The following is a 56,937-nucleotide window of genomic DNA, read 5'->3' as shown; positions in this document are numbered from 1 at the left end:
CGTGGCCAACGCGCCCGAAACCGAGGACCATTTCTTCTTGGTTCCGAAGGTCGTCGAATAGCATGGCGGACGCGACCTCGATCAGTGCGGAGACCCCGCTGCAGGACGACGTTCGCGCCATGGTGGCGGAGCTCAACGACACCATGCGCCCCTTGTCGCCGCCCGAATTCCAGTTCCAGCTGACCGTGGAGCAGATGGCGGAACCGAGCGTCACGGTGTTCGTGATGCGCGATCCGGCTGGCTCGCCGCTCGGAATGGCCTCTCTGAAGATCCATGACGAGGAGCTCGGCGAGGTGAAGCGCATGTTCACCTATCCCGCCCTTCGCGGACAGCGCGTCGGTACGCGGCTTCTCGAGTGCGTCGAAGCCCTAGCTCGCGACAAGGGGCTCGGGCGTCTGGTGCTCGAGACCGGCGAGGCGCCCGGCTTCGAGGCGGCCTGGCGGCTCTACGAGCGATGCGGCTTTCGCGTCTGCGGCGCGGTTCTCGACTATCCCGATTCCGGCTTCTCGCGCTTCTACGAAAAGACACTGACGCCATGACCGACCTGACCGCCCTGACGATCGCCGAAGCCAGAGACAAGCTGGCCGCCAAGGATTTCACGGCCCGCGAGCTGACCGACAGCTATCTGTCCGCGATCGACGCCGCGAACGAGACATTCAATGCCTATGTCGCCGTGACCGCCGATAAGGCGCGCGACATGGCCTCGGCGTCCGACGCGAGGCTCGCGGCGGGAACCGGCGGCGCCCTGGAGGGCATCCCGCTCGGCATCAAGGACCTGTTCGCCACGGAAGGCGTTCATACGCAGGCCTGCTCGCACATCCTCGACAAGTTCGAACCGCGCTACGAATCGACCGTCACGGCGAACCTGTGGGCCGACGGCGCGGTGATGCTCGGCAAGCTCAACATGGACGAGTTCGCCATGGGCTCCTCCAACGAGACGAGCTACTACGGCCCGGTCGTGAACCCCTGGCGACGCCAGGGCTCTGACATGAAGCTCGTGCCGGGCGGCTCCTCGGGCGGCTCGGCCGCGGCGGTCGCCGCGCGCCTGTGCGCCGGCGCGACGGCCACCGACACGGGCGGCTCGATCCGCCAGCCCGCAGCCTTCACCGGCACCGTCGGCATCAAGCCGACCTACGGGCGCTGCTCGCGTTGGGGCACGGTGGCCTTCGCCTCGTCGCTGGATCAGGCGGGGCCTATCGCACGCGACGTTCGCGACGCCGCGATCCTTCTGAAGTCCATGGCCTCGGTCGATCCCAAGGACACGACGTCGGTCGACCGGCCCGTGCCGGACTACGAGGCGGCGATCGGCCGCTCGGTGAAGGGCCTGCGCATCGGCATCCCGCGCGAGTATCGCGTTGAGGGCATGGCCGCCGAGATCGAAACCTTCTGGCAGCGCGGCATCGCCATGCTGCGCGAGGCGGGAGCCGAGATCGTCGACGTCTCGTTGCCACATACGAAATACGCGCTGCCGGCCTACTACATCGTCGCCCCCGCCGAAGCCTCGTCCAACCTCGCGCGCTATGATGGCGTGCGCTACGGCCTGCGCGTTCCAGGCCGCGACGTCGCGCAGATGTACGAGAACACGCGCGCCGCCGGCTTCGGTCGCGAGGTGAAACGCCGCATCATGATCGGCACCTACGTGCTGTCCGCCGGCTACTACGACGCCTACTACCTCCAGGCCCAGAAGGTTCGCACGCTCATCAAGCGCGACTTCGAGGCCGCGTTCGCGGATGGGGTGGACGCGTTCCTGACGCCGGCGACTCCTTCGGCCGCCTTTGGCATCGGCGACGAGGATCTCGCGGCCGATCCGGTGGCGATGTATCTGAACGACATCTTCACGGTCACCGTGAACATGGCCGGCCTTCCCGGCATCGCCGTTCCCGCCGGCCTTTCGGCCGAGGGGTTGCCGCTCGGACTCCAGCTTATCGGCCGACCGTTCGACGAGGAGACGCTGTTCTCCACCGCAAGTGTCATCGAGAAGGCCGCCGGCCGTTTCGAGCCGGAACGCTGGTGGTGAACGCCGCACGGCAGGCCCTGGACCGGCTCGCCGCGGGCGACTGGGAAGGGGCTCACGCCCTGGTTCAGGACGACGCCTCGCAGGCGGCCGCCTGGGTCCATGCCTTACTGCATCGCATCGAGGGCGACGAGAGCAACGCCGCCTACTGGTACCGCCGTGCCGGGCGCCCGATGGGGACGGGCGACACGGAGGCGGAACGCCGGGCGATCGCGCTGGAGCTGGGCGCCGCCGGCTGAGCGTCGTGGCGACGGCCTGCCGCCGCACTGCGCCATACCCTTGAACGGCTTGGTCCTTTGATCTAGCCCTCGTCCCAACCGACCGAACGCCGGACCACCCATGCCTCTCGTCGACACCCGCACGCCCGACCCGAAGAAGTTCATCCCCGGCGCCACCGGCGACTGGGAGATCGTGATCGGCATGGAGGTCCATGCGCAGGTCCTGTCCGAGGCGAAGCTCTTCTCGGGCGCTTCCACGCGCTTCGGCTCCGAGCCCAATGACAATGTCAGCCTTGTAGACGCGGCCATGCCCGGAATGCTGCCGGTCATCAACGAGGAGTGCGTGCGCCAAGCCGTGCGCACCGGTCTCGGGCTGAAGGCGCAGATCAACAACCGCTCGGTCTTCGATCGCAAGAACTACTTCTATCCGGACCTGCCGCAGGGCTACCAGATCTCGCAGTTCGCCCATCCGATCGTGGGCGAGGGTATCGTGATCGTCTCGGTCGGGCCCGACCAGAAGGGCGGCTTCGAGGATATCGAGGTCGGAATCGAGCGCCTGCATCTCGAGCAGGACGCCGGCAAGTCGATGCACGACCAGCATGCGACCATGAGTTTCGTCGACCTGAACCGCTCGGGCGTGGCGCTGATGGAGATCGTCTCCAAGCCCGACATGCGCTCGTCCGACGAGGCACGCGCCTATCTCACCAAGCTGCGCACGATCCTGCGCTATCTCGGCACGTGCGACGGCAACATGGACGAGGGCTCCATGCGCGCCGACGTCAACGTGTCCGTACGCCGGCCGGGCGGCGCTTTCGGCACGCGCTGCGAGATCAAGAACGTCAATTCGATCCGCTTCGTCGGTCAGGCGATCGAGTCGGAGGCCCGACGCCAGATCGCGATCCTCGAGGAGGGCGGCGAGATCGACCAGGAGACGCGGCTCTTCGACCCCGTGAAGGGCGAGACGCGCGCCATGCGGTCCAAGGAGGACGCGCACGACTACCGCTACTTCCCCGATCCGGACCTTCTGCCGCTCGAATTCGACGATGCCTTCGTCGAGGACCTGGCGAAAGACCTGCCGGAACTGCCCGACGACAAGCGCCAGCGGTTGATCGCCTCGGGCCTGTCGCCTTACGACGCCTCGATCCTGGTGTCGGAAAAGGCGATCGCGGACTTCTTCGAGGGCGTCGCCGAGGGACGCGACGCCAAGCAAGCCGCCAACTGGGTCATCAACGACCTTCTCGGCGCGCTCAACAAATCCGGCAGGGGCATCGAGGAGACGCCGGTCTCTGGCGCCCAACTCGGGACCCTGCTCGATCTCGTTCGGGAGGGCACGATCTCCGGAAAGATCGCCAAGGACGTCTTCGAGATCCTCTGGAACGAGGGCGGCGACGCGCGAGAGATCGTCGAGAGTCGCGGCCTGCGACAGGTCACCGATACCGGCGCGATCGAGCGGGCGGTGGACGAGGTGATCGCCGCCAACCCCGACAAGGTCGCGCAGGCTCAGGCGAAGCCGACGCTCGCCGGCTGGTTCGTCGGCCAGGTCATGAAGGCGACCGGCGGCAAGGCCAATCCCCAGAGCGTGAACGACCTTGTGAAGGCCAAGCTGAACCTGCCGTGACGCCGGTCTTCCTGCGAACGGGCGGCAAGGCGGACCTGGCCCGCGTCAGCCGCCTTCTCGGCGAGACGTGGCACGCGACCTACGACGGTATCTACGGGTCGGACCGTGTCGAGCAGATCACGGCCGCCTGGCACACGCCGAGCCGGCTGGCCGGCCATCTCGCTCGTCCCTCGTCCGAATTCGTCGTCGCCGACGACGGCTCGCGGCTACTGGGCATGGCCTACGCGGCGGCGGCCGACGGCAAGCTGGTGGCGCTCCACCAGCTCTACGTCCTGCCCGAGGCGCAGGGGCGCGGCATAGGAAGCGATCTCCTTGCCGAGATCAAGAACGCCTTCCCGGACGCGCGACGCATCCGGCTGGAGGTCGAACTCGCCAACGCCGGAGCCCTGCGCTTCTACGAGCGCCGGGGCTTTGCGGTCACGGGCCCGGCGGCTGCGCCGTCCGAGACGGCGGGCATCGACCTCGTGGTGATGGAGAAGCGCCTCGCATAGCGTCGCGGCAGCGGTTCGCCATGGACATTTGCGGGGCGCGGCACGATAACGGCGCCGACGAGACGGAGCGGCATTCGCATGACCCTCATGAAGTGGCTGACGGAAATCTTCACCTGGTGGAACGGCCAGACCATCGGCACGCGGTTTCACACGTGGCGGTTCGGCCAGCGCGTGGGCGAGGACGAGAGCGGCAACGTCTACTACCAGACCGCCGACGGAAAGCGCCGCTGGGTGATCTACAACGGTCCTGCCGAGGCGAGCGCGATCGGTCCCGGCTGGCATGGCTGGATGCACCACCGCACCGATACGCCGCCGCCCAAGGACGGCTACACGCCCCATCCTTGGGAAAAGCCGCATACGCCGAACCTGACGGGCACGGGTCTCGCCTACCGGCCGAAGGGCTCGCTGCTCAACACCGCAGAGCGTCCGCGCGTCACTGGCGACTACGACGCCTGGCAGCCGTAACCATGCGCCGTCTGGCTCTAGCTGCCGCCGCGCTGGTTCTGGCCTGCGCGCCGGCCTCGGCGGAGCGCGTGGCCAACCGCATCGCGGTCTTCTCCGGGCTCGACAAGATCACCGGCAAGATCACCACCTTCGACGTTCAGGTCGACGAGACGGTGCAATTCGGCGCCCTGCAGGTCACCCCGCGTGCCTGCTACACGCGCACGCAGGACGAAGCCCCGAAGACGGACACGTTCGTGGAAGTGGACGAGATCACGCTCCAGCGTGAGATCCGGCGCATCTTCACGGGCTGGATGTTCGCGGATTCACCCGGCCTCAATGCCGTGGAACATCCGATCTACGATGTCTGGCTCAAGGACTGCAAAACGGACTCGACCGTGCCGGCACCCGCCGGATAAAAGGTGGCCGGCACCTCGATCGCGTGCGCAAGGCGCTCGCGATATTCGGCGCGTCGGATCTCGATCGCCCCGAAGCGCGAGAGATGGGCGTTCTTGAACTGCGTGTCGAGCAGCGTATAGCCGCCGCGCACAAGCCGCTCCCATAGAAAGACAAGCGCGACCTTCGAGGCGTCCGTCGCCCGCGAGAACATGCTCTCGCCGAAGAACGCGCCGCCGAGGCTCACCCCGTAGAGGCCGCCCTCCAGCCGGTCGCCGTCCCACGCCTCGACACTGTGGGCATGCCCGATATCATGGAGGCCGAGATAAAGACGCCGGATCTCGGCGTTGATCCAGGTCTGCTCGCGGCCGGGTGCCGGTTCGGCGCACGCATCCACGACCGCCGCGAAGGCCCGATCGACATGGACCTCGTAGCGGCGACGTCGGATCGTCTTGATCAGCGAGCGCGGCACATGGAGCGCGTCGAGCGGCAGGATGCCACGACGCTGCGGGTCCATCCAATGGATGAACGGGTCGTCCGCGTTCTCGGCCATGGGAAAGATCCCGGCCGCATAGGCGCGCAGGAGAAGCTGCGGCGTGATCTCGATCTCGCCGCCGCGCCTTGACATGGGTCAGGCTGCCTTGGCGGCCGCCGCGAGATACTGCTCCAGCCAATGGATGTCGTAGTCGCCCCGCTGCATGTCCGGATTGTCCACGAGATCCTGGAACAAGGGCAGCGTCGTCTTGACGCCGTCGACGATGATCTCGTCGAGTGCGCGGCGAAGGCGCATCAGGCATTCGTTCCGGTTGCGCCCGTGAACGATGAGCTTGCCGATCAGCGAGTCGTAGAAGGGCGGAATCGAGTAGCCCTGATAGACACCGGAATCGACGCGCACGCCGAGGCCGCCGGGTGCGTGGTAGTAGCTGATCTGGCCGGGCGAGGGCGCGAAGGTGCGCGGGTCCTCGGCGTTGATGCGGCATTCGATCGCGTGGCCCGAGAACTGGACGTCGGACTGGGTCACCGAGAGGCCGAGCCCGGCTGCGACGCGGATCTGCTCGTGTACGAGGTCGAGCCCGGTGATTGCCTCCGTCACCGGATGCTCCACCTGCAGACGCGTATTCATTTCGATGAAATAGAACTCGCCATTCTCGTACAGGAACTCGATCGTGCCGGCGCCGCGATAGTGAAGCTCGGCCATCGCGTTGGCGCAGATCTCGCCGATGCGGCGGCGCTGCTCGTCGTCGAGCGCGGGCGAGCGAGCCTCTTCCCAGACCTTCTGGTGACGGCGCTGGAGCGAGCAGTCGCGCTCGCCGAGGTGAACGGCCTTGCCGGCGCCGTCGCCGAAGACCTGAACCTCGATATGGCGCGGTTTGCCGAGATATTTCTCGAGATAGACGGCATCGTCGCCGAAGGCGGCGCCTGCCTCGGAGCGGGCCGTCGCCAGCGCCAGCGACAGGTCGACTGGCGTATGGGCGACCTTCATGCCGCGACCGCCACCGCCGGCTGATGCCTTCACAAGCACCGGAAAGCCGATGTCGCGCGCGATCCGCATCGCCTCGTCGTCGTCGGTCACGGCACCGGGCGACCCGGGAACCACCGGGATGCCGAGGCGCTGCGCCGTGCGCTTGGCCTCGATCTTGTCGCCCATGATGCGGATGTGGTCGGCTGTCGGACCGATGAAGGTGATGTTGTGAGCGTCCAGAATGTCGGCAAAGCGCGCATTCTCGGACAGGAAGCCGTAGCCTGGGTGGACGGCGTCCGCCCCGGAGATCTCGCAGGCCGCGAGAATGGAGGGGATGTTGAGATAGCTGTCGCGCGCCGGCGGCGGACCGATGCAGACGCTCTCGTCGGCAAGGCGAACGTGCATGGCGGCGTTGTCGGCCGTGGAATGCACCGCGACCGTCGCGATGCCCAGCTCCTTGCAGGCGCGCAGGACGCGCAGCGCGATCTCGCCGCGATTGGCGATCAGGACCTTGTTGAACATGGGCATCCTCGTATCGAAAAACGTCTCGGGACCGGCGCTCGGCATCCGCCTCGGCGGCTAGCCGATGACGACGAGCGCCTCGCCGTACTCGACCGGCTGGCCGTTATCGACGCAGATCCGCTTCACCGTGCCCGAGCGGGGCGCGGGAATCTGGTTCATCGTCTTCATCGCTTCGATGATCAGGAGCGTCTCACCTTCCGAGACGGTCTGACCGATCTCGATGAAGGGCTTCGCGCCGGGCGCCGAGGCCAGGTAGACCGTGCCGACCATGGGCGAGGGGACGGAGCCGACCTCGGGTCCGGCGCTCGCCGGCGCAGGTGCGGCGGCCGCAGGCGCCGCGACCGGGGCGGGAGCAGCCATCTGATGGGGTGCCGGCATGGTCATCGCGTAACCGCCGGCCGCCACGTATTCCTTCTGCCGTGAAACGCGGATACGCAGGTCGCCCTGCTCGATCTCGATCTCCGTCAGGTCCGTATCGTTGAGGATGTCGGCCAGCTCCCGAACGAGCGAGCGGTCAACGGACGTATCCTTTTGCGACATGGTGTTCCTTCGGAAGATGGGTGGCGCGAGGGCCCGACGACGTGGGAGCGGTCCCGTCCCGCCGGAGCGGCACGAAAGACCTCGTTCGCGAGGGAAACGGCGCCCGCCCGCACTTGTTGCCCTATAGACCGCGTGGCCGTGCCCGAAAAGTCCTCAAGACGCAAGAGTTGCGTCTCAACAGGAGGCCTTTCCGCATTGCCGGACGTTGGCGATCCGCTTGGCGAGCGCATCCGCCCCCACGGCACCGGAGACGAGTTCCCCGCCGACGACATAGGTGGGCGTTCCACTAATGCCGAGCGTGTCGAGGAGATGCGCCGATTCCGCGAGCACGCTTGTGACCGTCTCGCTTTGAAGCAGCGGCAGGAGGCGCTCGCGCGCCACGTCGTAGTCGGCCGCGACGGCCAGCGCGCGCTCCTGGTCGACACGCTCGCGCGAGGCGAGAAGCGCCTTCTGATAGGCGGGATAGCGATCCGGCGCGAGCGCGCGGAAGGCAAGGCTCACGCGCGTCGCCGCCTCCGAGTCGGGCCCGAGAACCGGTACTTCCTTCAAGACGACGCGCAGCTTCGGGTCCGCCGCGACGAGGACCTCCATGTCCGAGGCCGCGCGCTTGCAGTAGCCGCAGTTGTAGTCGAAGAACTCGGTGATCGTGACGTCGCCCGCCGGGTTGCCGGCCGCCGTCCCATTGGGGGTGGTCGTCAGGAGCTGTGAGACGGAGGCGATGGCCGCGCTTCGCGAGGCTTGCATTTCGGCGGTGCGCTTGGCCTCCAGCGCATCGATCGCCTCCAGCAGCACCTCGGGATGAGCGACGAGATAGTCTCGGACGATCTTCTCTATGTCGCGCGTCTGCGTCTCGTCGAAAGCGTGCGCGGGAATGCTCGCGAAGAGAGCGGCGGCGGCGATGCAGGCGTGAATGGGTTTCATTTCGTCGCGATCTTGGTGGTGAGGATGTCCTGCGCCTGCCGCCATTGTGGCGAGTTGGGACGGAACTTGCCCTGTGCACGGGCGGCGAAGATTTTCGCCTGCCGGAAGTTGCCGGCCTGCCAGTAGCCTTCCGCCGTGGCGAGCTCGGCCGCGCCGATCTCGCCCATCCTGCCGTAGGCCATGGCAAGGAATTCGTAGGCGGTGGAGTTGTTCGGATCGGTCTGCAGGCCGCGCTCGATCTGGGCAACGGCTTCGGGCATGCGCCTGGGATTGCCGCCGGTCACGATCGCCTGACCGACCGAGGCCTTGAGGAGACCGGAATTGGACCTGTCGAGCTTCTCGGCCCGCGAGAAGGCGGCCGCTGCTTCTTCCGAACGTCCCGACGCCATCAGGATTTCGCCCCGCACCTCCTGAAACCAGGGATTTGCGGCGTCTTCGGCAATGAGCCTGTCGATCTTGTCGAGCGCCATGCGGGGGGAGCCGGCAAGGTGCGTCGCGATCGCGTCGCCGTAGCGCGAAGCCATGCCGAGCTGGTCGCGCGGGAACGCGCGCCGGACCTGCGTGGCGCCGCCGTTATAGGCAGCAATCTTCGCCCGGGCGAGGTCGTGACGCAGCTGCAGCGCTGGCGAATCCTTCTTGCCGAAGTAGGGGCTTGCTTTCGCAGCGTCCTGGAGGCGCCCGAGCCGCTCCTGAGGCGCCGGATGCGACGAGAGATAGACGTTCGGGGTTACGCCCGACAGCATGTTCTGGCGCATCAGCCCCTCGAAGCTGTCCAGCAACCCCTTGGGCGACTGCTGCGTCTTCTCGAGGTAGACGAGCGCCGAGCGGTCGGCGGTGACCTCTTCCGTGCGCTGGTAGGCGAACAGGCTGCGCTGCGCGATGCCGCCGCCGCTCGTCATCAGCCCGCCGCCGACGCCGGCGAGCGACCCCGAACCCGAGGCCGCACCGGCCGCCGCGACGCCCGCGCCGAGCAGGCCCGCCACGACCGCGATGATCTGGGCGCGCGCGATCTGGTCGCGTAGACGCTCCTGATGACCGCCGGCTAGGTGCCCGACCTCGTGCGCGATGACCCCGATCGTCTCGTTCGGCGTCTCGGAGTTCAGGATCGTGCCCGTGTTGATGAAGATCCGCCGGCCCGCCACGAAGGCGTTGAAGGCGAGGTCGTTGACGAGGACGATGTCGACGCGGCTCGGCGAAAGGCCGGCCGCGCGCAGGATGGGCGTCGCGTAGTCGCGCACGAGGCTTTCGATCTCGGCGTCCCGCACGATCGGCAGCCGCGTGCGGCCGGACGACTGAGCGCCCGCCGGCACAACCGCCGTGGTTGCCATGACGACACCCAGCGTGGCGGCGACGGCTCGCCGTGCCGCTTCCCTCCATCCCATCGCCATTCGGGTCTTTCCCTCGTCGTCCGCCCGATTCTATGTACCGCGATCGGCGCGCCGGTACGACCCGCTTGCCGCATTCCAATCCGGCGTTTGTGAGGCCCCATGGATCTGCCATCTCCCGTCCGCGCGTCGCGGCGCTCGAACGTCGATCCGTTCCGAGCCATGGACGTCATGGCCGAGGCGAACCGCATGAAGGCGGCCGGGCTGCCGGTCATCTCGCTTGCGGTCGGGCAACCCTCGGCTTCGGTGCCCGCACAGGCGCTGGACGCGGCCCGGCGCTTCATGGAGGCTGGACGCATCGGCTACACCGACGCGCTTGGCCGCGCTTCCTTGCGCGAGCGCATCGCGCGGCAAGCGGTGGCGGCTTATGGCGTGGCGCTGTCCCCCGAGCGGGTCATGGTTACGACCGGATCGTCCGCGGGCTTCAACCTCGCCTTTCTTGCCGCCTTCGACGAGGGCGACCGCGTGGCGATCGCAACGCCCGGCTACCCCGCCTATCGCAACATCCTGCGCGCGCTCGGCCTCGTTCCGGTCGATATCTGCGTCGATGCGACGGAAGGTTACCTCCTGACGGCGGACCGCCTCCTTGCCGAACACCGCCTGGAGCCTTTGCAGGGCGTCCTCATCGCCAGTCCCGCCAATCCCACGGGCACGGTGACGCCGCGCGCCGAGTTCGAGCGGCTGATCCGGGTCGCGGAAGGCGAGGGCATCACCTTCATCTCGGACGAGATCTACCATGGCCTCGTCTTCGGTGAGCCGGCGGCCAGCGCGCTGGAGTTCACCGACCGGGCGATCCTGGTGAACTCCTTCTCGAAGTACTATTGCATGACCGGATGGCGGGTCGGCTGGCTGGTGCTTCCTCCCGAACTCGTGCGGGTCGCGGAGCGGCTGGCGCAGAGCCTCTACATCTCGCCGCCCGAGCTCAGCCAGGTCGCGGCCGAGGCGGTGATGGACGCGACCGCCGAACTCGACGCGATCCGCGACACCTACGACGCCAACCGGCGACTTCTCGAGGTCGCGCTGCCGGAGATCGGATTCCGCGATATCGCGCCGGTGGACGGCGCGTTCTACGCCTATGCCGGCGTGCCGGAAGGCAAGGGGCAGGCCACCGCCTTCGCCCGCCGCGTCCTCGCCGAGACGCATGTGGCGATCACGCCCGGCACCGACTTCGACCCGGCACGTGGGGAGGACTTCGTGCGGCTCTCTTATGCGGGCCACCCGACCGAGATCGCGACCGCGGTGGAACGGTTGCGCCGCTTTCTCGCCAAGCCCTGAACACGAACGGGGCGCCGCAAGGGCGCCCCGTCCGGAATCTCAGAAGAAGGAGCGCTTGGCCCACCAGCCGGTCCGCTTCGGCCGGTCGGCCTCGGCTTCCGGCTCCTCGCCGTTGGACGTGATTCGAGGACCGCGCGTGGCGGAGTCCGGTTGGTCCTGAGCGGCCTCGACCTCGCTCTCGATGATCTCGTTGGGGACGCTGGTGGCGTCCTCCACGTCCGGGAACACCTCGTCGAGCGGGGGATTGCCGTCGATCAGCGCGCCCGCCTCCGCCGTGTCGGCGATGACCTCGTTCTCGTCCGGCGGCACCGCGAGGTTCTCGTCCTCGAGATCCGCGACCCGAGCGCCGTCAAGATCGACGCCCTCGATGGCATCCACGGCATCCGTCATCTCGGGCTCGGGCGAGCGCTCGGCGACATCGCCGATCTCGACAGGGTCGAGCGTCTGGGAACCGTCATCCTCCGCGATCGCGTCATCGATCACGACCGGCAGGTCCTCGCCGGCACCGGCACCGCCAGCGACATCCATGACAGGCGCGTCATGGGCACCGTCCTCGCGGCTGCGACGACCGCCACGACGACCGCGACGGCGGCGCTTGCGCTCGCGGCTTTCGGCATCGTCGCCGCCAGCCTCTCCCGACTCGCCGGCGACTTCGACCTCAGCATCCGAGGCCTCGGCGACGCTTTCGTCGTCCGTGCCCTCCGCCGTCGCCTCAGCCTCGGACTCACCCTCGCCATTGCGTCGGCCACCCCGACGACGACGACGGCGGCGGCGGCCGTTGCCATCCTCGCGCGTGTTCGTCTCAAGCGTGCCGTTGGCCTCGGGCGCCTCTTCTTCGGCAGCCTCCTCGTCCGTGACGTCCTCGACCTCTTCGATCTCCTCGGCCACGACCGAGACGGGCTGCACGGGCTCGGGACGGGGACGCTTTACCGCCTCGGCACCGTGCTCGATCGCGATGTGCTGGTGCCCGACGCCCTCCACGGCCTGGAGGATGATGCGCACGCCGTGGTGCTGCTCCAGGTCGTCGATCGTCGCCCGCTTCTCGTTGAGCACGTAGAGCGCGGTCGAGGTCGGCACCTTCACGATGACGTCGTGCGTGCCGTGCTTCTGGAGGTGCTCCTCCAGCGTTCGCAGGAGGTGCAGGGCCAGCGAGGACTCGGAGCGGATATACCCGTTTCCGGCGCAGACCGGGCAAGGCTGCATCGTGGATTCAAGGACGCTGGCACGAATGCGCTGGCGGCTCATCTCCAGAAGGCCGAAGTGCGAGATGCGACCGATCTGGATGCGCGCGCGGTCGTCCTTGAGGCACTCCTTCAGGCGCTTCTCGACGTTCCGGTTGTTGCGCTTCTCCTCCATGTCGATGAAGTCGATGACGATCAGGCCAGCGAGATCGCGCAGGCGCAGCTGGCGGGCGACCTCCTCGGCCGCCTCCAGGTTTGTCTGGTAGGCGGTATCCTCGACCGAGTGTTCGCGCGTCGAGCGACCGGAGTTGACGTCGATGGCGACCAGCGCCTCGGTCTGGTTGATGATGATGTAGCCGCCCGACTTCAGCGTCACGCTCGGCTGCAGCATCTTGTCGAGCTGCGCCTCGATGCCCGAGCGCGCGAAGATGGGCACCGGCTCGCGATAGGGCTGGACCACCTTCGCCTGGCTAGGCATCAGCATCCGCATGAAGTCTTTGGCTTCGCGGTAGCCGCCTTCGCCCGCGACCAGAACCTGGTCGATATCCTTGTTGTAGAGATCGCGGATCGAGCGCTTGATGAGCGAGCCTTCCTCGTAGACGAGGGCGGGCGCCGACGACTGGAGCGTCATCGTGCGCACGGTCTCCCAAAGGCGCATCAGGTACTCGTAGTCGCGCTTGATTTCGGGCTTGGTGCGGTTGGCGCCGGCGGTGCGAAGGATGATTCCCATGCCGCGGGGCACCTCGAGGTCGCGCACGAGGTCCTTCAGCCGCTTGCGGTCAGCCGCGTTGGTGATCTTGCGCGAGATGCCGCCGCCCCGTGCCGTATTGGGCATGAGGACCGAGTAGCGGCCGGCCAGCGACAGGTAGGTGGTCAGCGCGGCACCCTTGTTGCCGCGCTCTTCCTTCACGACCTGCACGAGCAGGATCTGGCGGCGCTTGATGACCTCCTGGATCTTGTACTGCTTGCGGGGCGGGCGGCTCGTGCGAACCGGAACCTCCTCCATCGCGTCCTCGGAGCCGATCTCGTCGACCTGCTCGGCCTCATCGCCGGAGGCGGCTTCCGCTTCGACGGCCTCGCCGCGCCGGCCGCCACGACGGCGTCGGCCGGAGGACCGGCGCGACGTGCGGGCCTCGCCCTCGGAGGCTTCCTCGCTCTCGGCGCCGGTCTCGCTTCCGGCGTCCGCAGTCTCGCTCTCGGCCGCGGCTTCGACGATCTCGGCGACGCTCTCCTCGACGACGGGCGTCGCTTCCTCGCCGGATGCCGTCGTGGCTTCGTCTTCGCTGTCGTCTGCCAGATCGCCCGGTCCGGCGCCGCCGAGTTCCTCGACGTCGTCGTCCTCGACGATTTCCTGCGCGCCGCCCTCGTCGGCCTCGGTCTCGTCGACCGACTCGGACACCGACTCGCCGTCGGGCGTGTCGGTCGAGGCCTTCGCGTCACCGCCGCGACCCCTGCGGTTGCCGCGACCGCGCGCGGTGGAACGAGCGGGCTTCGGCTCGTCCTCCTCCTCTTCTTCGCGCGCCCGGGCGAGCTCATCCTCGATGAGGGCCTGCCGGTCGGCGACCGGGATCTGGTAGTAGTCTGGGTGGATCTCGCTGAAGGCGAGGAAGCCGTGGCGGTTGCCGCCATACTCGACGAAGGCCGCCTGGAGCGACGGCTCGACGCGGATCACCTTGGCGAGATAGATATTGCCCTTGAGCTGCTTCTTGTGCTCGGACTCGAAGTCGAACTCCTCGACCCGGTTACCCTTGACGACGACGACCCGGGTCTCTTCCGGATGCGACGCGTCGATCAGCATCTTGTTTGCCATGAAATCTCAACTCCCGGACCCTGGCCGCTCCGAAACGTCCGGCCGCATCGGCCGGCTGAAAGGTCTGGACGGGCGGGTCCGCAGGGCCGGCCCGGCTGCAAACGTCGAGGGCTCCCTCCAACGCAAGCTGCGATCCTGGCGGATGCGGCAGTTTTGACGAAGAAGGAGGGTATGCCGATGACACGCGCGGGCGACCTGCAACACATGATGGCCGCTTCAAACGACCGATGGAATCGCGCGGTCCGTTCACGAGGGGAGCGATCGCGCGAGCGTTCCGTCCGGGCGCCTGTTGGCCCGGTCGAAGTGGAATCTGCCGAGGTTTCCTGCGATCTGGACTGCCGCGTTTCGAAACCGGCGGAACCCGCCGGGCCAAACGCTCACGCGCCGAGCCCGAGGATCACCAGATCGCGTCGCGACAACGCAAGTGCCTCGATTCCGCTTTTATGATGTGCAAGCCCGGTAAACAAGTGCAACGCTACGACATGAGGCACTTCGTTGGTTCGATTGTTTTTCGAACAGCGTGCGGTCTTGCCATCCTGTTCCTGCTATCTATTGGCGTGATCGCGGAGGTTCACGCGCAGGCGCCGACGACGATCGTGACTGCGATCCGACAGACGAGCGACAAGGCCCGGTCCGATGTCGAGATCGAGTTGTCCGGTCCGGCCAGTCCTCGGCTCGTTCTCCTGCGAAAGCCCTATCGCATCGCTCTCGACCTCGACGGCGCCGTGTCAGCCGCCAAGCTGCCCGAACCGTCCGACGGACTGATCACCGGAATGCGCCAGGGATTTGCGGGCGGCGATCGCTATCGGCTTCTCCTGACGCTGTCGGGCGCCGTGAAGCCGCGTCTGGAGGTTCGGCGCGACGGTGAGCGCGCAACCGTGCGCCTCGAACTGCCCTCCGCCAACGACGCTGCCTTCGTCTGGAGCGATCCGGGCGATGTCTCCCGTCATGCGGTCCCCGTCGCGGCGCCGGCCGTACCGCGACGCTTCACGGTCGTGATCGACGCCGGACACGGCGGCGTCGACCGGGGCGCGACCGGGGACGGGGGTACCGAGGAGAAGGCGATCAACCTGGCTTTCGCCATGGCGCTGCGAGACGCGCTCGCAGGCAAGCCCGACGTGAACACCATCCTGACCCGGTCGGACGACACGTTCATTCCGCTCAACGAGCGCAGCGCGATCGCCAGGCGCGCGCACGCCGATCTTTTCATCTCGCTGCATGCGGACTCGATCCGCTACAAGGATCTGCGCGGGGCGACGGTCTATACGCTCTCGGATCGCGCGTCCGACGCGCTTTCCAGCGAGATCGCCGAAAGCGAGAACGCCGCCGACCGGTTCGCGGGAGCCGAGTGGGATCAGGACGCGCCGGAGATCCACGATATCCTCGTGGACCTCGTGCGGCGCGAGACCGAGAGCCTGACCGAGCGCTTTGCCGGCCATCTTGTCGAGGACATGAAGGAAGCAGGTGTTCGGCTCATCAACAATCCGAAGCGGTCGGCGGGCTTTCGGGTGCTCAGGGCGCCGGACGTGCCGTCCGTGCTGCTCGAGATCGGCTACCTGTCCAACAAGGAGGAGGAGAAGCTCCTCCTCTCGCCGGACTGGCAACGCGAGTTCGCCGGTATCCTCGCCAAGGCCGTCGTCTCGTCGCTGCGCGAGCGTGGTGGATGACCGCGCGCGAGGACGTTGCCTCGTTGCAACAACCGCGCGATCCTTCAGCCTCGCAACATGCGTACGCCTCATTTAGAAAGCATGGCAAACGAGCGCCAAGACGCGTCGTTTGATCCGGTCCCTCATCGCCCACGGGCGCGAGGACGGGCGCCGCTACGGAGACACCATGATCAGACTGCTCGGATACCTCTTCGGAATCGGAACGGTGTTCGCGCTGATCGCGGCGGGCGGCGCCGCCTGGTACGTGGCGAGCATGAGCCAGGACCTGCCGGACTATCAGGTGCTGGCCAATTACGAGCCGCCCGTGACGACCCGGATGCACGCGTCGGACGGGTCGCTGATGGCGGAATATGCCAAGGAGCGGCGCCTCTACCTGCCGATCCAGGCCATTCCCCAGCGCATCAAGGACGCCTTCCTGTCGGCCGAAGACAAGAATTTCTACAACCATCCCGGCGTCGACGTCGAAGGCATTGGCCGCGCGGCCCTTCTGTATGTGCGCGGTGGCCCGATGCAGGGCGGCTCGACGATCACCCAGCAGGTCGCCAAGAACTTCCTTCTGACGAACGAGCGTTCGATGGAGCGCAAGATCAAGGAGGCGATCCTTTCGCTTCGGATCGAGCAGGCCTACTCGAAGGATCACATCCTCGAGCTCTACCTCAACGAGATCTATCTCGGCCTCGGCTCCTACGGCGTCGCCGCCGCGTCGCTCGCCTATTTCGACAAGTCGGTGAACGAGCTGACCATCGACGAGGTCGCCTATCTCGCGGCCCTGCCCAAGGCGCCCGAGAACTATAATCCGTTCCGCGACCCGGACGAGGCGATCGGCCGCCGCAACTGGGTCATCCAGCGCATGGCCGAGAACGGCTTCATCAGCAACGACGAGGCGGCCGAGGCCCAGGCGCGCCCGCTCGGCGTCAACCCGCGTCCGAGCGGCACCTATATCGCGTCCGCCGAATACTTCACCGAAGAGGTGCGCCGCGACATCATCAACCGCTACGGCGTGAAGGAGCTCTACGAGGGCGGCCTGTCGATCCGCACGACGCTCGACCCGAAGATGCAGCTCGAGGCGCGCACGTCGCTCCAGCACGCGCTCGTGAGCTACGATCAGGGACAGGGCTACCGCGGTCCGGTCACCACCGTCGATCCCGGCAACGACTGGGGCAAGGCGGTCGGCGAGGTTCCCGCGCTCTCCGACGTTCCGGAATGGCGCCTCGCCATCGTCCTGTCCGCCGACGGCGGTTCCGCCAGCGTCGGACTCCAGCCGCGCCGCGAAGCCTCCGGGCGCCTGGGCGCCGACCGCGATATCGCGATGCTCGATCTGGCCGACATGAAGTGGGCGCTGCGCCAGTCCCGCACCGGCCGCTCAGGCACCGCTCGTGGCGTCGATGGCGTCCTGTCGCGCGGCGACGTCGTCTATGTCGAGAAGAAGGCGGACGGCGGCTACCGCCTTCGGCAGCCGCCCAAGGTGCAGGGCGCGCTTGTCGCCATGGATCCCCATACGGGCCGCGTCATGGCCCTCGTCGGCGGGTTTTCCTATGCCCAGTCGGAGTTCAACCGCGCAACGCAGGCCTACCGGCAGCCGGGGTCCTCGTTCAAGCCGATCGTCTATGCCGCGGCGCTCGACAACGGCTATACGCCCGCGTCGGTCATCCTGGACGCTCCGATCTCGATCCCGAACGGGACGGGCGGCTACTGGGAGCCGAAGAACTACGGCGGCGAGGTCTCGGGACCCTCGACGCTGCGTCTCGGCATCGAGAAGAGCCGCAACCTCATGACCGTGCGCTTGGCGAAGGACATGGGCATGGATCTCGTGGCCCAGTACGCCGAGCGCTTCGGCGTCTACGACAAGCTCGCTCCCTACCTGCCGATGTCTCTCGGTTCGGGCGAGACAACCGTCATGCGCATGGTCTCGGCCTACTCGGTCATGGCCAACGGCGGTCGCTCGATCGAGCCCTCGCTGATCGACCGCATCCAGGACCGGTACGGCCGCACCGTCTACAAGCACGACAACCGGGGCTGCGAGGCCTGCAACGCCACGGGCTGGGCAAGCCAGGACGAGCCCACTCTGGTAGACGACCGCCAGCAGGTCCTCGACCCGATGACGGCCTACCAGATCACCTCCATGATGGAAGGCGTCGTCCAGCGGGGCACGGCGACGATCGTCAAGGAGCTCGGCGTTCCGACCGCCGGCAAGACGGGCACCACGAATGACGAGAAGGACGCGTGGTTCATCGGATACACGCCTAACCTCGTGACCGGCGTATATCTGGGCTACGACAATCCGCAGCCCCTTGGCCATGGCCGGACGGGCGGCGGTTTCGCTGCGCCGGTCTTCGTGGAATTCATGCAGCAGGCGATCAAGGGCAAGCCGGTCGCCGACTTCCGCATCCCGGAGGGAATGACGCAGATTTCGGTGGACCGGAAGACCGGCATGGCCAGCAAGGGCAACGGCTCCATTCTCGAGGCCTTCAAGCCCGGCACGGGTCCGTCCGACACCTACGAGGTGATCGGCGACGAAGGTTACGGCGGCGCGACCGCCCAGGCGATCTCGCCCGAGGCCAACGAAGCCATCGTTTCGGGAGCGGGTGGTCTCTTCTAGGGGCGTCGCGGCCGTCGCGCCCGCTTTACAGCGCGGCGGCCCCTGCCTATGGTCCGCGCCACCTTCCCGACCCTTCGTCAGACCCAGCGAGGCCGACGGCATGCGCGCCGAAATTGAATCCATCGTCGACGAGATCCAGCAGGCCGTAAGCCTGCTGAGGAGGCATCTTTGACTGGGATCAGTCCGTCCGTGAACTCGATCGGCTGAACTCGGCCGCCGAAGATCCCACCATCTGGAACGACCCGGCCGAAGCGCAGAAGCTCATGAAGGAGCGTCAGCGCCTGGACTCGGCGATCGGGGGTATCCGCGATCTCGAAACGCAGCTGAAAGATAATATCGAGCTCATCGCCATGGGCGAGGAGGAAGGCGACCAGGGGATCGTCGACGACGCCGAGAACGCGATTCGCGGTCTGAAGGCGCAGGTCGCCGAACGCCAGGTCGAGGCTCTCCTGTCCGGCGAGGCCGACAGCAACGACACCTATCTCGAGGTTCACTCGGGTGCCGGCGGCACCGAGAGCCAGGATTGGGCCTCGATGCTCATGCGCATGTACATGCGCTGGGGCGAGCGCTCCAAGATGAAGGTCGAGGTGCTGGAACAGCATGCCGGCGAAGAGGCGGGCATCAAGTCCGCGACGATCCTGATCAAGGGCCACAACGCCTACGGCAAGCTCAAGGTCGAATCCGGCGTGCATCGTCTCGTGCGCATCTCGCCCTACGACAGCGCCGCGCGTCGACACACCTCCTTCGCCTCGATCTGGGTCTATCCGGTCGTCGACGACTCGATCGACATCCAGGTCAACGAATCGGACTGCCGCATCGATACCTACCGCGCCTCGGGCGCTGGCGGCCAGCACGTGAACACGACCGACTCGGCGGTGCGCATCACGCACATTCCGACCGGCATCGTCGTGGCGTGTCAGCAGGAGCGCTCGCAGCACAAGAACCGAGCGACCGCCTGGAACATGTTGCGCGCGCGGCTCTACGAGGCCGAGCTCGAAAGGCGTGAGGCTGCCGCCAACGCGGAGGCCGCGTCCAAGAGCGACATCGGGTGGGGCCACCAAATCCGGTCCTACGTCCTCCAGCCCTATCAGCTGGTCAAGGATCTGCGGACCGGGATGCAGGAAACGACGCCGAGCGACGTGCTCGACGGCAAGATCGACCCGTTCATCGAGGCTGCGCTGGCGCAGCGGGTGTTCGGCGGCGACGTCGAGGTCGCAGACATCGACTGACAGCCTACCCGCAGGCTGGCCGCCCTTCTAGAGCGCGGCCAGCCTGCGGCCGGCCTTGATCCACCGATCGGGATTGGTCGCCTTTTCGTGGAGGCGGACCTCGTAGTGCAGGTGCGGACCTGTGCTGCGCCCCGTTGAGCCGACGGCTCCGATGACGCTCGATGTCGTGACCTCGTCGCCGACCGCGACCGCGATGCGCGACAGATGACCATAGCGCGTCGACAAACCGTCGCCGTGGTCGACCTCCACCATCAGACCATAGCCGCCGGCAAACCCGGCCGAGACGACCTTCCCGGGCGCGGTCGGGCGAACCGGTGCGCCGGCTTCGGCGGCGAAGTCGATGCCGGTGTGAATGGCCGCCTCGCGCAGGAACGGGTCGAGACGCGAGCCGAAGACGGATGTCACACGCGCACCCGGCATCGGATCGGCGAGCGGCAGGCGATCGGTGCGGCGGCGTAGCCGGTCGAGGAGGTCGAGCGACTGCTGCAACTCCTCGAGGCTCTGGGAAAAGCTGTCGGCAACACTGCTTCCGACGAATGGGCCGCCGACCGGCGCCGCGTCCCCCGGCGCGTCGATGCCGATCGAGCCGAGCAGGTCCGCGATGCGGTCCGCCTTCGTATCGGCATTGCGCGTGAGGCTCGCGATCTGGGTTTCCTGCTGCTCGGCGTAGAAATCGACCGATTGCCGGATCGTCGGCAAGAGGACATCCGCGATCCGAGACATCGCCTTCGGATCGTCGCCCGCACTGTTCATGGCGAACGGCCGTGAGCCGGTTTCAGTGGGCGGATTAGCGTCGTCGGGCGGCGTGGCCGTAGTCTCTGCTGGTACCAGTCCGGCGTCGCGCGCCTTCTGCAGGAGCGGACCGAGGCGCTCGTAGCGCTCCGTGATCCGGGCCTGCTGCGCGAGGAGATCCTCCACTTGGCGGGAGACCTCGTTGCGGTCGACGGCCTGGCGTGTCGTCAGCCGGTCGAGCTGGCGACGCAGATCGGCGATGCGCTCCTCATAGGCCGACGCCGTATGCGCGTCGCGGGTCTGGACAGCCTCCAGCACCGGGCCGCCCATCAGAAGGATGGCGCCGACACCGGTCGCGCCGAGCAGCCCGGCCAGTCCGGCGGTGCCCAGGCTCAGCACGACCCATGGCCGGACCGTCCAATGCCGGACCTTCTCGCCGCGTGCGATGACGATCGTATGGGGCAGGGAACGCCGCCCGAACATCTCCTGCCGAGACACCTTGGCCATCTCCAACCATCCAGTGGTCGCCGGACGGCCCATCCCGCCAGCGGGATGATTCATAGATGATCAAGGTTAATGCCCGGTTGCCGCATCGGCTGGGCGGACGCGTCAGGAGGACAGGGGCGACAGCGAGCGGTAGAACGTGGGCGTCAATCCTGCCTCGGCTCTGGCGCGATCGTTGAAGGGCGGCTTGATCTCGCCGCGGAAGCACAGGCGCACGAGTTCCTGGAAGCGTCGGGCCGGGTCGAGACGCTCTCGCGCGCACAGGAAGCGAAACCATTTCGCGCCGATGGCGACGTGCTTCTTCTCGTCCTCGTAGATGATTTCGAGGATTTCGGCCGTCTCGCCGTCGCCGACCTCGCGCAGCTTGATCAGGAGCGACGGCGTCACGTCCAAGCCGCGGGCCTCGAGAATGAGCGGGACCACCGCGAGCCGCGCCGTCAGGTCGTCGGCGGTGACGCCCACGGCCTGCCAGAGGCCGTCATGGGCGGGCATGGCTCCGTAGCTGGATCCGAGCGATTCGAGGCGCCGGCTGAGAAGGCCGAAATGCTTGGCTTCCTCCATGGCGACCGTCATCCAGCCGTCGAAGAAGGTGCGTGGCACGGGCTGCCCCGCGAAGCGCGCCACGATGTCGAGCGCGAGATCGATGGCATTCAGTTCGATATGGGCAAGCGCATGGATCATCGCAACGCGGCCCTCGGCCGTGTGGACCGAGCGCTTCGGAACATGGCGCGGCGCGACCAGCGTCGGGCGCTCCGGGCGTCCGGGCCGGTCCGGCAGCGGGGGATCCGAGGGGCCCGACAAGCCCAGCGTGCGGGCGAACCAGCGCTCGCCAGCGCGTAGCGTCAACTCGCGCTTGAGGTCGAGGTCGGCGGTGGCGAGCGCCGCGACCGCCTGACCCCGTAGCGTGGCCGGCAACGGCTCAGCCATCGCGGCCGACATGCCGGCGCGCGACGTCCAGGACTTCCGCTGCGTGCCCGTTCGCCTTCACCTTGGGCCACAGGTGCGCAATCCGGCCTTCGGCGTCGACGAGCGCCGTCGTGCGCTCGACGCCCATGTAGGTCCGGCCGTACATGCTCTTCTCGACCCAGATGCCGAAGTCCTGCAGCAGCGTCTTGTCCTCGTCCGAAAGCAGTCGGACCTTGAGCCCGTGCTTGTCGCGGAACTTGCAGTGCTGCTTGCCGTCGTCGGGCGAGACCCCGAACACGGGAACGCCGATCGCGGCGTAGTCCTTCTCGAGGGCCGTGAACTCGATGGCCTCCAGCGTACAGCCGGACGTGTCGTCCTTCGGGTAGAAGTAGAGGACGTAGGGCTTGCCGCGCAGGCTCTCGCTCGTGACGCGCGCGCCGTCGGCGTCGGGAAGGTCGAAGCGGGGGCAGGGATCGCCGACGCTTGGGGTTGCCATGGAGCCATCCTTTCGGCCAATTGGTCGAGCACAGACACCGCGTCCGGCGGACGCGACGACCGGCGACCCCATAACACGCATCGGCACGATCACGTCATCCCGTTCCGCGCGGTGACGCGGACCTGCCGACCTGACAGACGAGGTCATGCATGAGGCTGGGGCGACACCACGGGATGGGATGTCCTTGATGACGCGCCTGGCCCGCCTCCTCGGCGGACTCGTCAGCTTCCTCTTCCTATGCCTCATCCTGCTCGGCGCCGGCCTCGCGGCTCTCTTCGGTACGACCACGGGCCAGGACTTCGTTCGTGAGCAGACGGTCAGCGCGCTCGAGCACCTGCTCGGCCCGGCCTACGATGCGTCGTTGGGCCAGCAGAGTTTCGAGTTTCGCGACGACGGGACGCTGGCGATCAACTGGTCCGGCGTCCGGCTGCAGCGGCGCGACGAGGTCAATCGTGCCGGCGATGTCGGTCGCGTTTCGGTCGGCCTGCGCCTTCTTCCGCTTGCGGGCGGACGGCTCGAGTTCGGTCGCCTCGAGATCGACGGGGCGCGCATCGACCTGACCGCCTTCGGCGAGCCTGCGCCGCAATCGACGGACCCGGAGCCAGCCGTCGAGGATGCTGCCGCGCATTCGGTCGTCGGACGCAGCGCGGAAAGAGTGATCCGCACGCTCGAACGACAGCTCCAGGCGCTTCAGGCGTTTCATTTCGATACGGTCGAGTTTCGGGATATCGTCGTCGACGGAGTTCCGAACGTCGGCGGCGAGTTGCGCTTGCGGGCGGCCGAGCTACACCGGGACATCGACGGATCGCTGCAGCTTGCGACCGATCTTCAGATCGGAGCCGTCCCCGTTCATCTTGCGGGCAGCGCCCTGTTCGGCGCCGACGATCAACGCCTTCGAGCCTTGTCGCTGCGGTCGAGGCCGATCGATCTGGGCGATCTGGTGCCGCCCGCACCCGAGACCGACCTTTACGACGAGCGGCCCTTCGGAAGCGACGCCGCCGTGTGGATGGATGTCTCGTTGCGCCGCGACGCATCGAACGACGTGCCGGTGCTGTCCGCTGGGTTCCATTCCGGTCCCGGCGCCATCCAGCTGGGTCTCAACCACACACGCATCGAAGCGGCCGACCTTATGATGGAATATCGAGGCGGCGAGGACCGACTGACGATCGTGCGCAGCCCCATGCGTTTTCGAGACGTCGGCTTCGACCTTCAGGGGGAGGTCGCTCCGGTTCAGGGTGCCGGCGGAAGCACCGACATCGATCGGCTCGCCTGGCGCATCGGAACGGACGAGGTTCGCTCGAAGGTCGGCGGTACGGGCGACACGCGCCGTGCGAGCCTCTGGATCAAGGGCGAGGCTCGCCCGTCGACCGGTGAAGCGACGGCGAACGAGATGGTGCTGCGCACGGGGTCCGGGACCCTGACGGGCACCGCTTCTCGGGGGACCGGCAGTCCGGAGGCGCTGAGTGTACTGGCGCTGCGGGGCGATGGCTTGTCGGCGCGGGACGTGAAGGCGTTCTGGCCCTTCCTGATATCGGGCCGGGCGAGGGACTGGGTGCTGCGTCACATCGGCAACGAAGGCGCCGTGCCGAACGCGACCATTTCCATGCAAGTCCGTGAGGATCGGCTGGCGGTCGCTTTCAAGCCCGAGAACCAGCCCAGCGAGCGCGAGTTGAGCATCGACGTCGCGCTCGACAATGTCGACAGCGCGACGGCTGGCGAGCTGCCGCGCGTCGTGAAGGCGAAGGGAAGCGTGCGGGTGCGCGGCTCCGACACGGTGGTCGACGTGAGCGAGGGCGAAGTCGAGGGCGCGGGGGACATCAGGCTCGCGCCCTCGCGCGTCCTCATGAGCAAGCCGACCGAGGGCGACAAGCGCGACCTGATGCTCTCCCTCGCGATCGACGCATCCGGACCGGTCTCGCAGCTCCTGCGGATCGCCAACGCGGAGCCGATTCGGGCCCTCCGGTCGATCGAGTTCGACCCGGCCAAGGCGACAGGCACGGGACGGGCCCAGGCGGACGCCTCGCTTCGCCTCGGCCGCTACGTGGCGCGGGACGATCAGGTGCTCGGCTGGAAGGTAACGGCCGACTTGCAGGATGCGAGCCCCGGTCAACCGGTGCAGGGGCAACGCGTCGAGCACCTCACCGGCGCGGTCGATGCGGAACCCGGCGGCCTCAACGCCAAGCTGCAAGGCGATGTGGCGGGCTTGCCGGCCGATATCTCCGTCCATCTCCCCTTCGGTGAGAAGCCGGTCGGCGAGCGCCGGATCGCGCTCGATCTCGACGTTCCGGCCCGGCGCGTCGGAGAACTCGTGCCGGCCCTGTCCGACGTCCTGGAAGGAGAGCTTCGGGCGGCGGTCGATGTCGGGCCGGAGGTGATCAGGGCCGACATCGACCTGCGCCGAACCGGTATCGACCTGCCCGCGATCGCCTGGAAGAAGGGGCCGGGCGTTCCGGCCAGTCTGAACCTGTCGGTCGATCGAAATGGCGAGACGACGCAGTTGAAGGACATCGCTTTCAAGGGGGACGGGTTCTCCGCGAGCGGCGATGCGGTTCTCGACGCCGCCGGGTTGCGGTCGGCAAAGCTCAAAAAGGTCGTCCTGAACCCCGGCGACGACGTCGCGGTCGAGGTTGAGCGTCAGCGTGGCGGCCTGGCGGCTCGCGTGACCGGCGCACGCTTCGATGCACGGCCGATCCTGGCGGAACTGCGCAACAGCATCGGTGGCGACGACGCGAAGCGGCCGGGCAACGGCACGTTCGATGTGTCGGCGGACGTCGATACGCTAGCAGGCTTCGGCGATCGCTCGCTCTCGGACTTCACGCTCAACTATGCGAGCTCGAAGGGGCGAATGGCGGCGCTCGCCTTTAGCGGAGCGACGAAGGGGGGTGGTGTCCTGCGCGGGGATCTATCGCCTCGCCCGAACGGTCGCTCGATCCGCATCAGCTCGAACGACACCGGGGACGTTCTCGCCTTCGCCGGCCTTTACGGGCATATGGATGGAGGGCAGTCGGTTCTGGAGCTCGTCGGCGACGCCGATGCCGGCTACCAGGGCAATCTTCAGATCCTGAACTTCACCCTTGTGGACGAGCCACGTCTGTCGCGCATCGTCGGCTCCTCTCCGCAGCCGGGCACGCAAAGCCTCTCACAGGCCGTGGGACAGGAGCTTCGCACCGAGCGCGCCTTCTTCGATCATGCCTCGGCGCGTCTCGCCTACGGCAACAAGACCCTGCAGGTCGCGGATGGCATCGTGCGCGGGCCTGTCTTCGGATCGAGCTTCGCCGGCACGCTCTACGACCCGCGCGGGCGGATCGACATCGCCGGCTCGTTCATGCCGGCCTACGGCCTCAACCGGATCTTCGGCTCGATCCCGATCCTCGGTCAGATCCTGGGCAACGGAAACGAAGGCGGCCTGATCGGGATCACCTATCGCTTGAGCGGTGCCTTCGCCTCGCCCTCGCTCGTCGTGAACCCGATCTCCGCCATCGCGCCCGGCATCTTCCGTTCGATCTTCGCCTTCCAGTAGGCGACGCGCGGTCAGTCGACCGCGCGAAGAAGAACGTGGCGCTTCTTGCCGAGCGAGAGCTTGGCGACGCCGTCCGTGAGGGCGTCGGCATCGACGAGCGCACGGTCGTCGGCGACCGGCCGATCGTTGACCCGTACAGCGCCGCCCGCGACGTGACGGCGCGCCTCGCCGTTCGAGGAGGCCAGCCCGGCGCGCACCAGAAGCGACAGGATGCCGACGCCGGACGCGAGGTCGCCGCGCGGCACCTCGACGGTCGGCAGGGTTTCGGCGAGCGCACCGTCCTCGAAGGTCGTGCGCGCCGTCTCCGCCGCGGCCTCGGCCGCCGCGCGCCCATGGACGATGGCGGTCGCCTCGGTCGCGAGAACCTTCTTGGCCTCGTTGATCTCCGAACCGCCGAGGGCGGCGAGCTTCGCGATCTCGTCCAGCGGGAGTCGCGTGAAGATCTTCAGGAAACGGCCGACGTCGGCATCCTCCGTGTTCCGCCAGTACTGCCAGAAGTCATAGGGACTGAAGAGGTCGCCGTTCAGCCAGACCGCCCCCGAGGCGGACTTGCCCATCTTCTCGCCGCTCGACTTGGTGAGAAGCGGCGTCGTGAGCGCGTAGAGCTGCGGGCCGCCCATGCGATGGCTGAGGTCGACGCCGTTGATGATGTTGCCCCACTGGTCGGAGCCGCCCATCTGCAGGACCGTGCCGTAGCGCCGGTTGAGCTCGGTGAAGTCGTAGCCCTGCATGATCATGTAATTGAACTCGAGGAACGAGAGCGACTGCTCCCGGTCCAGCCGCAGCTTCACCGAATCGAAGCTGAGCATCCGATTGACCGAGAAGTGGCGCCCGACGTCGCGCAGGAACTCGACGTAGTTGAGCTTCAGAAGCCAGTCGGCATTGTTCATCATGACGGCCGGGTTGGGGCCGTCGTAGCGAAGGATGTTGCCGAAGACGCGCTGGATGCCATCGATGTTGGTCTGGATCTGCTCGGGCGTCAGCATCCCGCGCTGCGAGTCGCGGAACGAGGGGTCGCCTACCATCGAGGTACCGCCGCCCATAAGGCTGATCGCCTTGTGGCCCGTCTCCTGCAGCCAGTAGAGCATGGTGACGGTTATGAGGTTGCCGATGTGGATCGAGGTCGCGGTCGCGTCGTAGCCGACATAGCCCGTAATCGGCCCCTTGCACGCAAGCGCGTCCAGGCCCTCCGGATCGGAGACCTGGTGGATGAAGCCCCGCTCGTCGAGGACGCGCAGGAAATCGGACTTGAATCGGCTCATGGGTCGTTCCGGAGGGGTTCCGTAGGCGGCGGTGCTGAGGCGGCTACTTCAGGCGCTTGGGACGCGCGTCGGTCAGCTCGCCCGCCAGGCGGCGATCGAGATACTCGGCGCACTCGGCCAGAAGCTCGTCGCTCTGGCCCTGGAAGAAGTGGTTCGCGCCCTCGATCGTCTTCTGCGTGATGAGGATGCCCTTCTGGGTCTTGAGCTTGTCGACCAGGCCCTGAACGTCCTTGGGGGGCGCCACGCGATCCTTGTCGCCATGGATGATGAGGCCGGACGAAGGGCAGGGCGCGAGGAACGAGAAGTCGTAGGAGTTCGGCTGCGGCGCGATCGACAGGAAGCCCTCGATCTCCGGCCGCCGCATCAGAAGCTGCATGCCGATCCACGCGCCGAAGGAATAGCCAGCCACCCAACAATGCTTAGAATCGGGATGGAGCGCCTGGATCCAGTCGAGCGCGGCCGCCGCATCCGACAGCTCGCCCGAGCCGTGGTCGAACTCGCCCTGGCTGCGGCCGATGCCTCGGAAGTTGAAGCGCAGCGTCGTGAAGCCGCGTTCCACGAACATGTAGAAGAGCTGGTAGACGATCTGGTTGTTCATCGTGCCGCCGAAGCGGGGGTGCGGGTGGAGCACGATCGCGATCGGAGCGTTCTTCTCCTTTGCCGCCTGATAGCGTCCCTCGAGACGACCGGCGGGTCCGTTGAAGATGACTTCGGGCATGAGCTTCACCTCGTCGACAGCCAGCGCAAGCCCCGAGGGGCGCGCCTTGACGGAGCGGGAGCGTCTCCGTAAGGTCCAATTTAGAATGATTAAAAACTACATGCGTCCCGCAAGCGCGCTATGTAGTCCGTGGGTCCCGGCGAATACAATGTTTTTCGCGCCGCTCGCGGCGTGTCCCAACGGTTGAAGCCCAGAATCATGACAGATCGCGCGCCGCGCATCTATCTCGATCATAACGCTTCCGCGCCGCTGCGAGCGTGCGCGCGAGAGGCCATGTTCGCCGCTGCGGACGTGGCCGGCAATCCATCCTCGGTCCATCGCGAAGGCCAGGCCGCGCGTGCCGTGCTGGAAGGCGCGCGCAAGGGAATCGCGGACTTCGCCAATGCTTCCGCCGAGCGGGTGGTCTTCACCAGCGGCGCCACAGAGGCGGCCATGACGCTTCTGTCTCCGCTCTGGATGCAAGGCGATGGCAACCTCCGATTCCGTCGACTGGCCGTTCTCGATGTCGATCACCCCGCGCTCCGTGAGGGCGGTCGCTTCGGCAGCGAGGCGTTCGACCGGCTGCCGGTCGACGCAGCGGGACGATGCATCCTGCCGGTTCTTCGCGACTGGCTGTCCGCTGATGGGCCCCGTCTCGTCGCGGTCGCTGTCGCGAACGGCGAGACGGGCGTCGTCCAGGATATCGCAGCCATCTCGGATGCAGTGCGCGGGTCAGGTGGCCGGTTGATCGTGGATGCCTCGCAGATCATCGGGCGACGCCCGTTCGACGAGTGCGTGCGGGCGGCCGACGCGATCATCATCTCCTCGCACAAGCTGGGCGGGCCGAAGGGTGTCGGGGCCGTCGTGCTGCCGCGCAACGGAGCCTTCCCTGCGCCGCTTCTGACCGGTGGGGCGCAGGAAACACGCCGCCGCGCCGGAACGCCCGCGCCCATGCTGGCCGCCGGGTTCGCCGCCGCCCTCGCCGAGGCCGTCGCCGAATCGGCATGCGCTCTCGGAATGGCAGCGCTGCGTGACCGCTTCGAAGCGGACCTCTCGGCGCGCGCCCCTGTCGCGATCCTCGGTCGTGAGGCGGACCGCCTGCCGCAGACGAGCGCCTTCCAGCTGGAAGGACAGCGGGCCGAGACGGTTCAGATATCAGCCGATCTGGCCGGCATCGCCGTGTCGGCCGGATCGGCCTGCCGCTCTGGAAAGCTCGGGCGCAGCGAGGCCCTGGAGGCCATGCGGCTCGGCGGCGCACCGATCGATCCCGATCTGGGACTTGTTCGCGCGAGCTTCGGTCCGGCTACGACTGCTGCGGAACTGGAGCGGCTGGTCGAGGTCGTGGCCACCATGGCCGGCCGGACGCGAAAACCGATCGGCCGCGCTGCCTGAACGCAGCTGCGGTAAACTGGTCCGGGGTCTTCAACTTTTGGCTCCGAGCCCCCATTTCTAGCCGCGCGTCCAGAAGCTATAGGCTGGGCCGCAGACTCGGCCGCCGCACCTCGTTGTCAGCCGGCGCGTATGGAGACGAGCTTATGCCCGCAGTTCAGGAGACGATCGATCAGGTCCGCCGAATCGATGTCGACCAGTACAAGTACGGTTTCGAGACGCTGATCGAGATGGATGTCGCGCCCAAGGGGCTCGACACCGACACGATCCGCTTCATCTCGGCCAAGAAGGGCGAGCCGGAGTGGATGCTGGAATGGCGGCTTGCCGCCTTCGAGCGCTGGCAGACGATGGAGAGCCCGTCCTGGGCGCGCCTCGACTACCCGCCGATCGACTTCCAGGACATCCACTACTACGCGGCGCCCAAGTCCATGAGCGGACCGAAGTCGCTGGACGAAGTCGATCCCGAGATCCTGCGGACCTACGAGAAGCTCGGTATCCCGCTCAAGGAGCAGGAGATCCTGGCGGGCGTACGCAAGCCCGACGAGCCGTCCGAATTCGGCTCCGAGGACGATTCCGGCGTGCCTGGTTCCGAGGGATCCTACGGCGGCCGGGTGGCGGTCGACGCGGTGTTCGATTCGGTCTCGGTCGCAACAACCTTCAAGAAGGAGCTCCAGAAGGCCGGCGTGATCTTCATGCCGATCTCGGAGGCCATCCGCGAACACCCGGACCTCGTGCGTCAGTATCTCGGCACGGTCGTGCCGGTGTCGGACAATTTCTTCGCGACCATGAATTCGGCGGTCTTCACCGACGGGTCCTTCGTCTACGTTCCGCCGGGCGTCCGCTGCCCGATGGAGCTGTCGACCTACTTCCGCATCAACGAGCGCAACACCGGCCAGTTCGAGCGAACGCTGATCATCGCCGACAAGGGCTCCTACGTCTCCTATCTCGAGGGCTGCACGGCACCCCAGCGCGACGAAAACCAGCTGCATGCGGCGGTTGTCGAACTGGTCGCGCTGGACGATGCCGAGATCAAGTACTCGACGGTCCAGAACTGGTACCCCGGCGACAAGGACGGCAAGGGCGGCATCTACAACTTCGTGACCAAGCGCGGCGACTGCCGGGGCGCGAACTCGCGCATCTCGTGGACGCAGGTCGAGACCGGCTCGGCCATCACCTGGAAGTACCCGAGCTGCATCCTGCGTGGCGACGGCTCGCGCGGCGAGTTCTACTCGATCGCCGTCTCCAACGGCCGCCAGCAGATCGATTCCGGCACGAAGATGATCCACATCGGCAAGAACACGTCGAGCCGTATCATTTCCAAGGGCATCTCGGCCGGTCATTCGAACAATACCTATCGCGGTCAGGTGACGGCCCAGCGCAAGGCGGCGAACGCTCGCAACTTCACGCAGTGCGACTCGCTGCTGATCGGCGAGGACTGCGGCGCGCACACGGTGCCCTACATCGAGGCGAAGAACGCCACGGCCCAGTTCGAGCACGAGGCTACCACCTCGAAGATTTCCGAGGACCAGCTGTTCTACTGCATGCAGCGCGGGATCCCCGAGGAGGAAGCCGTCGCGCTGATCGTGAACGGCTTCGTCAAGGACGTCATCCAGCAACTTCCGATGGAGTTCGCCGTCGAGGCGCAGAAGCTCATCGGCATCTCGCTTGAGGGCAGCGTCGGCTGACAGCCGGCACGCCCCGCAACCCATTTTCCCTTCGCTCCGCCAAAAGAAGACAGATGCTCGAGATCAAGAACCTTCACGCCCGCATCGCCGACACCGACACGGAAATCCTGCACGGGCTCGACCTCGTGGTGGAGGACGGCGAGGTGGCCGCGATCATGGGCCCGAACGGCTCGGGCAAGTCGACACTCTCCTACATCATCGCCGGCCGCGAGGACTACGAGGTCACCGAGGGCGACATCCTCTATAACGGGGAGTCGATCCTGGAGATGGACGCCGCCGAGCGTGCGGCCTCGGGCGTCTTCCTCGCCTTTCAGTACCCGCTGGAGATACCCGGCGTCGCGACCATGACCTTCTTGAAGACGGCGCTCAACTCGCAGCGCAAGGCGCGCGGCGAGGGCGAACTGACGACGCCCGACTTCATGCGCCGCGTGAAGGAGGCGGCCGCCGATCTCAAGATCGATGCGGCCATGCTGAAGCGCCCGCTCAACGTCGGCTTCTCGGGCGGTGAGAAAAAGCGCGCTGAAATTCTGCAGATGGCGCTGCTCGAGCCCAAGCTCTGCGTGCTCGACGAGACCGATTCCGGCCTCGACATCGACGCCTTGAAGATCGTTGCCGACGGCGTGAACGCTTTGCGTGGGGCGGACCGCTCCTTCCTCGTCATCACGCACTACCAGCGCCTGCTCGACTACATCGTGCCGGACAAGGTGCACGTCCTCTACAAGGGCCGCATCATCAAGACCGGCGACAAGGAACTCGCTCTCCAGCTGGAGAACGAGGGCTACGCCCAGATCATCGGCGAGGCCGCCTGATGTCGGCCGTTCAACTCCCGGTCCGCACGCAGGCGGAACTGGCGCTGATCGAGCGGGCGGACCATGCCGGCTCGCTCGGTGACGACCGCCGCCAGGAGGCGCTGGACATCCTGCGGCAGCACGGCCTGCCGAGCCGACGCGTCGAGGCCTGGCACTATACGGATCTACGGGCACTGCTCGGTCGCCAGCCCGCAGTCGCCGAGGGCGAAGCCGAGGCTTCTTTCCTGACGCCCTTCCTGCCGCATAGCGTTGTGGTCGATCTTGGGCGCGGCGCGGCCGGCAACGATGTCGAGCGCGGCGTCGCGGTCACGCAGGGCTATGGCGCGCCTTCGCTCGCCGGGACGGCCAACCGGCTCGATCGCGACCACGACACCGTGCGCGTATTGAACGCCGCGCTGGGAGCCGGAGCTTCCACCGTCACCATTGCTGCCGACACCGAGGTCGACAAGCCGATCGAGCTGCGCGCGCTGCCGCAGCGCGGCGGCTCGCAGGGCGCCTCGACCGTGAAGCTTGGCGCTCGCGCCATGGCGGTTATCGTCGAACGCGCGCCGCCGGAAGGCGCGGGTGCCGTCTCGACAGCGGTCCATACGCTCGAACTCGGCGAGGGGTCGGACATCCTCTGGATCGTCGTCCAGGAGAAGGGCTTCGACGAAGCCCATCTCGCGCAGCTCAACGTCCGCTGCGAGGCCGATGCGAAGTTTCGCATGTTCGTTCTCAACGCGGGTGGTGCGGTGATCCGACAGGAGGTCCACGTCGAGACAGCCGGCGAGGGCGCTGCGATCATCATCCGGGGCGTGAACCTTCTGGCCGACAAGCAGCATGTTGACGTCACGACCACGCTGAACCACAACGCTGCCAATACGACCTCGACGGAAATCTTCCGCAACGTGGTCCTTGGGGGTCACGGCGTCTTCCAAGGCGTCATTCGTGTTGCCAAGGGTGCGCAGAAAACCGACGCGCGCCTCGCCTGCAACACGCTCCTCCTGTCCGACGATGGCGATTTTTCGGCCAAGCCGGAACTGGAAATCTTCGCCGACGATGTGCAATGCGGCCACGGCGCGACAGCGGGCGAGATCAACCCAGATCACCTCTTCTACCTCATGAGCCGCGGCATCCCGCAGGCGCAGGCCCGCGCGCTTCTTGTGAAGGCCTTCGTCGACGAAGTGGTCGAGGAGATCGAACATGAAGCCGCCGTCGAGGCGCTGGAAGCGCGCATCGACGAGTGGCTCGCGGTGGAGCGTTGAGGCTCGGCCTCGACCATGTCGTCATCCATGTCTCCGACTGGGATCGGTCGGGGACCTTCTACACACGCGTTCTCGGCGCGAAGATCGTTCCAGCCGAAGTTGGCTTTGCGCTTCGCATCGGTGAGCAGCTTCTGAACTGCCACGGTCCCGGCCGCAGGGCCGAGCCCGTGGCAGCGATACCCGTAATGCCGGGCAACAGCGATCTCTGCTTCCGCTCGACCGGGCCGATCGCGGACGCCATCGCCCACCTTGAAGCCGAGGGCGTCCCGGTCGAACTGGGGCCGGTCGAGCGCACAGGCGCGCGTGGTGCGGGTCTCAGCGTCTATTTCCGCGATCCGGATGGATCGCTCCTGGAGTTTCTGTCCTATGACCGTTGAGACGCTGGCCAAGGCCGACGACTACGACGTCGAGGCCATCCGACGCGACTTTCCGATCCTCTCGAAGGAGATCTACGGCAAGCCGCTCGTCTATCTCGACAACGGCGCCTCCGCGCAGAAGCCTGAGGCGATGCTGGCGGCCGTCCGAAAGGCCTATGCCGAGGACTACGCCAATGTCCATCGCGGCTTGCATTTCCTTTCCAACAAGGCGACCGAGGAGTTCGAGGCCGCACGCGAGACCGTGCGCGCCTTCCTGAACGCCGGCAGCGCCGACGAGATCGTCTTCACGCGCTCGGCCACCGAGGCCATCAACCTCGTGTCCTACGGCTACGGCGCCGAGGCGATCGGCGCCGGCGACGAGATCGTCCTCACGATCATGGAACACCATTCCAACATCGTGCCGTGGCACTTCCTGCGCGAGCGCAACGGCGCCAAGCTCGTTTTCGTGCCGGTCTCGGACGATGGGTCGATCTCGATCGAGGACTTCGAGCGCGCCATTGGGCCGCGCACGAAGCTCGTCGCGCTGACCCACATGTCGAACGTGCTCGGCACGGTCACTCCCGTGAAGGATGTCGTCGCCCTTGCCCATGCACGGGGCATTCCCGTGCTCGTGGACGGCAGTCAAGGCGCCGTGCACTTGCCGGTCGACGTGCGCGATCTTGATTGCGACTTCTACGTCCTGACGGGCCACAAGATGTACGGGCCGACCGGCATCGGCGTTCTCTACGGCAAGGCAGACCGGCTCGGCGCCATGCGGCCCTTCAACGGCGGCGGCGAGATGATCGTCGAGGTGTCCGAAGAGGCGATCACCTACAACGCGCCGCCTCATCGCTTCGAGGCTGGCACCCCTCCCATCGTGCAGGCGATCGGTCTTGCCGCCTCGCTCGACTACATGACGCGTATCGGTCGAGACCGGATCGCCGCGCATGAGGCACGCTTGCGCGACTATGCGCACGAGCGTCTGAGCGCCGTGAACGCGTTGCGCATCTACGGCAACGCAGCGGGCAAGGGGGCCATCGTGTCCTTCGATCTCGAAGGGATCCACTCGCACGACGTGGCCATGGTCATCGATCGTGAGGGCGTCGCGGTACGCGCGGGGACGCATTGTGCCCAGCCTCTCTTGAAGCGCTTCGGCGCGACCTCGACATGCCGCGCGTCCTTCGGCATGTACAATACGCTGGCCGAAGTCGATCGCCTCGCGGAGGCGCTCGAGAAGGCTCGCCGGTTCTTCGCTTGAAAGGAGTCGGGACACCTATGGATACCGACGTCAACACACTTGCTCCCGAACAGGATCGTTCGGATACGGCGGCGAGCAACGTCGCCATGGTCAATGGCGGCAACCCATCGGTTTCCGCCATTCCCGCGGAGGAGTTGACCCGCATCACCGACGACATCGTCGCGGCGCTGAAGACGGTCTACGATCCGGAGATTCCGGCGGACATCTACGAGCTGGGGCTCATCTACAAGATCGACATCGACGACGACCGCAATGTCGATATCCAGATGACGCTGACCGCGCCGGGCTGTCCGGTCGCGGGCGAGATGCCGGGCTGGGTCGAGAATGCCGTCGGCTCCGTGGAGGGCGTTCAGGTGGTGCGCGTGGAGCTCGTCTTTGATCCGCCGTGGACACCCGAGCGCATGAGCGAGGAAGCGCAGGTCGCTGTCGGCTGGTACTAAGCGTCGATTGCACGCGATCGCGCGCGCAACCATATCAGAGGCATCTGTCGAGAGGTCCCGACCATGAGCCGCTTCACCGTCATGAGCCTGACCGACGCCGCTGCCGAGCGCGTCAACGAGATCGTCGCGTCGCGCGGCGGTGACGCGGCGGGCGTACGCGTCGGCATCAAGAAGGGTGGCTGCGCGGGCATGGAGTACACGATCGACCTTGCCGAAGCGGGTAAGCCCGGCGAGGACGTAGTCGAGCGAAACGGCGCGCGCGTCTTCGTCGCGCCGGAAGCGGTCCTGTTCCTGTTGGGGACGCAGATGGACTACGAGGTGACCCGGCTGCGCTCGGGCTTCACCTTCAACAACCCGAACCAGACATCGGCTTGCGGCTGCGGCGAATCGGTGGAGCTGAAGAAGGCCGATCTCGCAGCCCTCGCCGGCGCAAACCACGCTTGATCCGGTTGCCATGGACGAGGAGTTCGTCCGCGAAATCTTCGCCTCGCAAGGCGATGTCCGCATTCGCCGCATGTTCGGCGGATACGGTATCTACGCGGACGGCCTGATCGTCGCCCAGGTTTTACGGGGAGAGCTGTTGCTCAAGGCGATGACGAGACGGCGTCCTTCTTCCTCGGGGCCGGATGCCGGCGCTGGATCTAAGAGCGACCTCGCCGGCGCCCCGTCGCCATGCCGTACTACAGCTTCCCGTTGGAAGCCTTCGACGACCCCGAGATCATGACGATCCGGGCTGCGCGAGCGCGCGAGGCGGCCGGACGGGCCGCCCTCCGGAAGGCAAGCGCCATCAGACGCCGGTCGCGATCAGCATGAAGGCCGGAATTTCGTCACCAAAGCCGACCGGCGAGGCCTCGTCGCGGCCCTGATCGCGACCGCGACGTTCGCTCGAGCGCTCGGGACGGCGGATGGGCGCGGGACGATCCTCAAGGACGGGCGCCGAGACAGTCTCAGCCTTCGCCGGTGCCGCTTCCGGCTTCGCTTCGACGGGCATCTCGGAGGACGTACGGCTTCCGCCGCGTCGACGCTCGGACGACGAGCCGCTCCGGCGACCACTGGCACGCGACGAGCCGCGACGGCCGCCGCTGCTTTCCTCGACGTCGCCATCGGCGGCATTGGACTGCGGCACGCTCGAAAGGTCGCCGTCGAGCCACTGGATCGCTTGATGGGTCAGGCTCTCGATGGCGTCGAGATGCTTCTTGTCAGCCTTCGAGACCAGCGTGAACGCCTTGCCCGAACGCCCGGCGCGACCTGTCCGACCGATGCGATGGACATAGTCCTCGGCATGAATCGGCACGTCGAAGTTGAAGACGTGGCTGACGAGGGGGATGTCGAGACCGCGGGCCGCGACGTCGGAGGCGACAAGAAGCGTGATCTTGTTGTCGCGGAAGGCCTGCAGCGTCGCCATGCGGGCGCGCTGGTCCATGTCGCCGTGAAGAGCGCCGACCGAGAAGTCGTGCTTCTCGAGCGAGCGCGACAGGGTCGCGACATCACGCTTGCGATTGCAGAAGATGATCGCGTTGGTCAGGTCGTCGCCCTGCGAGCGTATGATGCTGCGCAGGATCTCGCGCTTCTCGTAGTCTTCCTTGCGCGTCGCGACCAGACGCTGCTCGACGGTCGTCGCGGTGGATGCCGCCTTCGCGACCTCGACCCGCACCGGGTTCTGCAGGAACTGCTCGGTAAGGCGTGTGATCTCCGGCGGCATGGTCGCGGAGAAGAAAAGCGTCTGCCGCGTGAAAGGCAGGAGCTTGCAGATGCGCTCGATATCCGGGATGAAACCCATGTCAAGCATGCGGTCCGCCTCGTCGATCACGAGAATCTCGACGCCCGTGAGCAGCAGCTTGCCGCGCTCGAAGTGATCGAGAAGCCGACCAGGCGTCGCGATCAGGACATCGACGCCGCGCTGCAGCTTCTTCTCCTGCTCATCGAACGACACGCCGCCGATCAGCAGCGCGACGTTAACCTTCTGCGCGGCGCCGTACTTGACGAACGATTCTTCAACCTGTGCCGCGAGCTCGCGCGTCGGCTCGATGATAAGGGTGCGCGGCATCCGGGCGCGGGCGCGGCCCTTTTCCAGATGCGTCAGCATGGGCAGGACGAAGGAGGCCGTCTTGCCGGTTCCCGTCTGCGCGATGCCGAGAACGTCGCGCTTGGCGAGCGCGTGGGGAATGGCCTGCGCCTGGATCGGAGTCGGCTCGGTGTAACCGGCGGCCTCGACCGCTGCGAGGACCTTGGCGCTCAGACCGAGTTCAGAAAATGGCATGGAACAGCAAGTTCTCTCTTGTCGGAGGTCGGAAGCGACAACCTGCGGCCGCCAAGACGCCACTCGTCCGGGCGATAGGCGCAAGGTCATGCGAAGTCAACCGCTTAAACGGATATAAGCAGTCCTTGCCTCGATAACAGGGTTCGGGTCGCCCGGACGGAGAGATACTGGCGGAGCGCTGCCAGATTCTGAGGCCCGATCAGTTCGATGCCGGGCCGAAGCGATAAGGCTCGCCCGGCGCGAAGAAGAGTTCGTAGCTCTCCGTGATCTCGCCGTCCAACGGAACGATATCGAAGAAAATCGTCAGGTTGTTCTCCTGGCCGGCCGCCGGCGGATCGGCGCGGTAGCCGACGACAGCGCCCTCGATCGATGCGATCTCCGTGATTTCCGTGCTCGCGATGACGGTGCTGTTGCCGCTCTTCTCCTCGATCTGCTGGACGAAGAAGCGGTTGCCGGTGGTCTCTGCGATCGGCTGCGTCATGACCGAGCGCCAGATGCCGTGGCGGTCGCCCTGCGTCCATGGACCGAGAATCTGAACGTCGCCGATCATGGGGGCGAGGTTCGCGATGGCCGACAGGACGACGGCATCCGTCGGGACCTTGGGAGCAGCCTCGGTCTCGATCGCCGGCACTGGGGGCGGGATGTTCTCGCCTGCAGCCGCAGGAGGTGTCTGGTTCTTGGCCGGCGGCTGGTAGGGCGCGGGTGCCGGTGGCTGGGCCGGCTGCTGCGCCGACGCTGCGCCCGCCATGAGGACACCCGACAGAAGGAGAATGGAAGCGCGCATCTTCAGGGCTCCGGCGGTAGGATTCGACGGTGCCGATCTACCGCCGAAGTCGCGCTTTGCAAATCGCCGTCGTGTCAGACGTCGAGATCTTCCGCGAAGGCGGCTCGTTCCTGGATGAAGCGGAAGCGGGCCTCGGGCTTGTTGCCCATCAGGGCATCGACCATGTCGGCCGTTCCGGCGCCCGGCGTCTCATCGACGTCGACCCGCAGAAGCGTGCGGCGGCGCGGGTCCATCGTCGTCTCCTTGAGCTGAGACGGAAGCATCTCGCCCAACCCCTTGAAGCGGCTGACCTCGACCTTGCCCTTGCCCTTGAACTCGCGCGCGACGATGCGCTCACGGTCGCGATCGTCACGCGCATAGACGGTCTTGCCGCCCTGCGTCAGCTTGTAGAGCGGCGGCACGGCGAGGAAGAGATGGCCCTGCCGCACTAGCTCCGGCATCTCCTGGAAGAAGAAGGTGATCAGCAGCGAGGCGATGTGAGCACCGTCAACGTCGGCGTCGGTCATGATGACGATGCGCTCATAGCGCAGGTCTGCATCCCGGTACTTCGTGCGCGTCCCGCAGCCAAGCGCCTGAATGAGGTCGGCCAACTGCTGGTTTGCGCCGAGCTTCTCGCGGCCGGCAGAGGCGACATTGAGGATCTTGCCACGCAGCGGAAGGACGGCCTGGCGCGCGCGGTCGCGGGCCTGCTTGGCGGAACCGCCGGCCGAGTCGCCCTCGACGATGAACAGTTCAGCCCCGGCCGCGCCGTTCTGCGAGCAGTCGGCCAGCTTGCCGGGCAGGCGCAGCTTGCGCGTTGCCGTCTTGCGGCTGACCTCCTTCTCGGCACGGCGTCGAAGACGCTCGTCCGCTCGCTCCACGACCCATTCGATGAGCCTTGCGGCATCCTGCGGCGACGAGGCGAGCCAGATGTCGAAGCTGTCGCGCAGCGAAGTTTCGACAATGCGCTGCGCCTCGGCCGTCGCCAGCCTGTCCTTGGTCTGGCCGACGAATTCGGGTTCGCGAATGAAGACCGAGAGCATCGCCGAGGCGGTGATCATCACGTCGTCGGCCGTGATCGACGCGGCTTTCTTGTTTCCCGATATTTCCGCGAAGGCCTTCAGACCGCGCAGAAGCACGGCGCGCAGGCCCGCCTCGTGCGTTCCACCCTCCGGCGTCGGGATCGTATTGCAGTAGGACCGCACCTGGCCATCGGCGGCCGTCCAGCAGATGGCCCATTCCACGGCGCCGTGGCCCGATACTTTCTCGGTGCGGCCGGCGAAGATCTGCGAAGTGACCCGATGCTCCGAACCGAGCGACGCGTCGAGATAATCGCGCAAGCCGCCGGGGAAGTGGAAGGAGGCCTTGGCCGGCGTCTTGGCGTCTGCGCCCAGAAGCGAGGTGTCGCAGTTCCAGCGGATCTCGACGCCGCCGAACAGGTAGGCCTTCGAGCGCGCCATGGCGAAGAGCCGCGCCGGCTCGAAGCGCGCGTCCTCGCCGAAGATCTGGGCGTCGGGCTTGAAGCGGACGCGTGTGCCGCGCCGATTCTGGATATCGCCGACCTCGACCAGGGGGGTCTGCGCGATGCCGCGTGCGTAGGTCTGACGATAAAGCTTTCGGTTACGCGCGATCTCCACCTCGAGTTCCGAGGAGAGCGCGTTGACGACCGAGACGCCGACGCCATGCAATCCGCCGGACGTCTCGTAGACCTTGGAGTCGAACTTGCCGCCAGCGTGCAGCGTGGTCATGATGACCTCGAGCGCGGACTTGTCCTTGTATTTCGGGTGCGGATCGACCGGGATTCCGCGTCCGTTGTCGGAAACCGACAGCGTGCCGTCCGCCTCGAGCGAAACCTCGATCACGCTGGCATGACCCGCGACCGCCTCGTCCATCGAGTTGTCGATGACCTCGGCGAAGAGGTGATGCAGCGCCTTCTCGTCGGTGCCGCCGATATACATGCCCGGTCGCCGGCGAACCGGCTCCAGCCCTTCCAAGACCTCGATGTCGGCCGCGGTATAGTCCGCCGGCTCCCGTGGCGCCTCGACCGGCGCCCGCGCGGGTCGAGCCGCGGGCGTGCGGGCGACGGGACGTGACCGGACGGCGGCTCCGGCGAAAAGATCGTCGTTCATGCGGCCCTCGTCGGTGCGGGTCCGGGGCTGGGTTCCAAGCTGTCGCGGCATGGGAATGAGGTATCCATTGCTGCGATGTTCTGCAAGCGTTCTCCTTAACCCATCGCTAAGGACGTGCCCCTTGGGCGGATTTAGCGCATCGCTGAGGCGACCGCGCAACGCATCGCGGGGACGGCAGGCGCTATCCACAAGTGCGGCGAAGCGGAGTTGGGCGGCATGGCGTGCGGGCGACGGGTCGGAATGGGGCTGGCGGTGTCGATGGTGGCGACGCTCGCCTGGGGGCAGAGCCCACTGGCGTCGTTCAAGGACGACCTCTTTCGCTATCCCGAGCCGGTCGCATCACGAGATGAGGGCGCCTACCTCGACGTCCCCTACGACGAGGCCCGCGATATCGATCGCCGCGACGAGATACCCGAGCGCCAGGTGCGTCGCGCGTATGTGGATCTATCTGCTGGAGACGCGCGCGAGGAGACGGTCACGACCTCGAAGGGGAGCGTGCGCGTCTTGAAGGTGGGACGCGACCAAGGCCCGCGCTTGATCGTTGCCTTCATGCATGGGCGAAGCGGCGACCGCCGCCTCGGCATGAACGACTGGACGTTCGGCGGCAACTTCAACCGCCTCAAGAGCCTCGTGTCGCGTGCAGGCGGCCTCTACCTTACCATCGACGGAGGCGCGTTGGGCGCCGACGATGCGGCTCGCTTCACCGAGGCGCTCGTGACGATTGCCGATCGTTCGCCGAATGCGAAGCTCGTCCTCGCGTGCGGATCGATGGGCGGAGCACTGTGCTGGCGGGCCATGGGAGAGCCGGCCCTCGCGAGTCGCGTCTCGGGCCTCGTGCTGCTCGGCTCCAACAGCACGAGCGCGGAGTTCGATCGGGCCCTTGCTGCACGGAAGGGGGCGCCGCTTCCGCTCGTCATCAGTCAGGGATCGCGCGATAAGGTCTATCCGCTGGCGTCCCAGGAGCGCTTCTACGAGACCGTGCGGCAGCGACCTGGCTATCCCATCCGCTTCGTCGCCTTCGATGGCGGGAACCACGGAACGCCGATCCGCATGATCGACTGGCGGGATGCGCTGAACTGGGTGATCGGGAACGCCGGGCACCAATGAAAAGGGCCCCCGCGCTGGCGGAAGCCCTCGTCTCAGGGGATCCTTCGAGGATCAGACCGAGTAGTACATGTCGTACTCGACCGGGTGCGGCGTCATCTCGTAGCGCAGCGTCTCGGCCATCTTCAGCTCGATGAAGGCGTCGATCTGGTCGTCGTCGAAGACGCCGCCCGCCTTCAGGAACTCGCGGTCGCCGTCCAGGCTCTCCATCGCCTCGCGCAGGGTCCGGCAGACGGTCGGGATCTCCTTCAGCTCCTCGGGCGGCAGATCGTAGAGATCCTTGTCCATGGCGGCGCCAGGATGGATCTTGTTCTTGATGCCGTCGAGGCCGGCCATGAGCATGGCCGAGAAGGCGAGGTAGGGGTTCGCCGTCGGGTCGGGGAAGCGGACCTCGACGCGCTTCGACTTCGGCGACTGGCCGAAGGGGATGCGGCAGGAGGCCGAGCGGTTGCGGGCGGAGTAGGCCAGCAGCACCGGCGCCTCGTAGCCCGGCACCAGTCGCTTGAACGAGTTGGTGGACGGATTGGTGAAGGCGTTCAGGGCCTTGGCATGCTTAATGATGCCGCCGATGTAGAACAGCGCGTTCTCGGAAAGGCCGGCATACTCGTTGCCTGCGAAGGTCGGCTTGCCGCCCTTCCAGATCGACTGGTGCACGTGCATGCCCGAGCCGTTGTCGCCGAAGATCGGCTTCGGCATGAAGGTTGCCGTCTTGCCGTAGGCGTTGGCAACCTGATGGATCACGTACTTGTAGATCTGCATCTTGTCCGCGTTGCGGACGAGCGTGTCGAACTTGATGCCGAGCTCATGCTGCGCGGCCGCGACCTCGTGGTGATGCTTCTCGACCGCGACGCCCATCTCGGCCATGACCGAGAGCATCTCGGAGCGCATGTCCTGGCAGCTGTCGATCGGCGGAACCGGGAAGTAGCCGCCCTTCACGCGAGGACGATGGCCGAGGTTGCCGGTCTCGTACTCCGAGTCGTCGTTCGACGGCAGCTCGGTCGAGTCGAGCTTGAAGCCCGTGTTGTAGGGGTCGGCCTTGTAGCGGACGTCGTCGAAGATGAAGAACTCGGCCTCGGGGCCGAAGAAGGCCGTGTCGCCGATGCCCGACTGCTGGAGATAGGCCTCGGCCTTCTTGGCCGTGCCGCGCGGGTCGCGGTTGTAGCTCTCGCCCGATACCGGATCGAGAATGTCGCAGTAGAGGACCATGGTCGACTGCGCGAAGAACGGGTCCATGTGCGCCGTCTCGGGGTCCGGCATGAGCGTCATGTCGGACTCGTTGATGGCCTTCCAGCCGCCGATCGACGAACCGTCGAACATCGAGCCTTCCGAGAACATGTCCTCGTCGACGATGGAGACGTCCATCGTGACGTGGTGCAGCTTGCCCTTCGGATCGGTGAAGCGCAGGTCGACGAACTTAACGTCGTTGTCCTTGATCTGCTTGAGGATGTCGTTGGCCGAGGTCATCGGGGTCCTTCCTGTTGGATGGTCTTCGAGGCGGGGCGGGACGCGCGATCAGATCGCGTCGGAGCCCATCTCGCCGGTTCGAATGCGAACTGCCTCCTCGATCGAGGAGACGAAAATCTTGCCGTCGCCGATGCGACCGGTCTGGGCGGCCTTGCGGATCGCCTCGACGGCGGCCGGAACGGCCTCGTCGGCGAGCACGATCTCGAGCTTCACCTTGGGGAGGAAGTCGACGACGTATTCGGCGCCGCGATAAAGTTCCGTATGGCCCTTCTGACGGCCGAAGCCTTTCGCTTCGATCACCGTGATACCCTGAAGGCCGACGTCCTGAAGAGCTTCCTTCACCTCGTCGAGCTTGAACGGCTTGATGATGGCCTCGACCTTTTTCAACGCTCAGTCCCTCCCATCTTCCACCGCTGCGGGCGACGTCCGGGGCCGCTGAACGGGCCGCCCGGCGCCACTCGGGCTGCCTGACGTTCTCTATCCCCTGACGCGTGCCGCTTCCACCACAGACGCGACGAGGAGTGCCGAACCGTTCGGCAAATTCTGCTAATATTTTAGGCAACTAGGTGAGAAAATGGGCAATCCGAACGACGTTCACGATACGTTGCGACTCGTCGGGCCGCGCACGATGACGATCGCGGATCGGAATGCCGTTCGCATGGGCATTCCGATAGACGTTCTCGTGTCGCGGGCCGCCCAGGCGATCGCGGCTCACTTGGGCGATCGCGTTCGCGGTCGTCGCGTCGCCGTTCTTGCGGGTCCTGGCAACAATGGCGCGGATGGCGTCGCGGCAGCCGACCTGTTGCGCTCGGCCGGCGCCGATCTCCACGGCTTCGCGTCCGGCCGGGACGAGCCCGGCTGGGAGCCGTTAAGCGCCTTCGCGCCGGCATCCTTCGATCTCGTGGTCGACGCCCTATTCGGAGGTGGGTTGTCGCGCGACCTTTCTGGCGAAGTGGCGGAAGCCGTGCGTCTGCTGAACGCATCATCCTGTCACGTTCTGGCCGTCGATCTTCCAAGCGGCGTTGACGGTAAAACCGGCGTGGAACGCGGTGTGACGGTCCACGCAGACGAGACTTTGACCTTTGTGCGATTGCGCCCGGGGCACCTTCTGATGCCGGGTCGCGAACGCTGCGGGACGGTATCGGTCGCCGATATCGACATGCCGGAGGCGGCACTGCGTGAGGCTTTGAGCGGACAATCGCCGATGTGGCGCAACGACCCGGCCCTCTGGATGCCGTCGCTCAGGATGCCGGATGCAGCGGGCCATAAGTTCGACCGAGGGCACGCGATCGTCCTCGGCGGCGGCGCGAGCCGCACGGGCGCTGCCCGAATGACAGCCATGGCCGCGCTGCGCGCCTGCGCGGGTCTGGTCACGCTCCTTTCGCCGGGTTCGGCGATGCTGGTCAACGCCTCGCATCTGACGGCCGTGATGCTGCGGCGCTGCGAGGACGCGGATCAGCTTGCGGCCATTCTCGATGATGAGCGCCTCAATGCGGCGGTGCTTGGTCCGGGATTCGGGATAGGCGCCAAAGCGCGCGATTGTGCGCTAGCCCTGCTGAAGGCGGGACGCAGTGTCGTTCTCGACGCCGACGCGCTCACGTCGTTCCAGGAAGCGCCGGAGGCGTTGTTCGAGGCTTTGACCCACAACGGCGACGGCGTGTTGACGCCCCATGCGGGCGAGTTCGCGCGACTCTTCCCCGACATCGCGGCGGACGGAGGCGCCAAATACGAGAAGGCAAGGGCTGCCGCTCGCCGTGCCGGAGCCGTCGTCGTTCTCAAGGGGGCGGATACGGTGGTCGCGGCGCCCGACGGCCGGGCGGTCATCAATGCGACGGGCACGCCCTGGCTCGCCACCGCCGGCTCCGGCGACGTTCTCGGCGGCATCATCCTCGGCCAGCTCGCCTCAGGCGTTCCTCGCTTCGAGGCGGCCTGCGCCGGCGTCTGGATGCACGGCCGGGCGGCGGAAATCCACGGCCCGGGTCTCATCGCCGAAGATCTTCCTGGCCTGCTGCCTGCCGTCCTGCGTGAGCTTGTCTGAAACCGCGAACGGTTTTCTTCTCTCGAAGCTCGGTCTTTACTCCGCCGCCTCGGCCTTGACCGGAGCACGCCGCTCCAGGAGATCCTTCAGGAAGCGTCCCGTCCAGGAGCGGGGAACCTTGACGATCTGCTCGGGCGTGCCCGTCGCGACGATCTCGCCGCCGCCGCTGCCGCCCTCAGGACCGATGTCGATGATCCAGTCCGCCGTCTTGATGACCTCGAGATTGTGCTCGATGATCACGACGGTGTTTCCCTGGTCGACAAGCTCGTGCAGCACCTCCAGCAGCTTGGCGACATCGTGGAAGTGCAGGCCGGTGGTCGGCTCGTCGAGGATATAGAGCGTACGGCCCGTCGCGCGGCGCGACAGTTCCTTGGCGAGCTTGACGCGCTGCGCCTCGCCGCCCGAAAGCGTCGTCGCCTGCTGCCCGACCTTGATGTAGCCGAGGCCGACCTCCTTGAGCGTCGCGAGCTTGTCGCGCACGGCGGGAACGGCGGCGAAGAAGTCGACGCCTTCCTCGACCGTCATGTCGAGGACGTCCGCGATGGACTTCTCCTTGAACGTCACCTCCAGCGTCTCGCGATTGTAGCGCTTGCCGTGGCAGACGTCGCAGGTGACGTAGACGTCCGGCAGGAAGTGCATCTCGATCTTGATGACGCCGTCACCCTGACACGCCTCGCAGCGCCCGCCTTTCACATTGAAGGAGAAGCGTCCCGCCTGGTAGCCGCGTGCCTTCGCCTCCGGCAGACCGGCGAACCAGTCGCGGATCGGGGTGAAGGCGCCCGTGTAGGTCGCCGGGTTCGAACGGGGCGTTCGGCCGATCGGCGACTGGTCGATGTCGATGACCTTGTCGAGAAGCTCCAAGCCTTCGACCCGGTCGTGGTCGGCCGGCACGTCGCGTGCGTTGTTGATGCGCCGCGCCGCCGCCTTGAAAAGCGTCTCGATCAGGAAGGTCGACTTGCCTCCGCCGGACACGCCCGTGACGCAGGTCATGACACCCATCGGAACCTCGGCCGTGACGTTCTTGAGGTTGTTGCCCCGAGCGCCGACGACCTTGATCCCCTTGCCCTTCTGCGGCTTGCGGCGCTTGCGCGGCACGGGCACGCCGAGCGTGCCCGACAGGTACTGGCCGGTCAGCGACTTCGGGTGCGCCATGATCTCGGCGGGCGTGCCGAAGGCGATGATCTGACCCCCGTGGACGCCGGCCGCCGGGCCGATGTCCACCACATGGTCTGCCTGCAGGATCGCGTCCTCGTCGTGCTCGACGACAATGACGGTGTTGCCGATGTCGCGCAGATGCTTGAGCGTGACGAGCAGGCGCTCGTTGTCGCGCTGGTGCAGTCCGATCGAGGGTTCGTCGAGAACGTAGAGGACGCCGGTCAGGCCCGATCCGATCTGCGAGGCGAGACGGATGCGCTGCGACTCGCCACCCGACAGCGTGCCCGACGCACGCGAGAGAGTCAGGTATTCAAGGCCGACGTCGTTCAGGAAGCGCAGACGCTCGCGGATCTCCTTGAGGATGCGAACGGCAATCTCGTTTTGCTTCTGGGACAGCTTCTCCGGCAGTTCCTCGAACCAGCGTGCGGCCTCGCGAATGGAGAGTGCGGTCACCTCAGCGATATCGCAGGTCGCCACCTTGACGGCGAGCGCCTCCGGCTTGAGGCGCGAGCCGTGGCAAGCCGGGCAGGGAGTTGCCGACATATAACGCTCGATCTCCTCGCGGGACCAGGCGGAGTCGGTCTCCTTGTAGCGGCGGTCGAGGTTGGGAACGATGCCCTCGAACGTCTTGGTCGTCGTGTAGGATCGCAGCCCGTCATTGTAACGGAACTCGATCTTCGTCTTACCCGTGCCGTTCAGGATGGCACTGCGCGCCGGCTCGGGCAGGGCCGACCAACGGTCGGTCTGCTTGAAGCCGTAGACGCGGCCGAGCGCCTCGAGCGTCTGGCCGTAATAGGGCGAGGTGGACTTCGCCCAAGGCGCGATCGCGCCGCCTTTCAACGTACGCTCCTCGTCGGGAACGATCAGCTTCGGATCGACCGCCTGTTGTGCGCCGAGCCCGTCGCAACGGGGACAGGCGCCGAACGGGTTATTGAACGAGAACAGGCGAGGCTCGATCTCGGGAATCGTGAAGCCGGAGACCGGGCATGCGAACTTCTCGGAGAAGAGGAGCTGCTTCGGCTTGCCGTTCTCGTCGAGACCATCGGCAAACTCCGCCACCGCCAGACCTTCGGCCAGCGCCAGCGCCGTCTCCAGCGAGTCGGCCAAGCGCGCCTTGATGTCACCACGCACGACGACGCGGTCCACGACGACGTCGATGTCGTGCTTGAACTTCTTGTCGAGTGCAGGGGCGTCGGCGATGTCGTGAAACTCGCCGTCGATACGAACGCGCTGAAAGCCTTTCTTCTGGAGCTCTTGGAGCTCCTTCTTGAACTCGCCCTTCCGCCCGCGAACCATCGGAGCCAAGAGATACAGGCGTGTGCCCTCTTCGAGCGCGAGGACGCGGTCGACCATCTGGCTGACGGTCTGCGATTCGATCGGCAGGCCGGTGGCGGGCGAGTAGGGAATGCCGACGCGGGCGAAGAGAAGACGCAGATAGTCATAGATTTCGGTGACCGTGCCGACCGTCGATCGCGGGTTCTTTGAGGTTGTCTTCTGCTCGATCGAGATGGCCGGCGACAGACCGTCGATCTGGTCGACGTCCGGCTTCTGCATCATCTCGAGGAACTGTCGCGCATAGGCCGAAAGGCTTTCGACGTAGCGGCGCTGCCCTTCCGCGTAGATCGTGTCGAAGGCGAGCGACGACTTGCCGGAACCGGAAAGCCCCGTCATCACGATCAGCTTGTCGCGCGGGATGTCGAGATCGACGTTCTTGAGGTTGTGCTCCCGCGCGCCACGGATCGAGATGACGTTCTTCATGGGATCCAATCTCGTGCTGATCTCTGCCGCTCCCCATATCGGAAGCAAACCGGTGAATTCAAAGCCGAAGAGGGCGGTCGCGTTCCCCTCTCGAAAGCGTTCCGCGTTTGTTCTAGACTGCCCAACCGCTCGGCGCAATGCGGACGAACGCGGCGAGTCCTGGGGACAGCGTGAACCCTACCCTATCGAAGCGAAGCCGCACGCCTTACGGTCGCGGCCCGGAAACATACGAGGAGACGCACCATGGCCGGTAGCGTGAATAAGGTCATTCTGGTCGGCAATCTCGGCGCGGATCCCGAGATCAAGCGTCTGAATTCGGGCGACGCCGTCGCGAACCTTCGCATCGCGACCTCCGAGACCTGGCGCGACAAGAACTCCGGGGAGCGCAAGGAGCGCACGGAGTGGCATCAGGTCGTCATCTTCAACGAGGGCCTTGTGAAGGTCGCCGAGCAGTACCTGAAGAAGGGCGCGAAGGTCTATATCGAGGGGCAGCTGCAGACGCGCTCGTGGGACGACCAGTCCGGCCAGAAGCGGTATGCGACGGAAATCGTTCTCCAGCGGTTCCGCGGCGAGCTGCAGATGCTCGACGGACGTGGCGGCGAGGGCGGCTCGGAAGGCGGCTACGGCGGCGGTGAACGGAGCGGCGGTCGCTCCGGCGGCGGTTCCTACGGCGGTGGCGCTGGCGGAGGCGGAGGTTCGCGCGGCGGTGGCGGCGGTGGTGGCTACGGCGGCGGTTCGAGCGATCGTGGCAGCCCGCGTCCGTCGCACGACATGGACGACGAGATCCCGTTCTAGGCCGGGTCGATGGCGGGATACGTCGCGCTCACCGCGACGTATCCCGACTGCCGCGCCAGTTCCGCGATGCCATCGGCCACGAACTGGACGGCTAGGGCTGCCAGAAGAACGCCGAGCAGCCGCGTGACCACGGCGCGTCCCGTATGGCCGATCAGCCGGTCGAAGCGATTGGCGACGGCGAGGAGCGCGTAGGTCGCGGCGATCACGGCGGCGATCACGAGCAGGAGGCTCGCCTGTCCGGCGGGTCCCGGCAGGGCGCCCGACAGGAGGATCACGGCCGATATGGCGCCCGGGCCCGCCATCAGGGGAATGGCGAGCGGCACGGCTGCAATTTCAGACGCCTCATGGTCGGTCATCGCGGCCTCGGCATCCTGTTCCTTTCGCTTGCGCCGCTTCTCGAAGACGAGTTCGAAGGCGATCCAGAACAGGAACAGGCCGCCAGCCACGCGGAACGCGCCGAGCGAGATGCCGAGCGCCTTGAGCACGATGACGCCGACGAGGCCGAACGCCGCGAGGATGCCGAAGGCGATCAGGCAGCCGTTGCGCGCAATGCGACGCCGCTCCGCCATCGGCAGGCCCGGGGTCAGGCCCAGGAAGAGCGGGGCGAGCCCGACGGGGTCGATGATGACGAACAGCGTGATGAAGCCGTTCAGCAACGTCTCGATCATGGGGCGGGGTCCGGTTGGTCGTCCTGCCGGTTAAGCGAGCGCATTGCTCGCCGCAAGGCTCCATTCCGGGGAGCGCTTCTGCTGCACGTGCAATTCGCGGCGAGCATGATTAAATAACCGGTATAGAGTCATGACAAAGACCGGAGCGCGTTTGCGCGCGGTCATGGCGGCGTTCTAATGTGGGCCGCCTCGAAATCATCGGGAAAGTCCTTTGTCCGACGTCAACGAGAACGAACTGCCGCCCGAGCGCCCGAGCGGCATCGAGCCCGTTTCCATCATCGAGGAAATGCAGCGCTCCTATCTCGACTACGCGATGAGCGTGATCGTGAGCCGCGCGCTGCCCGACGTGCGCGACGGCCTCAAGCCAGTGCATCGGCGCGTGCTCTACGCGATGCACGAGATGGGACTCGTCTACAACAAGCCCTTCCGCAAGTCGGCCGGCGTGGTCGGCGAGGTGATGGGCAAGTTCCATCCGCATGGCGACTCGTCGATCTACGACGCGCTCGTGCGCATGGCGCAGGACTTCTCGCTTCGCGCGCCGCTGATCAACGGCCAGGGCAACTTCGGCTCCATCGATGGCGATCCGCCGGCCGCGATGCGCTACACCGAGTGCCGCCTGCAGAAGGTGTCGGAGGCCATCCTCACCGACATCGAGAAGGAGACGGTCGACTTCCAGGAGAACTACGACGGGCGCGAACTCGAGCCGGTCGTGCTTCCGGCGCGCGTGCCGAACCTGCTGCTCAACGGCTCTGGCGGCATCGCCGTCGGCATGGCGACCAACATTCCGCCGCATAATCTCGGCGAGCTGATCGACGGCTGCGTCGCACTGATCGACAACTCGGGCTTGACCCTGCCGGAGCTCATGGAGTTCATCCCGGGGCCGGACTTTCCGACGGGTGCGATGGTTCTGGGGCGCGCCGGCATCCTCTCGGCCTATTCGACGGGGCGCGGCTCGATCCTCATGCGCGGCAAGGTGCATATCGAGCAGATGCGCGGCGATCGCGAGCAGATCGTCGTCACGGAGATCCCGTATCAGGTCAACAAGGCCTCGATGATCGAGAAGATGGCCGATCTGGTGCGCGAGAAGCGCATTGAGGGCATCTCCGACATCCGCGACGAAAGCGATCGCGAGGGCTACCGCGTGGTGGTCGAGCTGAAGCGCGACGCCTCGTCCGACGTCGTGCTGAACCAGCTCTACCGCTTCACGCCGCTCCAGACGACCTTCGGCGCGAACATGGTCGCGCTGAACGGCGGCAAGCCGGAGCAGATGACGCTGCTCGACATGCTGTCGGCCTTCGTCGCCTTCCGCGAGGAGGTCATTCAGCGGCGCACCAAGTACCTCCTGCGCAAGGCGCGCGAGCGGGCGCACGTCTTGGCGGGTCTGGCGATCGCCGTCGCCAACATCGACGAGGTCATCAAGCTGATCCGTCATGCACCCGACCCGACGACGGCGCGCGAGCAGCTGATGGAGCGCGAGTGGGATGCAAAGGACATCGCGCCGCTGATCAGGCTCATCGACGACCCGCGCCACCGCATTTCCGAGGCGGGCACCTATCGTCTATCCGAGACGCAGGCGCGCGCGATCCTCGACCTGCGCCTTCAGCGCCTGACGGCACTCGGTCGCGACGAGATCGGCGACGAGCTGAATAAGATCGGCCAGGAAATCCGCGAGTATCTTGAGATCCTGTCGTCGCGCGTGCGCGTGCGCGAGATCGCCAAGGATGAGCTGCTCGCCGTTCGCGAGGAATTCGCGACGCCGCGCCGCACCGAACTCACCGAAGGGGCGGCCGACCTCGAAGACGAGGATCTGATTCCGCGCGAGGACATGGTCGTGACCGTCAGTCACGGCGGCTACATCAAGCGCGTGCCGCTCAGCATCTACCGGGCTCAGCGTCGAGGCGGGAAGGGCCGCTCCGGGATGGCGCTGAAGGGCGAGGAGGACTCCGTTACCCGCCTCTTCGTGGCGAATACCCACACGCCGGTCCTGTTCTTTTCCTCACGCGGCATCGTCTACAAGGAGAAGGTCTGGCGTCTGCCGCTGGCTAATCCGCAGTCACGTGGCAAGGCACTGGTCAACATGCTGCCGCTGGAGAAGGGCGAGCGCATAACCTCGATCCTTCCGCTGCCAAACGACGAGGCGGCAGCAGGCGAACTGAACGTCATGTTCGCGACCACGAAGGGCACTGTTCGCCGCAACAAGCTGTCCGACTTCATTCAGGTCAATCGCAACGGCAAGATCGCGATGAAGCTTGAGGAGAGCGGCGACGAGATCCTGGCGGTCGCGACCTGCTCCGAGGATGACGACGTTCTCCTGACCGCAGCCAGCGGACAGTGCATCCGCTTCCGCGTTCCCGATGTTCGCGTTTTCGCGGGCCGCAATTCGGTGGGCGTTCGCGGCATGGCGTTGGGTGACGGTGACCGTCTTATCTCGATGGCCATTCTCCGCCATGTCGAGGTCACGCCGGCCGAGCGCGTTGCCTACGGCAAGATGCGACGTGCCGTGGAGGGCGAAGGTGCCGCAGTCGAGTCGACCGAGGACGAGGCGGTCGAGGAAGTGTCGCTCAATCAGGAGCGCTACGCCTTCCTCAGCGCGGCCGAGGAGTTCGTGCTTTCGCTCAGCGAGTACGGATACGGCAAGCGGTCATCGAGCTACGATTTCCGCGTGACGGGACGGGGCGGCAAGGGCATACGCGCGACCGACGTCTCGAAGCTGAACGAGATCGGTTCGCTTGTCGCGAACTTCCCGGTTGAGTCGGGCGACCAGATCCTGCTCATCTCGGATCGGGGGCAGATGATTCGCGTGCCGGTCGAGGGTATTCGCATCGCCGGCCGCGCCACGAAGGGCGTCACCATCTTCAACACGGGCGATGGTGAGCGCGTCGTGTCGGTCGAGCGCATACCCGATCAAGGCGGGGATGACGCCGCGGTCGAGATCGACACCGGTGCCGCGGATACGACGGAAGACGACATCCCGCCGGAGTGACAGGCGTCACGAGGGCGCTCCCGATCGGGGCGTCCTTGAGCCGTTCAGCGGAAGATACGGTTGCGCTTTGCCGTTGCACGGACGCGAATCCGCTGCGCCTCGTTGTGCGTCGCGATCGCCGTCGCGGTCACGAGAGCCGACACCATGGTGAGGCAGAGGGCAAACAGCAGCATCGGTCGTCTCCGGTTTCGGACACATAAATGAGATGTGGACGGACTTCGTTCCGTCAGCATTTCAGTAACCTAAATCGGTACCACACCATCGAAGCGCAAGACGGCGCGGCGTTGCGGCACGGTGTCCGCTTAGGACCGCGTCAGGCGAACGGGAAACGCGATGAGGATCGCACTTTACACGGGGTCGTTCGATCCGCCGACGCTCGGCCATCTCGCAGTGCTCGACACCGCCCTGCGCCTTTTCGACCGTGTCGTCGTCGCGATCGGCGTCCATCCCGGCAAGGCTCCGCTTTTGCCGGCCGAGGAGCGTGCTCGACTTCTCAGGGCGTGCCGTGCCGATGCGCGCGTCAGCGTCGTCTTCTTCGAAGGCCTCGCCGTCGACGAGGCCCGTCGGCAGGGCGCCTGCGCGATGGTGCGGGGGCTGCGCGACGGCACCGATCTCGACTATGAGATGCAGATGAGCGGCATGAACGGTGCGATGGCGCCCGATGTCGAGACCGTGTTCCTGCCGGCGCGACCCGCCGAACGGCCCATAACGGCCACATTGGTTCGCCAGATCGCCGCGATGGGAGGGGACGTTTCGTCCTTCGTGCCTCCTGTCGTTCTCGATGCCTTGCTGACACGATACCCGCGGCGCTGATGCCGCTCAGGAGTTCTTCATGAAGCTGTTCGTCGCCCTCGGCCTCGCCGCCGGTCTCTTCGTCGGTGCCGTTCCCGCGCTCGCGCAGACCGCCGGTGCACAGAACACCCTCGTCATCAAGACCGACAAGGGCGAGATCGATGTTGCGCTGCGCCCCGATCTGGCACCCAAGCATGTCGAGCAGATCAAGACGCTCGCGCGTCAGGGGTTCTACGACGGCGTCGTATTTCACCGCGTCATCGACGGGTTCATGGCACAGACGGGGGACCCGACGGGTACCGGCATGGGCGGCTCGAAGCTGCCCGACCTCAAGGCCGAGTTCTCGGAGGAGACCTTCTCGCGCGGAACCGTCGGCATGGCGCGTTCGAGCAGTCCGAATTCGGCCAATTCGCAGTTCTTCATCATGCTGGCGGACGGCCCGTTCCTGGACGGCCAGTACACCGTCGTCGGCAAGGTGACGAAGGGCATGGACGTCGTCGACAAGATCAAGAAGGGCGACGCGAACGCTAATGGCACCGTTCAGAACCCCGACAAAATGGTGAGCGTCAAGGTCGCCGCCGACTCTCAGTAAGATCCACCGATCGGGCCTGCGCTTGCCAGCGCGATCCCGATCGGCCATGCAGGCCCCATCGAACGGGTGGCGTATCGCCGTCCGACGACCAGCAATCGTTGCAAAGGAGAAGGCATGGCCTTCGACAACCCGGAAGACACGCTCGTTCTCGAGACCACCAAGGGTCGCGTGGTGATCAAGCTGCGTCCCGATCTGGCGCCGAACCATGTCGCGCGTGTCAAGGAGCTGGCCCGCGAGGGTTTCTACGACGGCGTCGTGTTCCATCGCGTGATCGACGGGTTCATGGCACAAACGGGCGATCCGACGGGCACGGGCTCGGGTGGTTCCGACAAGCCGGACCTCAAGGCCGAGTTCTCGGCCGAGCCGCACAAGCGCGGTACGGTCTCGGCCGCGCGTACCGCCAACCCCAACTCGGCCAACTCCCAGTTCTTCATCTGCTTCGAGCGGGCTCCGTGGCTCGACAAGCAGTATTCGGTCTGGGGTGAGGTGATCGAGGGCATGGACGTCGTTGATCAGATCAAGCGTGGCGAACCCGTGCGCGATCCCGATTCCATCACGACCATGCGCGTCGCCGCCGACGCCTGACGCGCGGGTTAGACGAAACGAACATGCGGGTCGATCTCTTCGACTTCGACCTTCCGGAAGAGCGGATCGCGCTGCGGCCCGCTCTTCCGCGCGAGTCGGCCAAGCTTCTCGTGGTGCCTCCTACGGGTGGATTGGCGGATCATCGCGTCGGCGATCTCCCGGACCTCCTGCGCCCCGACGACGTCATCGTCCTCAACGATACGCGTGTCATTCCGGCCCAGCTCACGGGTATTCGGAAGCGCGGAGACGCGTCGGCTCGAATCGATGTGACGCTGCACATGCGCGCAGCGCACGACATGTGGCTCGCCTTTGTACGGCCTGCCAAGAAGCTGGCTGTCGGTGACACGATCGTCTTCGCTGACGGCGCGCTGTCCGCCGACGTCGCCTCGAAGGGCGATGCCGGCGAGATCGCGTTGCGGTTCGATCGCGGCGGGGCGGATCTCGACGCGGCGATCGCCTCGGTTGGCGTCCTGCCGTTGCCTCCCTACATCGCGTCGCGCCGACCGGTCGATGCGGCCGACGCGTCGGATTATCAGACGTCCTTCGCGCGCGATCCCGGTGCCGTCGCGGCGCCGACCGCCGGCCTCCACATGACGCCCGAACTGCGTGTAGCCTTGGCCGAAAGGGGTATCGCCGCCGAGTTCGTCACATTGCACGTCGGCGCCGGAACATTCCTTCCGGTCAAGGCTGACGACACGACCGAGCACCGAATGCATTCGGAGATCGGGATCGTCGATCCGGATGTGGCCGAACGGCTGACAGGCTACCGACGCTCCGGACGTCGGATCGTTGCGATCGGAACGACGTCGCTCCGCCTTCTCGAGAGCGCGGCCACCACGGATGGTGAGATCCGCCCGTTCCGGGATGCCACCGATATCTTCATCACGCCGGGATATCGGTTTCGCGCGGTGGACGTCCTGGTCACGAACTTCCACCTTCCGCGCTCGACGCTGTTTATGCTCGTGTCGGCCTTCAGCGGTCGGGAGCGGATGCAGGACGCCTATCGGCACGCCATCGATGCGGGTTATCGATTCTACTCCTACGGCGATGCGTGCCTGCTGGAGCGTAAGGACCTTCCGTGAACGACGCCGCCATTCTCACGCACGTTGAAGACTTCTCGTTCCGTCTCCTGGCCGAAGACGGTCGGGCGCGCCGCGGCGAGATCGTGATGCCGCGGGGAACGGTGCGGACGCCTGCGTTCATGCCGGTCGGCACGGCCGGTACCGTCAAGGCCATGTATCCCGGGCAGGTCAGAGAGCTCGGCGCCGACATCATTCTCGGCAACACATACCACCTCATGCTGCGCCCCGGCGCGGAGCGCGTCGCCCGGCTCGGCGGGTTGCACGAGTTCGCGCGATGGCCGCACCCGATCCTGACCGACAGCGGCGGGTTCCAGGTCATGTCACTCTCGGCGCTGCGGAAGATGAGCGAGAACGGCGTGACCTTTCGCTCGCATATCGACGGCTCGACGCATGAGATGACGCCGGAGCGATCGATCGAGATCCAAGGGCTTCTCGGTAGTGACATCCAGATGCAGCTCGATGAGTGCATCCGCCTACCCGCGGAGCGTGACGAGATCCGCCGCGCCATGGAGCTATCGCTCCGCTGGGCCGAACGCTGCGCGGTCGCCTTCGGCACGCAGCCTGGCAGGGCCCTGTTCGGCATCGTGCAGGGAGGGGATCAACCTGACCTTCGCATTCGTTCGGCGGAGGCGCTGACGGCACTCGATCTCAAGGGTTATGCCGTTGGGGGGCTTGCCGTCGGCGAGCCGCAGTCCGTCATGCTGGCGACGCTCGATGAAACGCTTCCGTCCCTTCCGCGACTGAAGCCTCGCTACCTCATGGGCGTCGGCACGCCAGACGACATCATACAGTCGGTCGCGCGTGGCATCGACATGTTCGACTGCGTCATGCCGACGAGGGCAGGGCGCCACGGACAGGCCTTCACGCCGTTCGGGCGCTTGAACCTGCGCAATGCCAAGCATGCCGAGGACACACGGCCGCTCGACGAGACCTTGGACTGCCCGGCAAGCCGCGACTATTCACGCGCCTATCTCCACCACCTCGTCCGTTCCGAGGAAACCCTCGGCTCGATGCTGCTCACGTGGCACAATCTGGCCTACTACCAGTCGCTCATGGCCGGCATCCGTGCCGCTATCGAGACCGGCCGTTTCGACGAGTTCAAGGCGGAGACGACCGCACGCTGGACGCAAGGCGAGCGCGTCTGATTTAACGCTTCGATCAGGCGCTGACGTCGTTCCCTCGGCGGATAGCGCAGCTCGTGATCTTCAGGCTACCGTCCGATTGACGTTCCAGTGTGTAGCTCGCGATCCAGCTTCGCCCTTCGCGATCGGTGATGAACGCGTCCTGGCGGAGTGCACCGCCCTCTGTCGTAAACGGGCCGAAAGCTACGTCCTTCGCCTGATAGACGGGGGCATAGCCCTGCATCACCATACTCATGAAGCGTTCGGGCGAGGGAAAGATCGTCTGGATACTCGGTGCTGCAAAACCGTAGGCACTCACGGCGTCACCGTGCCGGAACGCCTGCATCTGACCGGTAATGACTGCTCGAACATCTGCCGCATCATCTGCACGGGCCGGATGCATATGAAGGCATCCGGCCAAAACCAGTCCCACAACCAATCTGCGCATGACGCTCTCCATTCCTGCGACCTATTCGCGAACTCAAGCGAGGCAGTTACGTTCGCATCGTGAAGGCAGTTTCACGGCACGTGAAGTGCAGCAGGGAGGCGAAGAAAGGCGCTGCGGCAAAAATTTGAAGTTT

General features: G+C 66.2%; 50 protein-coding genes and 1 pseudogene (1 of these 51 only partly in view). 31 read left to right on the top strand and 20 right to left on the bottom strand.

Annotation, left to right across the window (positions count from 1 at the left end; genetic code table 11):
- The 8 genes from gatC to AUL35_RS14435 form a co-directional block, all read left to right on the top strand.
- Window positions 1-61, top strand: the 3' portion of a protein-coding gene (gene gatC, locus AUL35_RS14470; protein ID WP_062015962.1) for an Asp-tRNA(Asn)/Glu-tRNA(Gln) amidotransferase subunit GatC. 227 nt of this gene lie to the left of the window's left edge; the window shows 61 of its 288 coding nt (coding positions 228-288); the start codon falls outside the window, past its left edge; its stop codon occupies window positions 59-61.
- Window position 62: 1 nt separating this feature from the next.
- Window positions 63-539: a GNAT family N-acetyltransferase gene (locus tag AUL35_RS14465; protein WP_062015960.1), complete on the top strand. Its 477-nt coding sequence runs from the start codon at window positions 63-65 to the stop codon at window positions 537-539.
- On the top strand, window positions 536-2,017 hold the full coding sequence (gene gatA, locus AUL35_RS14460; RefSeq protein ID WP_062015958.1) for an Asp-tRNA(Asn)/Glu-tRNA(Gln) amidotransferase subunit GatA: 1,482 nt from the start codon (window positions 536-538) through the stop codon (window positions 2,015-2,017). The genes AUL35_RS14465 and gatA overlap by 4 nt, the downstream gene beginning before the upstream one ends.
- Window positions 2,011-2,253 (top strand): hypothetical protein, encoded by a 243-nt coding sequence (locus AUL35_RS14455; RefSeq protein ID WP_062015956.1) that lies wholly within the window; start codon window positions 2,011-2,013, stop codon window positions 2,251-2,253. Before gatA ends, AUL35_RS14455 begins: the two co-directional genes overlap by 7 nt.
- Before the next feature lie 100 nt (window positions 2,254-2,353).
- Window positions 2,354-3,850 (top strand): Asp-tRNA(Asn)/Glu-tRNA(Gln) amidotransferase subunit GatB, encoded by a 1,497-nt coding sequence (gatB, locus tag AUL35_RS14450; RefSeq protein WP_062015955.1) that lies wholly within the window; start codon window positions 2,354-2,356, stop codon window positions 3,848-3,850.
- On the top strand, window positions 3,847-4,341 hold the full coding sequence (locus tag AUL35_RS14445; RefSeq protein ID WP_062015953.1) for a GNAT family N-acetyltransferase: 495 nt from the start codon (window positions 3,847-3,849) through the stop codon (window positions 4,339-4,341). The genes gatB and AUL35_RS14445 overlap by 4 nt, the downstream gene beginning before the upstream one ends.
- An 87-nt stretch (window positions 4,342-4,428) precedes the next feature.
- A complete protein-coding gene (locus tag AUL35_RS14440) occupies window positions 4,429-4,806 on the top strand; it encodes an NADH:ubiquinone oxidoreductase subunit NDUFA12 (RefSeq protein WP_062016046.1) in 378 nt (125 codons plus the stop codon).
- A gap of 2 nt (window positions 4,807-4,808) precedes the next feature.
- Entirely contained in the window at window positions 4,809-5,201 is a 393-nt protein-coding gene (locus AUL35_RS14435) for a DUF2155 domain-containing protein (RefSeq protein WP_062015951.1), read from the top strand.
- On the opposite strand, the gene aat is transcribed toward AUL35_RS14435, so the two are convergent.
- From aat to AUL35_RS14410, 5 genes are all read right to left on the bottom strand, one after another.
- The gene (aat, locus tag AUL35_RS14430) at window positions 5,141-5,806 is read right to left on the bottom strand and encodes a leucyl/phenylalanyl-tRNA--protein transferase (RefSeq protein WP_062015949.1); all 666 of its coding nucleotides are present in this window, start codon (window positions 5,804-5,806) and stop codon (window positions 5,141-5,143) included. The genes AUL35_RS14435 and aat overlap by 61 nt on opposite strands.
- Window positions 5,807-5,809: 3 nt before the next feature.
- A complete protein-coding gene (accC, locus tag AUL35_RS14425; RefSeq protein ID WP_062015947.1) occupies window positions 5,810-7,162 on the bottom strand; it encodes an acetyl-CoA carboxylase biotin carboxylase subunit in 1,353 nt (450 codons plus the stop codon).
- A gap of 57 nt (window positions 7,163-7,219) precedes the next feature.
- Entirely contained in the window at window positions 7,220-7,702 is a 483-nt protein-coding gene (accB, locus tag AUL35_RS14420) for an acetyl-CoA carboxylase biotin carboxyl carrier protein (RefSeq protein WP_062015945.1), read from the bottom strand.
- A 174-nt stretch (window positions 7,703-7,876) separates the two neighbouring features.
- Entirely contained in the window at window positions 7,877-8,623 is a 747-nt protein-coding gene (locus AUL35_RS14415; RefSeq protein ID WP_062015944.1) for a DsbA family protein, read from the bottom strand.
- Window positions 8,620-10,005: a M48 family metalloprotease gene (locus tag AUL35_RS14410; RefSeq protein WP_244493783.1), complete on the bottom strand. Its 1,386-nt coding sequence runs from the start codon at window positions 10,003-10,005 to the stop codon at window positions 8,620-8,622. The genes AUL35_RS14415 and AUL35_RS14410 overlap by 4 nt, the downstream gene beginning before the upstream one ends.
- Window positions 10,006-10,179: 174 nt before the next feature.
- On the opposite strand from AUL35_RS14410, the gene AUL35_RS14405 reads away from it, so the two are divergent.
- On the top strand, window positions 10,180-11,283 hold the full coding sequence (locus tag AUL35_RS14405) for a pyridoxal phosphate-dependent aminotransferase (RefSeq protein WP_374754497.1): 1,104 nt from the start codon (window positions 10,180-10,182) through the stop codon (window positions 11,281-11,283).
- 39 nt (window positions 11,284-11,322) lie between these two features.
- Here AUL35_RS14405 and AUL35_RS14400 read toward each other — a convergent pair whose 3' ends face one another.
- Window positions 11,323-14,274 carry a ribonuclease E/G gene (locus tag AUL35_RS14400; protein WP_062015939.1) on the bottom strand — a complete coding sequence of 984 codons (2,952 nt, stop codon included), beginning with the start codon at window positions 14,272-14,274 and terminating at the stop codon, window positions 11,323-11,325.
- Window positions 14,275-14,870: 596 nt separating this feature from the next.
- Here AUL35_RS14400 and AUL35_RS14395 point away from each other — a divergent pair.
- From AUL35_RS14395 to prfB, 3 genes are all read left to right on the top strand, one after another.
- Entirely contained in the window at window positions 14,871-15,941 is a 1,071-nt protein-coding gene (locus AUL35_RS14395) for an N-acetylmuramoyl-L-alanine amidase (protein WP_244493782.1), read from the top strand.
- 166 nt (window positions 15,942-16,107) lie between these two features.
- A complete protein-coding gene (locus AUL35_RS14390) occupies window positions 16,108-18,540 on the top strand; it encodes a penicillin-binding protein 1A (RefSeq protein ID WP_062016044.1) in 2,433 nt (810 codons plus the stop codon).
- A 100-nt stretch (window positions 18,541-18,640) separates the two neighbouring features.
- Window positions 18,641-19,769, top strand: a protein-coding gene (prfB, locus tag AUL35_RS14385) for a peptide chain release factor 2 (protein WP_156418006.1) whose coding sequence is annotated in 2 segments (ribosomal slippage) — window positions 18,641-18,709 and window positions 18,711-19,769 — 1,128 coding nt in all. Because the reading frame shifts where the segments join, the coding sequence is not laid out codon by codon here.
- A gap of 27 nt (window positions 19,770-19,796) precedes the next feature.
- Here prfB and AUL35_RS14380 read toward each other — a convergent pair.
- The 3 genes from AUL35_RS14380 to AUL35_RS14370 form a co-directional block, all read right to left on the bottom strand.
- Window positions 19,797-21,008 (bottom strand): M23 family metallopeptidase, encoded by a 1,212-nt coding sequence (locus AUL35_RS14380; RefSeq protein WP_062015933.1) that lies wholly within the window; start codon window positions 21,006-21,008, stop codon window positions 19,797-19,799.
- A gap of 102 nt (window positions 21,009-21,110) precedes the next feature.
- Window positions 21,111-21,932 carry a ferritin-like domain-containing protein gene (locus AUL35_RS14375; RefSeq protein WP_082666347.1) on the bottom strand — a complete coding sequence of 274 codons (822 nt, stop codon included), beginning with the start codon at window positions 21,930-21,932 and terminating at the stop codon, window positions 21,111-21,113.
- Window positions 21,925-22,407 carry a peroxiredoxin gene (locus AUL35_RS14370; protein ID WP_062015929.1) on the bottom strand — a complete coding sequence of 161 codons (483 nt, stop codon included), beginning with the start codon at window positions 22,405-22,407 and terminating at the stop codon, window positions 21,925-21,927. Before AUL35_RS14370 ends, AUL35_RS14375 begins: the two co-directional genes overlap by 8 nt.
- A 187-nt stretch (window positions 22,408-22,594) precedes the next feature.
- Between AUL35_RS14370 and AUL35_RS14365 the strand changes: the two genes are divergently transcribed.
- On the top strand, window positions 22,595-25,927 hold the full coding sequence (locus tag AUL35_RS14365; protein WP_062015927.1) for a hypothetical protein: 3,333 nt from the start codon (window positions 22,595-22,597) through the stop codon (window positions 25,925-25,927).
- Window positions 25,928-25,938: 11 nt separating this feature from the next.
- Here the strand turns inward: AUL35_RS14365 and tyrS are convergent, their stop codons facing one another.
- Window positions 25,939-27,189, bottom strand: coding sequence for a tyrosine--tRNA ligase (gene tyrS, locus AUL35_RS14360; protein ID WP_062015925.1), 1,251 nt, complete (start codon window positions 27,187-27,189; stop codon window positions 25,939-25,941).
- 43 nt (window positions 27,190-27,232) lie between these two features.
- On the bottom strand, window positions 27,233-27,907 hold the full coding sequence (locus AUL35_RS14355; protein ID WP_062015923.1) for an alpha/beta hydrolase: 675 nt from the start codon (window positions 27,905-27,907) through the stop codon (window positions 27,233-27,235).
- 198 nt (window positions 27,908-28,105) lie between these two features.
- Between AUL35_RS14355 and AUL35_RS14350 the strand changes: the two genes are divergently transcribed.
- The 9 genes and pseudogenes from AUL35_RS14350 to AUL35_RS21675 all read left to right on the top strand — a co-directional run bounded on the left by AUL35_RS14350 (window position 28,106) and on the right by AUL35_RS21675 (window position 35,880).
- Entirely contained in the window at window positions 28,106-29,278 is a 1,173-nt protein-coding gene (locus AUL35_RS14350) for a cysteine desulfurase family protein (protein WP_062015922.1), read from the top strand.
- A 143-nt stretch (window positions 29,279-29,421) separates the two neighbouring features.
- Complete coding sequence (sufB, locus tag AUL35_RS14345; protein WP_062015920.1) at window positions 29,422-30,960, top strand: Fe-S cluster assembly protein SufB; 1,539 nt, start codon at window positions 29,422-29,424, stop codon at window positions 30,958-30,960.
- A 53-nt stretch (window positions 30,961-31,013) separates the two neighbouring features.
- Window positions 31,014-31,769 carry a Fe-S cluster assembly ATPase SufC gene (gene sufC, locus AUL35_RS14340; RefSeq protein ID WP_062015918.1) on the top strand — a complete coding sequence of 252 codons (756 nt, stop codon included), beginning with the start codon at window positions 31,014-31,016 and terminating at the stop codon, window positions 31,767-31,769.
- The gene (gene sufD / locus AUL35_RS14335) at window positions 31,769-33,013 is read left to right on the top strand and encodes a Fe-S cluster assembly protein SufD (protein WP_062015916.1); all 1,245 of its coding nucleotides are present in this window, start codon (window positions 31,769-31,771) and stop codon (window positions 33,011-33,013) included. Before sufC ends, sufD begins: the two co-directional genes overlap by 1 nt.
- Window positions 33,010-33,390, top strand: a complete 381-nt coding sequence (locus AUL35_RS14330) for a VOC family protein (protein ID WP_244493780.1) — start codon at window positions 33,010-33,012, stop codon at window positions 33,388-33,390. The genes sufD and AUL35_RS14330 overlap by 4 nt, the downstream gene beginning before the upstream one ends.
- Complete coding sequence (locus AUL35_RS14325) at window positions 33,380-34,627, top strand: cysteine desulfurase (RefSeq protein ID WP_062015913.1); 1,248 nt, start codon at window positions 33,380-33,382, stop codon at window positions 34,625-34,627. The genes AUL35_RS14330 and AUL35_RS14325 overlap by 11 nt, the downstream gene beginning before the upstream one ends.
- 86 nt (window positions 34,628-34,713) lie before the next feature.
- Window positions 34,714-35,067 (top strand): SUF system Fe-S cluster assembly protein, encoded by a 354-nt coding sequence (locus AUL35_RS14320; protein ID WP_244493784.1) that lies wholly within the window; start codon window positions 34,714-34,716, stop codon window positions 35,065-35,067.
- A 63-nt stretch (window positions 35,068-35,130) separates the two neighbouring features.
- On the top strand, window positions 35,131-35,511 hold the full coding sequence (gene sufA, locus AUL35_RS14315) for a Fe-S cluster assembly scaffold SufA (RefSeq protein ID WP_062015910.1): 381 nt from the start codon (window positions 35,131-35,133) through the stop codon (window positions 35,509-35,511).
- A 10-nt stretch (window positions 35,512-35,521) separates the two neighbouring features.
- Window positions 35,522-35,880: pseudogene (locus AUL35_RS21675) on the top strand (TfoX/Sxy family protein).
- On the opposite strand, the gene AUL35_RS14310 reads toward AUL35_RS21675, so the two are convergent.
- The 3 genes from AUL35_RS14310 to parE form a co-directional block, all read right to left on the bottom strand.
- Window positions 35,855-37,327: a DEAD/DEAH box helicase gene (locus tag AUL35_RS14310; protein WP_062015908.1), complete on the bottom strand. Its 1,473-nt coding sequence runs from the start codon at window positions 37,325-37,327 to the stop codon at window positions 35,855-35,857. The pseudogene AUL35_RS21675 and the gene AUL35_RS14310 overlap by 26 nt on opposite strands.
- Window positions 37,328-37,526: 199 nt before the next feature.
- A complete protein-coding gene (locus AUL35_RS14305; RefSeq protein WP_156418005.1) occupies window positions 37,527-38,111 on the bottom strand; it encodes a hypothetical protein in 585 nt (194 codons plus the stop codon).
- 74 nt (window positions 38,112-38,185) lie between these two features.
- Complete coding sequence (gene parE, locus AUL35_RS14300) at window positions 38,186-40,219, bottom strand: DNA topoisomerase IV subunit B (RefSeq protein WP_062015904.1); 2,034 nt, start codon at window positions 40,217-40,219, stop codon at window positions 38,186-38,188.
- A gap of 240 nt (window positions 40,220-40,459) precedes the next feature.
- Between parE and AUL35_RS14295 the strand changes: the two genes are divergently transcribed.
- Complete coding sequence (locus tag AUL35_RS14295) at window positions 40,460-41,326, top strand: alpha/beta hydrolase (RefSeq protein WP_062015902.1); 867 nt, start codon at window positions 40,460-40,462, stop codon at window positions 41,324-41,326.
- Window positions 41,327-41,377: 51 nt separating this feature from the next.
- Here AUL35_RS14295 and glnA read toward each other — a convergent pair whose 3' ends face one another.
- Both glnA and AUL35_RS14285 read right to left on the bottom strand, forming a co-directional pair.
- Window positions 41,378-42,787: a type I glutamate--ammonia ligase gene (gene glnA, locus AUL35_RS14290; RefSeq protein ID WP_062015900.1), complete on the bottom strand. Its 1,410-nt coding sequence runs from the start codon at window positions 42,785-42,787 to the stop codon at window positions 41,378-41,380.
- Window positions 42,788-42,835: 48 nt separating this feature from the next.
- Window positions 42,836-43,174, bottom strand: a complete 339-nt coding sequence (locus AUL35_RS14285) for a P-II family nitrogen regulator (protein ID WP_062015898.1) — start codon at window positions 43,172-43,174, stop codon at window positions 42,836-42,838.
- Window positions 43,175-43,361: 187 nt separating this feature from the next.
- Here AUL35_RS14285 and AUL35_RS14280 point away from each other — a divergent pair, with 187 nt between their 5' ends.
- Window positions 43,362-44,825, top strand: a complete 1,464-nt coding sequence (locus tag AUL35_RS14280) for an NAD(P)H-hydrate dehydratase (RefSeq protein WP_156418004.1) — start codon at window positions 43,362-43,364, stop codon at window positions 44,823-44,825.
- A gap of 36 nt (window positions 44,826-44,861) precedes the next feature.
- Here the strand turns inward: AUL35_RS14280 and uvrA are convergent, their stop codons facing one another.
- A complete protein-coding gene (uvrA, locus tag AUL35_RS14275; protein WP_062015896.1) occupies window positions 44,862-47,738 on the bottom strand; it encodes an excinuclease ABC subunit UvrA in 2,877 nt (958 codons plus the stop codon).
- 243 nt (window positions 47,739-47,981) lie between these two features.
- Here uvrA and ssb point away from each other — a divergent pair, with 243 nt between their 5' ends.
- Window positions 47,982-48,533, top strand: a complete 552-nt coding sequence (gene ssb, locus AUL35_RS14270; RefSeq protein WP_062015894.1) for a single-stranded DNA-binding protein — start codon at window positions 47,982-47,984, stop codon at window positions 48,531-48,533.
- Here the strand turns inward: ssb and AUL35_RS14265 are convergent.
- Window positions 48,530-49,201: a MarC family protein gene (locus AUL35_RS14265; protein WP_062015892.1), complete on the bottom strand. Its 672-nt coding sequence runs from the start codon at window positions 49,199-49,201 to the stop codon at window positions 48,530-48,532. The genes ssb and AUL35_RS14265 overlap by 4 nt on opposite strands.
- 286 nt (window positions 49,202-49,487) lie before the next feature.
- Here AUL35_RS14265 and gyrA point away from each other — a divergent pair, with 286 nt between their 5' ends.
- Entirely contained in the window at window positions 49,488-52,184 is a 2,697-nt protein-coding gene (gene gyrA, locus AUL35_RS14260) for a DNA gyrase subunit A (RefSeq protein ID WP_062016040.1), read from the top strand.
- 44 nt (window positions 52,185-52,228) lie between these two features.
- Here gyrA and AUL35_RS23070 read toward each other — a convergent pair whose 3' ends face one another.
- Entirely contained in the window at window positions 52,229-52,357 is a 129-nt protein-coding gene (locus AUL35_RS23070) for a hypothetical protein (protein ID WP_280137341.1), read from the bottom strand.
- A gap of 160 nt (window positions 52,358-52,517) precedes the next feature.
- Between AUL35_RS23070 and coaD the strand changes: the two genes are divergently transcribed.
- The 5 genes from coaD (at window position 52,518) to tgt (ending at window position 56,380) form a co-directional block, all read left to right on the top strand.
- The gene (gene coaD / locus AUL35_RS14255) at window positions 52,518-52,997 is read left to right on the top strand and encodes a pantetheine-phosphate adenylyltransferase (RefSeq protein WP_062015890.1); all 480 of its coding nucleotides are present in this window, start codon (window positions 52,518-52,520) and stop codon (window positions 52,995-52,997) included.
- 19 nt (window positions 52,998-53,016) lie between these two features.
- Window positions 53,017-53,568 (top strand): peptidylprolyl isomerase, encoded by a 552-nt coding sequence (locus tag AUL35_RS14250; RefSeq protein ID WP_062015888.1) that lies wholly within the window; start codon window positions 53,017-53,019, stop codon window positions 53,566-53,568.
- Window positions 53,569-53,682: 114 nt separating this feature from the next.
- Window positions 53,683-54,153: a peptidylprolyl isomerase gene (locus AUL35_RS14245; protein WP_062015886.1), complete on the top strand. Its 471-nt coding sequence runs from the start codon at window positions 53,683-53,685 to the stop codon at window positions 54,151-54,153.
- 23 nt (window positions 54,154-54,176) lie between these two features.
- A complete protein-coding gene (gene queA / locus AUL35_RS14240; protein WP_062015884.1) occupies window positions 54,177-55,235 on the top strand; it encodes a tRNA preQ1(34) S-adenosylmethionine ribosyltransferase-isomerase QueA in 1,059 nt (352 codons plus the stop codon).
- Window positions 55,232-56,380, top strand: coding sequence for a tRNA guanosine(34) transglycosylase Tgt (gene tgt, locus AUL35_RS14235; RefSeq protein WP_244493779.1), 1,149 nt, complete (start codon window positions 55,232-55,234; stop codon window positions 56,378-56,380). The genes queA and tgt overlap by 4 nt, the downstream gene beginning before the upstream one ends.
- 13 nt (window positions 56,381-56,393) lie before the next feature.
- Here the strand turns inward: tgt and AUL35_RS14230 are convergent, their stop codons facing one another.
- The gene (locus AUL35_RS14230) at window positions 56,394-56,804 is read right to left on the bottom strand and encodes a DUF4864 domain-containing protein (protein ID WP_062016036.1); all 411 of its coding nucleotides are present in this window, start codon (window positions 56,802-56,804) and stop codon (window positions 56,394-56,396) included.
- Window positions 56,805-56,937 lie beyond the last annotated feature (133 nt).

Source organism: Aureimonas sp. AU4 (assembly GCF_001463765.1).
Lineage (GTDB): Bacteria > Pseudomonadota > Alphaproteobacteria > Rhizobiales > Rhizobiaceae > Aureimonas.
The sequence above is the reverse complement of the archived record's forward strand: the minus strand, read 5'-3'. Positions and strand labels throughout refer to the sequence as shown.

What these genes read in the sequence shown, in the direction of transcription:
- AUL35_RS14465 (WP_062015960.1), top strand. Translation starts at nt 63, where the DNA reads ATGGCGGACGCGACCTCGATCAGTGCGGAGACCCCGCTGCAGGACGAC.
- gatA (WP_062015958.1), top strand. Translation starts at nt 536, where the DNA reads ATGACCGACCTGACCGCCCTGACGATCGCCGAAGCCAGAGACAAGCTG.
- gatB (WP_062015955.1), top strand. Translation starts at nt 2,354, where the DNA reads ATGCCTCTCGTCGACACCCGCACGCCCGACCCGAAGAAGTTCATCCCC.
- AUL35_RS14440 (WP_062016046.1), top strand. Translation starts at nt 4,429, where the DNA reads ATGAAGTGGCTGACGGAAATCTTCACCTGGTGGAACGGCCAGACCATC.
- AUL35_RS14435 (WP_062015951.1), top strand. Translation starts at nt 4,809, where the DNA reads ATGCGCCGTCTGGCTCTAGCTGCCGCCGCGCTGGTTCTGGCCTGCGCG.
- aat (WP_062015949.1), bottom strand. Translation starts at nt 5,806, where the DNA reads ATGTCAAGGCGCGGCGGCGAGATCGAGATCACGCCGCAGCTTCTCCTG.
- accC (WP_062015947.1), bottom strand. Translation starts at nt 7,162, where the DNA reads ATGTTCAACAAGGTCCTGATCGCCAATCGCGGCGAGATCGCGCTGCGC.
- accB (WP_062015945.1), bottom strand. Translation starts at nt 7,702, where the DNA reads ATGTCGCAAAAGGATACGTCCGTTGACCGCTCGCTCGTTCGGGAGCTG.
- AUL35_RS14415 (WP_062015944.1), bottom strand. Translation starts at nt 8,623, where the DNA reads ATGAAACCCATTCACGCCTGCATCGCCGCCGCCGCTCTCTTCGCGAGC.
- AUL35_RS14410 (WP_244493783.1), bottom strand. Translation starts at nt 10,005, where the DNA reads ATGGGATGGAGGGAAGCGGCACGGCGAGCCGTCGCCGCCACGCTGGGT.
- AUL35_RS14405 (WP_374754497.1), top strand. Translation starts at nt 10,180, where the DNA reads ATGGCCGAGGCGAACCGCATGAAGGCGGCCGGGCTGCCGGTCATCTCG.
- AUL35_RS14400 (WP_062015939.1), bottom strand. Translation starts at nt 14,274, where the DNA reads ATGGCAAACAAGATGCTGATCGACGCGTCGCATCCGGAAGAGACCCGG.
- AUL35_RS14390 (WP_062016044.1), top strand. Translation starts at nt 16,108, where the DNA reads ATGATCAGACTGCTCGGATACCTCTTCGGAATCGGAACGGTGTTCGCG.
- AUL35_RS14380 (WP_062015933.1), bottom strand. Translation starts at nt 21,008, where the DNA reads ATGGCCAAGGTGTCTCGGCAGGAGATGTTCGGGCGGCGTTCCCTGCCC.
- AUL35_RS14375 (WP_082666347.1), bottom strand. Translation starts at nt 21,932, where the DNA reads ATGGCTGAGCCGTTGCCGGCCACGCTACGGGGTCAGGCGGTCGCGGCG.
- AUL35_RS14370 (WP_062015929.1), bottom strand. Translation starts at nt 22,407, where the DNA reads ATGGCAACCCCAAGCGTCGGCGATCCCTGCCCCCGCTTCGACCTTCCC.
- AUL35_RS14365 (WP_062015927.1), top strand. Translation starts at nt 22,595, where the DNA reads ATGACGCGCCTGGCCCGCCTCCTCGGCGGACTCGTCAGCTTCCTCTTC.
- tyrS (WP_062015925.1), bottom strand. Translation starts at nt 27,189, where the DNA reads ATGAGCCGATTCAAGTCCGATTTCCTGCGCGTCCTCGACGAGCGGGGC.
- AUL35_RS14355 (WP_062015923.1), bottom strand. Translation starts at nt 27,907, where the DNA reads ATGCCCGAAGTCATCTTCAACGGACCCGCCGGTCGTCTCGAGGGACGC.
- AUL35_RS14350 (WP_062015922.1), top strand. Translation starts at nt 28,106, where the DNA reads ATGACAGATCGCGCGCCGCGCATCTATCTCGATCATAACGCTTCCGCG.
- sufB (WP_062015920.1), top strand. Translation starts at nt 29,422, where the DNA reads ATGCCCGCAGTTCAGGAGACGATCGATCAGGTCCGCCGAATCGATGTC.
- sufC (WP_062015918.1), top strand. Translation starts at nt 31,014, where the DNA reads ATGCTCGAGATCAAGAACCTTCACGCCCGCATCGCCGACACCGACACG.
- sufD (WP_062015916.1), top strand. Translation starts at nt 31,769, where the DNA reads ATGTCGGCCGTTCAACTCCCGGTCCGCACGCAGGCGGAACTGGCGCTG.
- AUL35_RS14325 (WP_062015913.1), top strand. Translation starts at nt 33,380, where the DNA reads ATGACCGTTGAGACGCTGGCCAAGGCCGACGACTACGACGTCGAGGCC.
- AUL35_RS14320 (WP_244493784.1), top strand. Translation starts at nt 34,714, where the DNA reads ATGGTCAATGGCGGCAACCCATCGGTTTCCGCCATTCCCGCGGAGGAG.
- sufA (WP_062015910.1), top strand. Translation starts at nt 35,131, where the DNA reads ATGAGCCGCTTCACCGTCATGAGCCTGACCGACGCCGCTGCCGAGCGC.
- AUL35_RS14310 (WP_062015908.1), bottom strand. Translation starts at nt 37,327, where the DNA reads ATGCCATTTTCTGAACTCGGTCTGAGCGCCAAGGTCCTCGCAGCGGTC.
- AUL35_RS14305 (WP_156418005.1), bottom strand. Translation starts at nt 38,111, where the DNA reads ATGCGCGCTTCCATTCTCCTTCTGTCGGGTGTCCTCATGGCGGGCGCA.
- parE (WP_062015904.1), bottom strand. Translation starts at nt 40,219, where the DNA reads ATGAACGACGATCTTTTCGCCGGAGCCGCCGTCCGGTCACGTCCCGTC.
- AUL35_RS14295 (WP_062015902.1), top strand. Translation starts at nt 40,460, where the DNA reads ATGGGGCTGGCGGTGTCGATGGTGGCGACGCTCGCCTGGGGGCAGAGC.
- glnA (WP_062015900.1), bottom strand. Translation starts at nt 42,787, where the DNA reads ATGACCTCGGCCAACGACATCCTCAAGCAGATCAAGGACAACGACGTT.
- AUL35_RS14280 (WP_156418004.1), top strand. Translation starts at nt 43,362, where the DNA reads ATGGGCAATCCGAACGACGTTCACGATACGTTGCGACTCGTCGGGCCG.
- uvrA (WP_062015896.1), bottom strand. Translation starts at nt 47,738, where the DNA reads ATGAAGAACGTCATCTCGATCCGTGGCGCGCGGGAGCACAACCTCAAG.
- ssb (WP_062015894.1), top strand. Translation starts at nt 47,982, where the DNA reads ATGGCCGGTAGCGTGAATAAGGTCATTCTGGTCGGCAATCTCGGCGCG.
- AUL35_RS14265 (WP_062015892.1), bottom strand. Translation starts at nt 49,201, where the DNA reads ATGATCGAGACGTTGCTGAACGGCTTCATCACGCTGTTCGTCATCATC.
- gyrA (WP_062016040.1), top strand. Translation starts at nt 49,488, where the DNA reads ATGCAGCGCTCCTATCTCGACTACGCGATGAGCGTGATCGTGAGCCGC.
- AUL35_RS23070 (WP_280137341.1), bottom strand. Translation starts at nt 52,357, where the DNA reads ATGCTGCTGTTTGCCCTCTGCCTCACCATGGTGTCGGCTCTCGTGACC.
- coaD (WP_062015890.1), top strand. Translation starts at nt 52,518, where the DNA reads ATGAGGATCGCACTTTACACGGGGTCGTTCGATCCGCCGACGCTCGGC.
- AUL35_RS14250 (WP_062015888.1), top strand. Translation starts at nt 53,017, where the DNA reads ATGAAGCTGTTCGTCGCCCTCGGCCTCGCCGCCGGTCTCTTCGTCGGT.
- AUL35_RS14245 (WP_062015886.1), top strand. Translation starts at nt 53,683, where the DNA reads ATGGCCTTCGACAACCCGGAAGACACGCTCGTTCTCGAGACCACCAAG.
- queA (WP_062015884.1), top strand. Translation starts at nt 54,177, where the DNA reads ATGCGGGTCGATCTCTTCGACTTCGACCTTCCGGAAGAGCGGATCGCG.
- AUL35_RS14230 (WP_062016036.1), bottom strand. Translation starts at nt 56,804, where the DNA reads ATGCGCAGATTGGTTGTGGGACTGGTTTTGGCCGGATGCCTTCATATG.